Source organism: Salinimicrobium terrae DSM 17865, assembly GCF_000424665.1.
Taxonomy (GTDB): Bacteria; Bacteroidota; Bacteroidia; order Flavobacteriales; family Flavobacteriaceae; genus Salinimicrobium; species Salinimicrobium terrae.
This window is the reverse complement of the sequence record NZ_KE384221.1, coordinates 208,623-266,293: the sequence shown is the minus strand read 5'-3', so window position 1 is coordinate 266,293 and position 57,671 is coordinate 208,623. Positions and strand designations below refer to the sequence as shown.

Annotated in this window: 45 protein-coding genes and 2 tRNA genes (1 of these 47 only partly in view); 29 read left to right on the top strand and 18 right to left on the bottom strand. The window is 40.7% G+C overall.

The window, feature by feature from the left end:
* The 5 genes from H148_RS0113440 to H148_RS0113415 all read left to right on the top strand — a co-directional run.
* A protein-coding gene (locus H148_RS0113440) for a S9 family peptidase (RefSeq protein ID WP_029035262.1) crosses the window boundary here: on the top strand, positions 1 to 1,052 show its 3' end. It extends 1,309 nt beyond the left edge of the window; the window shows 1,052 of its 2,361 coding nt (coding positions 1,310-2,361); its start codon lies beyond the left edge, outside the window; its stop codon occupies positions 1,050 to 1,052.
* A gap of 118 nt (positions 1,053 to 1,170) precedes the next feature.
* Complete coding sequence (locus tag H148_RS0113430; protein WP_029035261.1) at positions 1,171 to 1,611, top strand: universal stress protein; 441 nt, start codon at positions 1,171 to 1,173, stop codon at positions 1,609 to 1,611.
* Positions 1,612 to 1,758: 147 nt separating this feature from the next.
* On the top strand, positions 1,759 to 4,596 hold the full coding sequence (locus H148_RS0113425) for a PAS domain S-box protein (RefSeq protein ID WP_029035260.1): 2,838 nt from the start codon (positions 1,759 to 1,761) through the stop codon (positions 4,594 to 4,596).
* Positions 4,580 to 5,035 carry a response regulator gene (locus H148_RS17940; RefSeq protein ID WP_051286466.1) on the top strand — a complete coding sequence of 152 codons (456 nt, stop codon included), beginning with the start codon at positions 4,580 to 4,582 and terminating at the stop codon, positions 5,033 to 5,035. The genes H148_RS0113425 and H148_RS17940 overlap by 17 nt, the downstream gene beginning before the upstream one ends.
* A gap of 61 nt (positions 5,036 to 5,096) precedes the next feature.
* A complete protein-coding gene (locus tag H148_RS0113415) occupies positions 5,097 to 6,143 on the top strand; it encodes a Gfo/Idh/MocA family oxidoreductase (protein ID WP_029035259.1) in 1,047 nt (348 codons plus the stop codon).
* On the opposite strand, the gene H148_RS0113410 is transcribed toward H148_RS0113415, so the two are convergent.
* Positions 6,127 to 7,524 carry an alanine/glycine:cation symporter family protein gene (locus tag H148_RS0113410; RefSeq protein WP_029035258.1) on the bottom strand — a complete coding sequence of 466 codons (1,398 nt, stop codon included), beginning with the start codon at positions 7,522 to 7,524 and terminating at the stop codon, positions 6,127 to 6,129. The genes H148_RS0113415 and H148_RS0113410 overlap by 17 nt on opposite strands.
* A 228-nt stretch (positions 7,525 to 7,752) precedes the next feature.
* Between H148_RS0113410 and H148_RS0113405 the strand changes: the two genes are divergently transcribed.
* The 6 genes from H148_RS0113405 (at position 7,753) to H148_RS0113380 (ending at position 17,258) form a co-directional block, all read left to right on the top strand.
* Positions 7,753 to 7,826, top strand: a tRNA-Arg gene (locus H148_RS0113405).
* Between the two features lie 139 nt (positions 7,827 to 7,965).
* Entirely contained in the window at positions 7,966 to 9,810 is a 1,845-nt protein-coding gene (locus H148_RS0113400) for a PLP-dependent aminotransferase family protein (protein ID WP_029035257.1), read from the top strand.
* A 203-nt stretch (positions 9,811 to 10,013) separates the two neighbouring features.
* On the top strand, positions 10,014 to 12,374 hold the full coding sequence (locus H148_RS0113395; RefSeq protein WP_029035256.1) for a TonB-dependent receptor: 2,361 nt from the start codon (positions 10,014 to 10,016) through the stop codon (positions 12,372 to 12,374).
* A 33-nt stretch (positions 12,375 to 12,407) separates the two neighbouring features.
* Positions 12,408 to 13,634, top strand: a complete 1,227-nt coding sequence (locus H148_RS0113390; protein ID WP_029035255.1) for a DUF4374 domain-containing protein — start codon at positions 12,408 to 12,410, stop codon at positions 13,632 to 13,634.
* Between the two features lie 53 nt (positions 13,635 to 13,687).
* Complete coding sequence (locus tag H148_RS0113385; protein WP_029035254.1) at positions 13,688 to 14,860, top strand: PepSY-associated TM helix domain-containing protein; 1,173 nt, start codon at positions 13,688 to 13,690, stop codon at positions 14,858 to 14,860.
* Positions 14,861 to 15,062: 202 nt separating this feature from the next.
* Positions 15,063 to 17,258 carry an amino acid permease gene (locus tag H148_RS0113380; protein WP_029035253.1) on the top strand — a complete coding sequence of 732 codons (2,196 nt, stop codon included), beginning with the start codon at positions 15,063 to 15,065 and terminating at the stop codon, positions 17,256 to 17,258.
* A gap of 243 nt (positions 17,259 to 17,501) precedes the next feature.
* On the opposite strand, the gene H148_RS0113375 is transcribed toward H148_RS0113380, so the two are convergent.
* Together H148_RS0113375 and H148_RS0113370 are read right to left on the bottom strand one after the other, a co-directional pair.
* The gene (locus H148_RS0113375) at positions 17,502 to 18,305 is read right to left on the bottom strand and encodes a peptidase associated/transthyretin-like domain-containing protein (protein ID WP_029035252.1); all 804 of its coding nucleotides are present in this window, start codon (positions 18,303 to 18,305) and stop codon (positions 17,502 to 17,504) included.
* A 124-nt stretch (positions 18,306 to 18,429) separates the two neighbouring features.
* Positions 18,430 to 19,224 (bottom strand): hypothetical protein, encoded by a 795-nt coding sequence (locus H148_RS0113370; protein WP_029035251.1) that lies wholly within the window; start codon positions 19,222 to 19,224, stop codon positions 18,430 to 18,432.
* 286 nt (positions 19,225 to 19,510) lie between these two features.
* Here H148_RS0113370 and pepE point away from each other — a divergent pair, with 286 nt between their 5' ends.
* Entirely contained in the window at positions 19,511 to 20,218 is a 708-nt protein-coding gene (gene pepE / locus H148_RS0113365) for a dipeptidase PepE (protein WP_029035250.1), read from the top strand.
* Positions 20,205 to 21,134 (top strand): glutaminase, encoded by a 930-nt coding sequence (locus H148_RS0113360; RefSeq protein ID WP_029035249.1) that lies wholly within the window; start codon positions 20,205 to 20,207, stop codon positions 21,132 to 21,134. The genes pepE and H148_RS0113360 overlap by 14 nt, the downstream gene beginning before the upstream one ends.
* A 120-nt stretch (positions 21,135 to 21,254) precedes the next feature.
* On the opposite strand, the gene H148_RS0113355 is transcribed toward H148_RS0113360, so the two are convergent.
* The 5 genes from H148_RS0113355 to H148_RS0113335 all read right to left on the bottom strand — a co-directional run bounded on the left by H148_RS0113355 (position 21,255) and on the right by H148_RS0113335 (position 24,012).
* On the bottom strand, positions 21,255 to 21,860 hold the full coding sequence (locus H148_RS0113355; protein WP_029035248.1) for an alpha-ketoglutarate-dependent dioxygenase AlkB family protein: 606 nt from the start codon (positions 21,858 to 21,860) through the stop codon (positions 21,255 to 21,257).
* A gap of 108 nt (positions 21,861 to 21,968) precedes the next feature.
* Positions 21,969 to 22,787: a GNAT family N-acetyltransferase gene (locus H148_RS0113350; protein WP_029035247.1), complete on the bottom strand. Its 819-nt coding sequence runs from the start codon at positions 22,785 to 22,787 to the stop codon at positions 21,969 to 21,971.
* Positions 22,788 to 22,799: 12 nt separating this feature from the next.
* A complete protein-coding gene (locus tag H148_RS0113345) occupies positions 22,800 to 22,997 on the bottom strand; it encodes a hypothetical protein (protein WP_029035246.1) in 198 nt (65 codons plus the stop codon).
* 436 nt (positions 22,998 to 23,433) lie between these two features.
* Positions 23,434 to 23,506: transfer RNA gene (locus H148_RS0113340), tRNA-Gly, on the bottom strand.
* Positions 23,507 to 23,559: 53 nt separating this feature from the next.
* Positions 23,560 to 24,012, bottom strand: a complete 453-nt coding sequence (locus tag H148_RS0113335; protein ID WP_245583429.1) for a GNAT family N-acetyltransferase — start codon at positions 24,010 to 24,012, stop codon at positions 23,560 to 23,562.
* A gap of 32 nt (positions 24,013 to 24,044) precedes the next feature.
* On the opposite strand from H148_RS0113335, the gene H148_RS0113330 reads away from it, so the two are divergent.
* Genes H148_RS0113330 through H148_RS17935 form a run of 4 tightly spaced genes read left to right on the top strand, consistent with a single transcriptional unit; the run spans position 24,045 to position 26,974 of the window.
* Positions 24,045 to 24,605, top strand: coding sequence for a ClpP family protease (locus H148_RS0113330; RefSeq protein ID WP_029035244.1), 561 nt, complete (start codon positions 24,045 to 24,047; stop codon positions 24,603 to 24,605).
* 1 nt (position 24,606) lies between these two features.
* Positions 24,607 to 24,903 carry a GNAT family N-acetyltransferase gene (locus tag H148_RS0113325; protein WP_029035243.1) on the top strand — a complete coding sequence of 99 codons (297 nt, stop codon included), beginning with the start codon at positions 24,607 to 24,609 and terminating at the stop codon, positions 24,901 to 24,903.
* Between the two features lie 14 nt (positions 24,904 to 24,917).
* Positions 24,918 to 25,361 (top strand): GNAT family N-acetyltransferase, encoded by a 444-nt coding sequence (locus H148_RS0113320; RefSeq protein WP_029035242.1) that lies wholly within the window; start codon positions 24,918 to 24,920, stop codon positions 25,359 to 25,361.
* The gene (locus H148_RS17935; protein WP_083961669.1) at positions 25,358 to 26,974 is read left to right on the top strand and encodes a L,D-transpeptidase family protein; all 1,617 of its coding nucleotides are present in this window, start codon (positions 25,358 to 25,360) and stop codon (positions 26,972 to 26,974) included. Before H148_RS0113320 ends, H148_RS17935 begins: the two co-directional genes overlap by 4 nt.
* A gap of 3 nt (positions 26,975 to 26,977) precedes the next feature.
* On the opposite strand, the gene H148_RS0113310 is transcribed toward H148_RS17935, so the two are convergent.
* The gene (locus H148_RS0113310; protein ID WP_029035241.1) at positions 26,978 to 27,721 is read right to left on the bottom strand and encodes a murein L,D-transpeptidase catalytic domain family protein; all 744 of its coding nucleotides are present in this window, start codon (positions 27,719 to 27,721) and stop codon (positions 26,978 to 26,980) included.
* A gap of 272 nt (positions 27,722 to 27,993) precedes the next feature.
* Between H148_RS0113310 and gpmI the strand changes: the two genes are divergently transcribed.
* Genes gpmI through H148_RS0113280 form a run of 6 tightly spaced genes read left to right on the top strand, consistent with a single transcriptional unit; the run spans position 27,994 to position 32,676 of the window.
* The gene (gene gpmI / locus H148_RS0113305; protein WP_029035240.1) at positions 27,994 to 29,511 is read left to right on the top strand and encodes a 2,3-bisphosphoglycerate-independent phosphoglycerate mutase; all 1,518 of its coding nucleotides are present in this window, start codon (positions 27,994 to 27,996) and stop codon (positions 29,509 to 29,511) included.
* Between the two features lie 2 nt (positions 29,512 to 29,513).
* On the top strand, positions 29,514 to 30,068 hold the full coding sequence (locus H148_RS0113300; protein ID WP_029035239.1) for a TlpA family protein disulfide reductase: 555 nt from the start codon (positions 29,514 to 29,516) through the stop codon (positions 30,066 to 30,068).
* A 38-nt stretch (positions 30,069 to 30,106) separates the two neighbouring features.
* On the top strand, positions 30,107 to 30,523 hold the full coding sequence (locus tag H148_RS0113295; protein ID WP_029035238.1) for a BT0820 family HAD-type phosphatase: 417 nt from the start codon (positions 30,107 to 30,109) through the stop codon (positions 30,521 to 30,523).
* Positions 30,523 to 31,347, top strand: a complete 825-nt coding sequence (gene map / locus H148_RS0113290; protein ID WP_029035237.1) for a type I methionyl aminopeptidase — start codon at positions 30,523 to 30,525, stop codon at positions 31,345 to 31,347. Before H148_RS0113295 ends, map begins: the two co-directional genes overlap by 1 nt.
* Complete coding sequence (locus H148_RS0113285) at positions 31,340 to 31,903, top strand: HNH endonuclease (RefSeq protein ID WP_029035236.1); 564 nt, start codon at positions 31,340 to 31,342, stop codon at positions 31,901 to 31,903. Before map ends, H148_RS0113285 begins: the two co-directional genes overlap by 8 nt.
* Positions 31,900 to 32,676 (top strand): class I SAM-dependent methyltransferase, encoded by a 777-nt coding sequence (locus H148_RS0113280; protein ID WP_029035235.1) that lies wholly within the window; start codon positions 31,900 to 31,902, stop codon positions 32,674 to 32,676. Before H148_RS0113285 ends, H148_RS0113280 begins: the two co-directional genes overlap by 4 nt.
* Here H148_RS0113280 and H148_RS0113275 read toward each other — a convergent pair.
* From H148_RS0113275 to H148_RS0113240, 8 genes are all read right to left on the bottom strand, one after another.
* Positions 32,673 to 33,686, bottom strand: a complete 1,014-nt coding sequence (locus tag H148_RS0113275) for an FAD:protein FMN transferase (RefSeq protein WP_037325234.1) — start codon at positions 33,684 to 33,686, stop codon at positions 32,673 to 32,675. The genes H148_RS0113280 and H148_RS0113275 overlap by 4 nt on opposite strands.
* Positions 33,687 to 33,688: 2 nt before the next feature.
* A complete protein-coding gene (locus H148_RS0113270) occupies positions 33,689 to 34,045 on the bottom strand; it encodes a hypothetical protein (protein ID WP_029035233.1) in 357 nt (118 codons plus the stop codon).
* A gap of 95 nt (positions 34,046 to 34,140) precedes the next feature.
* Complete coding sequence (gene nqrF, locus H148_RS0113265; protein ID WP_029035232.1) at positions 34,141 to 35,430, bottom strand: NADH:ubiquinone reductase (Na(+)-transporting) subunit F; 1,290 nt, start codon at positions 35,428 to 35,430, stop codon at positions 34,141 to 34,143.
* Positions 35,431 to 35,437: 7 nt separating this feature from the next.
* The gene (gene nqrE / locus H148_RS0113260; protein ID WP_029035231.1) at positions 35,438 to 36,052 is read right to left on the bottom strand and encodes an NADH:ubiquinone reductase (Na(+)-transporting) subunit E; all 615 of its coding nucleotides are present in this window, start codon (positions 36,050 to 36,052) and stop codon (positions 35,438 to 35,440) included.
* A 24-nt stretch (positions 36,053 to 36,076) separates the two neighbouring features.
* Positions 36,077 to 36,766, bottom strand: a complete 690-nt coding sequence (locus tag H148_RS0113255) for an NADH:ubiquinone reductase (Na(+)-transporting) subunit D (protein ID WP_156877264.1) — start codon at positions 36,764 to 36,766, stop codon at positions 36,077 to 36,079.
* An 82-nt stretch (positions 36,767 to 36,848) separates the two neighbouring features.
* Positions 36,849 to 37,583 carry an NADH:ubiquinone reductase (Na(+)-transporting) subunit C gene (gene nqrC / locus H148_RS0113250; RefSeq protein WP_029035229.1) on the bottom strand — a complete coding sequence of 245 codons (735 nt, stop codon included), beginning with the start codon at positions 37,581 to 37,583 and terminating at the stop codon, positions 36,849 to 36,851.
* Positions 37,584 to 37,585: 2 nt separating this feature from the next.
* Positions 37,586 to 38,767 (bottom strand): NADH:ubiquinone reductase (Na(+)-transporting) subunit B, encoded by a 1,182-nt coding sequence (locus H148_RS0113245; protein ID WP_029035228.1) that lies wholly within the window; start codon positions 38,765 to 38,767, stop codon positions 37,586 to 37,588.
* 12 nt (positions 38,768 to 38,779) lie between these two features.
* On the bottom strand, positions 38,780 to 40,114 hold the full coding sequence (locus H148_RS0113240) for a Na(+)-translocating NADH-quinone reductase subunit A (RefSeq protein ID WP_029035227.1): 1,335 nt from the start codon (positions 40,112 to 40,114) through the stop codon (positions 38,780 to 38,782).
* 160 nt (positions 40,115 to 40,274) lie between these two features.
* On the opposite strand from H148_RS0113240, the gene H148_RS0113235 reads away from it, so the two are divergent.
* The 3 genes from H148_RS0113235 to apaG all read left to right on the top strand — a co-directional run bounded on the left by H148_RS0113235 (position 40,275) and on the right by apaG (position 43,027).
* Complete coding sequence (locus H148_RS0113235) at positions 40,275 to 41,528, top strand: type IX secretion system plug protein (protein ID WP_029035226.1); 1,254 nt, start codon at positions 40,275 to 40,277, stop codon at positions 41,526 to 41,528.
* A 145-nt stretch (positions 41,529 to 41,673) separates the two neighbouring features.
* Entirely contained in the window at positions 41,674 to 42,639 is a 966-nt protein-coding gene (locus H148_RS0113230; protein ID WP_245583428.1) for a DUF3667 domain-containing protein, read from the top strand.
* Between the two features lies 1 nt (position 42,640).
* Positions 42,641 to 43,027 carry a Co2+/Mg2+ efflux protein ApaG gene (gene apaG, locus H148_RS0113225; RefSeq protein ID WP_029035224.1) on the top strand — a complete coding sequence of 129 codons (387 nt, stop codon included), beginning with the start codon at positions 42,641 to 42,643 and terminating at the stop codon, positions 43,025 to 43,027.
* A 317-nt stretch (positions 43,028 to 43,344) separates the two neighbouring features.
* Here apaG and H148_RS0113220 read toward each other — a convergent pair whose 3' ends face one another.
* Positions 43,345 to 44,049 (bottom strand): NRDE family protein, encoded by a 705-nt coding sequence (locus H148_RS0113220; RefSeq protein ID WP_029035223.1) that lies wholly within the window; start codon positions 44,047 to 44,049, stop codon positions 43,345 to 43,347.
* 141 nt (positions 44,050 to 44,190) lie between these two features.
* Between H148_RS0113220 and pruA the strand changes: the two genes are divergently transcribed.
* The 3 genes from pruA to H148_RS18685 all read left to right on the top strand — a co-directional run.
* Positions 44,191 to 45,816: an L-glutamate gamma-semialdehyde dehydrogenase gene (pruA, locus tag H148_RS0113210; RefSeq protein ID WP_029035222.1), complete on the top strand. Its 1,626-nt coding sequence runs from the start codon at positions 44,191 to 44,193 to the stop codon at positions 45,814 to 45,816.
* Between the two features lie 285 nt (positions 45,817 to 46,101).
* On the top strand, positions 46,102 to 56,691 hold the full coding sequence (locus tag H148_RS0113205; protein ID WP_029035221.1) for an Ig-like domain-containing protein: 10,590 nt from the start codon (positions 46,102 to 46,104) through the stop codon (positions 56,689 to 56,691).
* A gap of 152 nt (positions 56,692 to 56,843) precedes the next feature.
* A partial coding sequence (locus tag H148_RS18685) for a hypothetical protein (RefSeq protein ID WP_037325231.1) occupies positions 56,844 to 57,671 on the top strand: 828 nt, incomplete at its 3' end.

Genomic DNA, 57,671 nt, shown 5'->3' with positions numbered 1-57,671 from the left:
TTTCGAAAGACGGGGAGACCTGGTATTTAACTACTTCTGAAATACATTCGGGAGAGAGACATTTTTATCAAATGCCAGTTCGAGGCGGTAAAATGCAACAACTTACCACCCTCACGGGAAATAATGAAGTGAACCTTTCCCCCGATGAAAAGTACATGGCGATTAGGTATTCCTATTCCAATAAACCTTGGGAACTTTACCTGAAGAAAACTGCTCCCGGGGCAGAAGCAAAGCAGGTGACTTCGGGACAGTCTCTGGAATTTCAGGAGTATAACTGGCGTGATCCCGAACTTGTACAATTTAAGGCTGAAGATGGCGAAATGATCCCGGCCAGGCTATACAAACCCACACAGGAGGCGAACAATGGTGCTGCCGTAGTTTTTGTCCACGGGGCAGGCTATCTCCAAAACGTACATAAGTGGTGGTCGAGTTATTTTAGAGAGTATATGTTTCATAACCTGCTCACCGATCTTGGTTATACTGTTCTTGACATAGATTACCGCGGAAGTGCCGGGTATGGTCGTGACTGGAGAACCGGGATCTACAGGCATATGGGCGGCAAGGATCTTAGCGATCAGGTGGATGGAGTAGAATACCTAATTGACGAACACGGCGTAGATCCTGAAAGAGTTGGGATTTACGGCGGAAGTTATGGGGGCTTCATCACCCTTATGGCCATGTTCACTGAACCCGAAACTTTTGAATCTGGCGCGGCTTTAAGGTCGGTAACAGATTGGGCACATTACAACCATGGCTACACCTCGAATATACTTAACGAACCCGTTAATGATCCTATCGCTTACAGGCGCTCCTCCCCCATTTATTTTGCTGAAGGTTTTGAAGGAAATCTTTTAATAGCTCACGGGATGATAGATATAAATGTACATTTTCAAGATGTGGTAAGACTGGCCCAAAGATTAATAGAACTGGAAAAAGACAACTGGGAAATGGCTGTATATCCAGTAGAAGATCACGGTTTCACTCAACCCAGTAGCTGGACAGATGAATACAAGAGGATTTTAAAATTATTCAACGAGACCCTGCTTAATTAGACCGTCAAAATTTTATAAAAACCGGTCCCTTTTGGAGCCGGTTTTTTTATATCGTAAATCCTGGTAGCTTTTAAAAGCATATTATTTTTTCCTACCTTTAATGTAAATTCATACTACCATGAAAAAGATCCTTGTAGCGATCAATATTGAGAAAAATGCAGATCGTTTAATTGCAAAAGCCGAAGAAATAGCACAAGCTTTCGGGTCCAAGATCTGGATACTTCACGTTAGCGAACCCGATCCCGACGATTTCCTGGGACTGGAAGCCGGACCTCAATATGCACAGGACAAAAGAGTCGAAAACCGAAAAAAAGAAGGTGCCCTGGTAAGACGTTTGGCAGAGGATTTACGCCAAAAAAATATAGATGCCGAAGGTGTACAATTAGAAGGGTCTACCGCGAAAATGATCAAAAAAGAAGTAAAAAAAATCAATGCTGATATTGTTGTTGCAGGCCATCATAAAAAGAATTTCTTTTACCAGATGTTTGTTGGCAGTTTGGAACATGATCTAATTGATGACCTGGACATTCCTGTACTACTTGTACCTGTAAGACACTAAATGTAAAAAAAGCTGGATCCAAACTGTTAGATTTCAGCTGTAAAAATTTGAATTTTATAGGGTTATTCTTTCACCTTAAGAAATTTTGCCGGTCATATTGGACAAATTTGTCGCTTAAAAGCCTGTCTTCATAATTTCCCGTACTCTATGGGAATATTTTTTGATTATATTTGTCCTGCCTTTAACAAAAATTTAGGAGCAAAGGCAGGTTTGATGTCTGTAACCCCTGCGATGAAAGAGAACTGCTGGAAAAAAATTTTTGAAGCTATTCCATTTGCCTGCCTGGTTTTAAAACCTCAAGGTCCGGCAGCTTTCCATGTAGTTGAAGTGAACTCCACTTATCTCGAATTGACAGGGACTACAAGAGAAGAGCTGCTAAATAAAAACAGCAGAGATGCTTTTCCTCCCAATCCCGATCATCAGGAATATGGCCACGATTCTTTCCTTGCAACTCTGGAAAAAATTATGTTCACCGGAGAAAAGAAAGAGACAGAAAATCTACGCTACGACATAAAAAATAAGGTCACAAGTAAATTTGAAGAAAGATATTTTACCTCTCAAAATGTACCTATTAAAAATGAGTCAGGAGAAGTTGAGGTAATTCTCCATACCACCAGGGAAGTTACATTAGAAAATAAGCGCAGGAAACGTGATAAGGAAATCGAACTGGAGCTAAGCCTTAACAGGCAACAATTTAAAAATTTTATTAGGGAAAACCCCGATGGTCTTTTCCGACTCGACCCAAAAGGCGATTTTTTACATGCTAATGAAAGTCTCGCCAAGCTGGCAGAAGTACCTCTTAAAAAATTACTAAACCTAAATTTTTTACCATTTTGTGCGCCCTATGCCAAAAATCTCATTCTGGAACATTTTGATAAAGCCCTGGGTGGTGAGGTTAACTCTTTTGAAGCCGATTTCATTTCGGCAACAGGTAATGTAATTATCTTAAAAATCCTTCTAATGCCAATGTTTCTCGAAGGAAAAGTTGTCGAGGTTCATGGTATTGCCAAAGATGTTACTCAGCTCAAACACAGTGAAAAAGTAATTGTAGAAAAGAGTCGTTTTCTGGAAGTTAACGCTGCTTTTGTAAGCACACTCCTCGAAAATGAGATCAATTATGAGGCGCTCCACGAAACCTTTGGGATTATAGGAGAAACAGTTGGAGCAGACAGGATGTATTATTTTGGTGCCGATCCCGATCCCGAAACAGGAGAGATCCTCATAAGTCAGAAAGTGGAGTGGTGCAGTGAAAAAGCCATTCCTCAGATCGGGAACCAGGAACTGCAGAACATGCCCATCCAAAAAGTGGAAGAAATTACTGCTCCCTTGATCAGGAATCTACCTTTTACAGCTACTTTAGACGATTTGACCCCGGGAATGCTGAAAAAGATATTTCTCGAAGAGCATATAAAATCAATGTTATTACTTCCAATTTTTGTGGAAGACAGTCTATTCGGGTTTGTTGGGTTTGATGATTGTACCGATCAACGAATCTGGAAAGAAGAAGAAATAACTTTTCTAAAGAGCCTTACTCAGAACCTAACAAATGCTTTTGAAAAAAGCGCAGCTTTAAATAAAGTAAAGAAAAGTGAGGAAGATTTAAAACGAAGTGAGCAAAAATTCCGTTCATTGGTCCAGGAAGGCTCAGATCTCATAGGAATTCTTGACATTGACGGCTACTACTCCTTCGTTAGTGAAAATTACAAAAAGATCCTTGGCTTTGATCCAAAGGAATTAGTCGGTAAGAATGCATACCACTTCATCCATCGAGAAGATTGGGAAAGGGTTAGAGAGCAATTCTACCAGCTTAAGGAGCAAAAACAGGTAAGGATCTCTCCTTTTAGATTCAAAAATAAAGAAGGTGAATATCGCTGGGTACAAACGACTGCCACAAATCTTCTAAAGGACTCTGCGGTTAACGGTATTGTGGCGAATTCCAGGGATATTACAACGGTTATTGAGCAGGCGCGGGAAATTGAACATATTAATGAAAGATACCAATTAGCGGCAACGGCCACACAGGATCTTATCTACGATTGGGATTTAACGAGCAATGATATTACCCGTTTTCACCGCGGACTTCAGGAATTATTTGGATATCCATCTGAGGTTGTTAACCGAAGGGATTTCTGGAAAAATAACATCCATCCTGAGGATAAACCTATTGAAAAGAAAAAACTGGCAGATATCATTTCCAATCCAAAGGAAGACTTTATTAAGACAGAATATCGCTTTCGAAAAGCAGACGGGACTTATGCCAGAGTCGTGGATCGTGGATATATTTTGCGGGATCCCAGCGGCAAAGCCTTAAGACTTATAGGAGCAACCAGTGATATTTCAGAAATTACAGCAAAGAGAGAGGCTTTAAAGATCGCAAACAAACGTTTCAAAATGGCCATGAAAGCTACAAATGAAATGATTTGGGAATGGGATATAGCAACAGATTCGGTAACACGCAGCAAAGGCTACAAGAAAATATTTGGTTATGACACTAATGAAGCTACCTCTGTCCATTCTTTCTGGCTCACCAAAGTAGCGGACGAAGACAGGGAAAAATTAAAAAGCTCCCTCGCCTTGGCTATAGGGGACCCTGAAGTAGAAAAATGGAAATTAGAATATCGTCTGGTAAAAGAAGACGGGAAAATTGCCCACGTCACCGATCGTGGATATATCCTTAGAGACAATACCGGGAAGGCCACCAGAATGGTAGGTGCCGTCCTTGATGTGACCAACTCCAGAAAGCTGCTACGGAAAATTCAGAGGCAAAACAAAACCTTAAAAGAGATAGCCTGGGAGCAGTCTCATATAGTTAGAGCACCCTTAGCACGAATAAAAGGACTACTTTACCTACTTGAAGAAGAGGAATTCGAAGAAATGTCAAAAGAGGAAATCCTGTACCACATAAAAGATTCGGCAAACGAGTTGGACAATATCATTCGCAATATTGTAGAAAAAACTGAAAAGATTAATGTTGAAGTCAGGTAATGCGGGACGCTTAGAGGTTCTGGTAGTAGATGACGACAAGGTCGTCACACTTTTGCACAAGAACAGCCTAAAATCATCCAATATTGACCATTCCCCGGTCTTGTGTTATAATGGAAAGGAAGCTCTGGAATACCTTCAGCAAAATGACAGGTCCGACAAACATTTTCTTATTTTACTGGACCTGAATATGCCCGTACTTGATGGCTGGAAATTTCTGAAAGAGCTTAGAAAAAATCCGCCAAAAGCCCGAGTATATGTAATAGTGGTGACCTCATCTATAAATCATCAGGATTATGTCAAAGCTCAAACATATGACCAGGTTATTCAATTTTGCCGCAAACCTCTGAGCGCAGAATGTATTCTGAATATCAAAAAACTTGAACCGGTACGACAGTTCTTTTTTAGAAGTGTGGGAGAAACAAACGAATCTGAAAATTAGGTTCCAAAAATGCCTTTTTTAAAGGGAAATATTCTACGAAAATTTTTACCTTGAAAACAAAATGAAGCAGGTAAATACTGCTTTCGTCGGCTATGGTCCCGGCGGGAGCATCTACAATGCGCCCATTCTCTCCAGTGTAGAAGGATTTAGGGTGGATAAAATCCTCACTTCCAGCCCGGAAAATGTAAAGGTTGCCAAAAGAGATTTTCCACAGGCAAAGGTGGTTGAAGATTATTCAGAAATTCTTGAAGACCCAAAAATTGATCTTGTAATCCTTGTCCTACCTAATCACCTGCATTATTCTTTTGCAAAGCGGGCTCTGGAATCGGGTAAAAATGTCCTGGTCGAAAAACCTTTTACACCACACTCAAAGGAAGCCAATGAACTTATAAAGCTGGCTCATCAACAAAAGCTGGTACTTACTGTTAATCACAATCGCCGTTGGGACAGTGATTTCCAAACTGTAAAAAAGGTTATTGATAATGGCTTTTTAGGAAAGGTAAAAGAGTATGAAGCGCATTTTGACCGATTTAGAATTGAGGTAAAGCAGGGCTGGAAAGAAAATAGAGAAAATCCCGGCAGCGGAATTCTATACGATCTTGGGAGCCATCTTATTGACCAGGCACTTACTGTGTTTGGAACTCCAAAAGAAATATATGCGGATATAAGGATGCAGCGGGAAGGCGCAACAGTGCCAGATGCTTTCGAACTCCTTCTCTTCTATCCTACTCTCAAGGTAACATTAAAGGCCGGAATGCTGGTAAAAGAAAAGGGACCAACTTATCAGGTTTTTGGCACCAAAGGCACCTTTTTGAAATACGGTGCAGATGTTCAGGAAGAAGCTCTTAAAAAAGGAGAAAATCCTTCCAAAGCTTCGGAATGGGGAATGGAGCCCAGGGAAATTTGGGGAAAGCTTAACACGGTGGAGGAAGAAAGATATATTGAGAGTGAACGCGGAAACTACCCGTTCATATACCAGAACCTTTATAAGTCGATTACCGAAGGAGCATCTTTAGCGGTTACACCTCAACAGGCCTGCGATGTCATTAAAATTATTGAGGCGGCCCACCAAAGCCAGGATGAGCGAAGGGTTATTTCTTTTGGTTAATCGCTTTTTGGGAATCCTTCAGGTTTAAAAAGTACCTTTTCGCCTCTTTGAGCACTCTTGGGGCCATAATAAGTGTTGCAGTCATTGTAGGAATGGCCATTAAGGCAAAAAATCCATCAATGAGATTGATCATCATGCTTAAAGAAGTAGTCGCTCCCAGAAGTATACTCAGGATATAAAAATAGTTGTAGTAATGCTTGTTTTTAGCTCCTATAAGAAATGAGAGGCACTTGCTTCCGTAGTAAGAATAGGAGAACAGGGAGGAAATACTGAAGATGGCGATACATACCAGGAGCAGGTAGTTTCCGTAGAAAGGAATAGAAGCACTAAAGGCAGCAGCAGTCAGGCTTACGCCGTTTACATCATGGGTTTGCCAAACACCTGTGACCAGGATCGCCATTCCCGTTAAAGAACACACAATAAGAGTATCAATAGCAGGGCCTAACATGGCTACAAGACCTTCCCGAACAGGCTCGGCAGTTTTAGCGGCTCCGTGGGCCATAGGTGCAGTCCCTATTCCCGCTTCATTTGAAAAAGCTCCACGGCGGATACCTAAAATAATTAGGCCTCCCAACATACCTCCCAAAAAGGGCTCCCCCACATAGTTTTCTGCGGCAAAGGCATCGGTAAAAATGAGGCCAAAATAATAAGGTACCTGCTCAAAATTCACAAAAAGAATAATAAGCACAGATACAAAATAAAGAGCCACCATAACAGGAACCATTTTTGACACCGTATTACTAATACGCTCAAGACCGCCGTAGATCACAACTGCGGTTATAATAGCCAGGATAATACCAATAATTAAATTGGAAGTGAAAGTCACTTCCACCCCATTAGGACTTAACAAGATGTAATTAACCGCCTGGGTAAGTTGATTGACGTTAAATACAGGCAGAGCTCCTACAAGACCGGCAACACTGAAAAAAGCAGCCATGATCCACCATTTCTTTCCCAACCCCTCGGTAATGAAATACATAGGGCCTCCCTGAAGTTTTCCTTCAGAATCTTTTCCACGGTACATAACTGCCAGAGTATTGGTGAAAAACTTAGTCGCCATCCCAATAATGGCACTTATCCATAACCAAAACATAGCTCCGGGACCTCCAATTGCGATAGCCACTGCCACACCGGCAATATTTCCCATTCCAATAGTAGAAGACAAGGCCGTAGACAGGGCCTTAAAATGATTTATTTCCCCGGGATCGTTGGGGTCATCATACTTTCCCCGAAGCACTTCCAGGGAATGTCCCAGATATCGAAAAGGAAGAAACCTTGAAAGAATAAGGAGATACAAACCACCCCCGGTAAGTAAAATTAAAAGCGGAAGTCCCCATACTAAGGAGGCAAACTCAGCAATGAACTCATCTATTTTAGCCATAAAGCAAATATAGCACTTGCGGAATTCTATGCAAGGCAGGAAAACTTCGGGTCAAAGAATTATTAAAATTCCCGGTTATCCAAATAATCCAAACATTAGCTCAGTTCTATTAAACAGATTTTCAAAAATTTAATCAGGAAAATTTCTGTAGGGTCGGGAGAAAAAAATTATTTAAGTCAAAATTGTTTTCGTTTTTTATAAAATGACCTATATTTGCACCCGCAAAAAGGCCTTGTGGCGCAACTGAATAGCGCACCTGATTACGGCTCAGGAGGTTCCAGGTTTGAATCCTGGCAAGGTCACTAAAGCCGAAAGTCCGCAGCGAAAGCTGGGGACTTTTTTCTTTTCCATAAGATTTAATTTATCTAAATTTTTAAAGAAAAGGAATAAAAATTAAGCCGACAAATCTGCACATTACCGGCCTGTCTAAAAGAAAAGACTATGAAAAAGAATAAAGTACTAAACTATATTGAAGAGGTATTAAAAAATATGCCGACGGACTGGTTGAAGCTTACAACTCACCGACTGGATATTTATGATGAACAACTGGCTAAAACTCAATTTTTAGAACAGTTTGCAAATTTATTTGAAGAGAATAATTCCAATACATCAGCGCTCAGTGCATTACCCACTGCCTTCGATTATATTCGATTAGGTCATCCCCTATCTTCAATACTGGAATGGACAATTGCTCATTTAAATGATCTTAAACCGGAAAATGTGATAAGTTTTTCATCCAGGACAATTCCTGTTTTAGCTGTTCTAAGAAAAAACCTGTTCGAAAATAAGAATACTCAGATCACTTATACTGGAGAACTACCTGGTTATTTTGATCCTGAAACCTTAAGACATGTGTATGGCTACAATTTTGAATTAAAGCAGGTTGAGACTGCAAAAGAAATTTCTGAGTTTGATGGCAGTACTGTTTTTATTTCCCAGCAGGATAAATTTGATAAAGCAGACCTTGGTTCTAAAATTGATTTTTTTATAAATATTCATCCTCACCTGGGAAGTATTTTGTTGGTAAATGGGGAACGAAATGAGAGCTACGTTTCAGAAATTCAGCATGTAAGACGAAGAGAGACCATTGCGATGACACCAGCCAATAGTTTTTCTGCCTTGCAGCAACTAACCGGAAAACCTTCTTCTCACCAAGAGAAAAGTAATGTTGAAACAAACAAAGTCCTTGTTCTTGATTCCATTAAAAAAGTTACCGGAACAAACACTAACGCCTTACTTGGTTCTTCCGGATTATCTGTTCAATATGCGATCATGATGGGGCTCATTGATGATGCACTTACCAAGCATAGAGGAAAGGCTATTAAAATTATTGTACCTCCAAATTGTTATGGCGGAACAAACGACCAGGCAAGACGGGTTGCTGCTTGTATTGACAATGTGGAAGTAGTAGACTTACTCGTGGATGGTGATAATGATATGGTTCAAAGTACAAATCTGGTTTTAGATCGGGTCGCTAAAGAAGATGCAGTACCTTACATTATCGCGGAAATTCCAACTAATCCCAGAGTTGAGGTTCCGGATTTGAAAAAGTTAAGAGATGTTTTAAGTAAGGAGCGGAAAACTGCAACGGGTGAAATTGCTATCGATCCTGTATTTATTTTAGATCAAACATTTTGTCCTAATGTAAAATTCCTGGCTGAAGATGGAATATTCTCTACGATCAAGACCATTTCATATGTTAGCGGATCAAAATTTCCAAGTGGAGGAAAGTGTACTGCCGGTTATTGTGTAGCCAATGAAGAGGCTGAAGCTTTGTTAGAAAAAATTGAAAAGCATCTGGTCCTTTGCGATAACGAAGCTACAAATCTTCAGGTTGAAATATTAGCCGAGCAACTGCCTTCAATGAACCAAAGAATTAAAGATGCCTATAAGAATACCCGTGAGTTTGTAAACTTTATCAGGGAGACATTACCAGCGGCAAAAATTAATTTTGTTTCAAAAAAATTGGCAAAAGAAGGGTTTACCCCTTCTGTGTTTTCATTAGATCTTCCAACGAAAGGAGATAACGATGAAGAAAGAGAAGCATACAAGCGCGCATCAAATCAAAAACTGATCGATATGATGATTAGTGAGATCCCCAATGAGAGTAAATACTGTGTGAGCTATGGACAGTTAAAAGGCTGTTACTGGACCATACCTGCAACATCCACTCAGGGGACTACAAAAGAAGACGATAAAGATTATATTGCCCGTGTGTCTGTATCTCCAGATCTGGATCTTGAGCTTCACAAAAAGGTATTTTCAAAATTTGTTGAGCAAATGTAACTTTCGGAATTATTATGGTCATAAATAAAGATCACATTTTGGCCCATACAATCCGATGATTCATTAATCATTTTAGCAAAGCTTCAGACGGTTTTTCCTTCCTCAAATTATTATTTAAAAAAAGTCTAAATAAGAATTGCAGAAGTTCGTTCTGATAATTAATTTAGCGGCTGAATTTATTTAGACTTAATCTAAAGAAGTTAATGAGCCCACAGAGCCGCCGTTTTATTCTTAGTGTGCAAGCTTTATTGTTTGCCTTTTTAGCGAGCGGACAAGAAAATGAAATTCTGATAAGCGGGAAGGTTACGGATAATGACTCCTCACCTCTTCCGGGGATAACTGTATATCTTGAGGGAACGCAAAATGGAACAGTAACCGATGTTAACGGAAAATATTCCCTACTGGTAGAACCCGGAGAAATTCAACTTGTTGTAAGGGGACTGGGATTTCAGCCGGAAAGGATGAAAATCAGCATTTCAGAAAATGAACAGCTTAAAGTTAATTTTGTTCTTCAGGAAGATCAAACGGAACTTGGGGAAATTCAGATAACAGGGAAAACAGATGCTCAGGTCTTGAGGGAGACGGCTTATAAGGTGGACGTACTGGAAGCAGCAAAATACCAAAACCTGTCTGTTGATTTAAACCAGTTACTAAAAGGAACAGCCGGATTAAACATTAGGGAAACAGGAGGATTGGGATCAGGCTTCAGCCTATCCTTGAATGGACTCACCGGAAATCAGGTAAGATATTTCATAGACGGAATTCCCATGGAAAATTTTGGTTCTTCATTGAGCCTCAACAATTTTCCCGTAAATCTCATTAAGAACATTGAAGTTTATAAGGGTGTAGTTCCGGTTTCTTTAGGAGCCGACGCATTGGGTGGAGCAATAAACATTACCACCGGAAGCAGACAAATTTCCTTTCTTGATGCGGCCTACACCATAGGGTCCTTTAATACTCATCGTGCCTCTTTAAATGGGCAATACACTGACAGTGAAAAAGAGTTTTTTTTACGTTTATCCTCTTTCTTCAACCACTCCGATAATGATTACAGAATGCAATCTGTACCACTTTATGATCTTGAGCTTGGGAACTTTCTCGGGGATATTAGTACAAATCGTTTTCACAGTGAGTACACTTCCGGAATGGCTAAATTGGAAGTTGGTCTTTTAAACAAAAGGTTAGCAGACGAATTGAGCATAGGATTAACTTATTCTGAAAATCGCAATAATTTTCAGCATCCGGACAATAATATTAAACGGGTTTTTGGCTCTTTCCACACCACAAATGAGACTCTAATGTTGAGTTCTATTTATAGGAAAAAAATCGGATCACTGGACCTCGAATCATATATTTTGGGAGGAAAAATTCAGCAAAGGGTGGTCGACACCAGTTCCTATAAATATAACTGGGCAGGGGGTCGTATCGAGCGGGTAGAGAATGATATGAAAGGGGAGCTCAATGACCGAAGATCCCTTCTGGAACTCAGTGATAACATCTTTAGAACAAGTATTACAGCAGAATATGACATTGACCTGAACAACAGGTTTAGCACAAACTTTAGTCAGAATTACCTGAGTCGAAGTGGGAAAGATCTGGTAAATGAATTCAATAATTCATACAGCTCACCCAGTCACCTGAACAAAATGGTGGCAGGCGGAGCTTATTCCTTTACTCCTGATTCCGGGAAGTGGGAAGCATCTGTATTTGGAAAACAGTATTGGTACTCCGGAACTATTATTTCTACAGATTATCTGGATAATACTTTAAAAAATGAACTCAATTTGAGTAATACCGGTTTTGGCTTTACAGCCACATATTGGCCTATTAATAAAATTCAGGTAAAAGCTTCATTTGAAAAAGCTTACCGCATGCCCGAGAGTTACGAAATTCTGGGAGACGGTATTTATGTTAGTCCTAATCCCCAGTTAAACCCGGAGAAAAGTTATAACGGAAATTTGGGGGCTGTATATAAAAACATGGTGGCTGATCTTAAGTTTAATGTGGAGACAAATGTTTTCCTGAGGGCATCTCAGAATTTTATCCGGTTCAGACCATTGGGACCCTTCGGTCAATACGAAAATCTTAACAACGTACGCACTGAGGGTATAGAAACTGCAGTTGAACTTAGTTTTAAAGACCGTATTAACCTGGCCGTAAATGGGACCTGGCAAAATCTTACAGATCAAACAAAAACGGATGAAGGTCTGCCCAATGTCAATTACCAAAGCAGAATACCTAATGTACCTTATTTATTTGGTAATGCGAGGCTGGGTTTTCGTCCCTTCCAATCGGTCTTTGGTGGAAACATGCAATTCTACTGGAATACCAGATATGTTCATGAATTCTTTCTCACTTGGGAGAACCTTGGAAGCGAAGCAAACAAGAACGTAATTCCGGCCCAGCTCACGCATGATTTGGAAGTGGAGTACAGTATCATGAATGGTCGCTATAATTTGAGCCTGAGTATAAACAACTTAACTAATGAGGAAGTTTATGACAACTTCAGGATACAAAAGCCCGGCAGAGCTTTTTATCTGAAGTTTAGATATTTACTTCGATAAACAATAAAAATTATTTATTCAAACACCTATTTTATGAAACGTTTAAATTCACTTTTACTTTTAGGAGCTTTAGGGCTTTTTACTACAGCATGCGAGTCTGATGATCCAATTGATCAACCCACCACCCCAGAAGATACAGGGATCACTATGGCCCTAAAAACCACCGGAGGTGATGAATCTGAATTCATTATAATTCAGGAGAATATAATGGAAGGTGAAATCACTGCTCAGGGTACAGGAATTGAACAAACAGGCTGGAGGTTCTATTATCCTGTTGGCAATACTCTTTTTGCATCCGGATATAGCGAGGACAACATGGCAACAGCCTACGTAAAAAATGATGAGGGAGAAATAGTAGAAAGTGGCAAGTTTACTTTCGAAAACGCACTGGAAATGTTTGGACATTCTAATGACGGTGAAACCCTCCTCGCCATGGAGATCCCTCGCACCGGGTATGGAGACAGAAAATTGTATTTTGTAGATGAAAACACTGTGCAGGTTGAGAAGATCGTTTCTACGCAAATATATGCCTCAGAAACAGAAGAAAAAGTGGCATGGCCAACCGCTCTTGAAGTTCGCGGTAATCACCTTTTCATTCCATTTCACAAAATGGATCCGCAAGGGCATTTCACTACCCCAAGCCCGGACTCTGCTTTTGTAGCAGTCTATTCTTTTCCTGATGTGGAGGAAGAACCAATTAAAATAATTTCGGACCCACGTACAGGCAATATTGGTGTTAACGGTGCGACTACAGGGTTAATTGAAGCTGATAACGGAGATCTTTATTCTTTTTCTTCCGGTGCAGTTATGGCCGGCTTTTCTCCGGCTTCTACCAAACCATCGGGTATTTTAATGATCCCGAATGGGGAAACTGAATTTGACCCGAATTATTTCTTTAATGTAGAGAAAGCGACAGGAGGCGAAAAACTCTTCTGGTTTGACTATGTAGGAGGAGATAAAGCTATTGCCCGACTGCTTACTCATGACGATGGTGCTGCCTGGGGAGCTTTTGGCAGGGAAACTTTTAACCAGAGACTGGTGATCCTTGACCTTGAAGCCAAAACCGTGACACCGGTGAGTAACGTTCCTTTACATGCTAAAAGATACTCTTCCCCTGTTTACGTGGAAGACGGAAAGGTTTACCTAAGCATTGAAACGGCCACAGAGGCTTTTGTTTACCAAGTGGATGTAGAATCGGCTACGGCAACAAAAGGAGCTGAAATTCAAGGAAAAACCATCAAAGGTTTTTTCAAACTTTAATTTTACCGGTCCCATGAAGACCTTCTGGTGCATGGGACCTTTTTTGTTTTGGTATGGAAAAGAAGAAGAGCAAATCGAATTTTAAGAAAGTAATCAGGCAGATTCATCTCTATCTTGGATTAATCACGGGTGCAATTGTATTTGTAATTGCAATTACCGGTTGTATGTGGGTTTTTCAGGAGGAGATCAATATGCTAGCCAATGATCTTCCTGAATTTGAACAAAGGAACGAGCCTATACTTTCCCCTTTGGAGGCACGTGGCATAGCTCAGAAAGTTTTCCCCGAAAACAATGTACACGGTACTGTTTATGCCGAAGAGACCGATCCTATAGAAGTCATTTTTTACGAGTTGGAACCTGAATTTTATCAGTCTGTATTTCTTCATCCTTATACCGGGGAAATCCTTAAAGTAGAAGATCATATGACAGGATTTTTCCATTTTATTCTGCATGGCCACATGTATTTATGGCTTCCTGAAGAAATAGGGAGTCAGGTCGTGGGCTGGAGTACCTTCATCTTTTTTCTTATGCTGGTTACCGGTATCATACTTTGGTGGCCGAAGAACAAGAAAATGAAAAACCAACGTTTTTCATTTGACTGGAAAAAAAGTACAAAGTGGAAACGAAAGAACTTTGATTTACATTCGGTCTTAGGGTTCTATGTAAGTTTTATTGCAGTTGTTGTAGTATTTACCGGATTAGTTATGGTCTTTGATTGGTTTGAGAACGCTGTCTATAAAGGCGTAGGTGGAGAGAAAGAAGTTGTTTTTTCCATTCCGGAAAACACAACCGGTACTTTTAAGCCTACTGAAAATCCTCCCATCGAATCTCTCCTTGCAAACCTGAAAAATGAATTTCCTGAAGCAGTAGATTTTGAGATCCACTATCCATATACCGAAACTTCGAGTATATATGTTGAAATTGCCTATGAGGATGGGGTTTATTATAGTGCAGATTACCGTTTTTATGATCAAAATACGCTGGAGGAGATTGAAACCCCAAGTATTTATGGAGCTTATGAAGAAGCGGGATTTTCAGAAAAAATGATCAGGATGAATTTCGACATTCATGTTGGTGCGATTGCCGGACTTCCAGGGAAAATAATTTCTTTTTTTGCCAGTCTCATCTGTGCAAGTTTGCCGGTAACAGGCTTTTTATTATGGTACGGAAGAAAATATAAAAAGAGAAAACCCCAATTGAGATCTGAAAAAATGGAACTGGCTTAAATTATTTTCCCACATCCCGAATTCTCTTTAAGAAAGAGAATTCTGAACTGAATTTTATTTTGGTAGGAAATCAAATTCTTTAATCTCAGATTATGTTTTTTCCAGACCTTCCTCAAACTTCATAAAAAAGAAATAAAAATTTTCTTTTTATTTCTACCTCTGCATTTCCTTTTCTATATTGAAGTGTCTATTGCACAATAATTTGGAAAACAAAAACAAGAAGAAGGTAAGCCCCGTAAAATCTTCCGGCCTCAGCACTTTTGCGGGTGTTTTCACACCATCCATTCTCACCATACTGGGAGTGATCATGTACCTTCGGTTTGGCTGGGTAGTAGGTAATGTTGGTCTAGTAGGCAGTCTTATAATTGTTACTCTGGCTACATCTATCACTTTCCTCACTTCTCTTTCCCTTGCGGCTATAGCCACAGATCAACAGGTAAAGATTGGTGGTGCTTATTATATGATAAGTCGATCCCTTGGGATCGAGAGTGGAGGCGCAGTTGGTATTTCTCTGTACCTGGCCCAGGCCTTATCTGTTTCCATGTATACGGTGGGTTTTGCTGAAAGTATAGTGCAAGTTTTCCCTCAATTAAATGAAAAAATAATAGCCGTTGCCGCTATTCTTTTTGTTGCCGGCGTAGCCCTTGTTTCGGCCAAAGCAGCCAGCCGGGTACAATATTTTATTCTTGCCGCAATTGTCATTTCTCTTATTTCATTAATTTTTGGTAGCCCAATTGAATCTACCGAAATAGAATTATGGGGTGCATCTCCAGAAAATTCAGTTCCGTTTTGGGTTGTTTTTGCGGTTTTCTTTCCCGCAGTAACAGGTATTGACGTGGGGGTCAATATGTCTGGAGATTTGAAGGACGCTGCTAAGTCAATACCTAAAGGCACTTTTATGGCTGTAGGTGCGGGTTATGTAATTTACATGGTTTTACCAATAATTCTGGCTACGCGTGCCGACGCCAGTAGTCTTATAGAAGACCCAATGATCATGCGAAGGATCGCCTTTTGGGGAGATGCTATCCTAATAGGTGTTTGGGGTGCTACATTATCCAGTGCTCTTGGCAGCACCATGGCTGCCCCCAGAGTGCTGCAGGCACTTGCCCGGGATGGAGTCTTACCTCCTGTAATGGCGAGATTAGGGAAGGGAAGCGGAAAAGAAAACCTTCCCCGAATGGGTACTATTTTCACCCTTATTTTTACTATTACCGCCGTACTTCTAGGAGATTTGAACATGATAGCCCCGGTGCTAACAATGTTTTTCCTTACAGCTTATGGGGTGTTGAATATCTCTGCAGGAGTTGAAAATATTCTGAAATCCCCGTCATTCCGTCCACGTTTTAAAGTTCACTGGTTTTTTTCCCTATTAGGGGCAGCAGGTTGTATAAGTGCTATGATCTTAATTAATCCTTTGGCAACTTTTATCGCAGCTATCTTTGTATCTGCTATTTTCTTCTGGCTCAAACGCAGGAATCTTGAGAGAACCTGGGGAGGAGTAGGACGTGGAATTCTATTAAGCCTCATCCGGTCCAGCTTAATGCGTCTTGGGGAAGTAGCCGATCCTAAAAACTGGCGTCCTCACTTCCTGGTCTTGTCGGGAGCTCCTTTGAGCCGTTGGCATCTCATAGCTATGGCTAACAGCTTTGTACAGGGAAAGGCTTTAATGACAGTAGCGACAGTTCTTACGAACAGAAATATTAACAAGAAAAGAATAATAGAGCTGGAACGGCATACCAAAGAATTTCTTTCCAGAAAAGGAATTTACAGTTTAGTCCGTATAGTGCCGGCCGCTAATCCATATGTCGGAGCTAAAACAATGGTAGATAATTATGGACTGGGCACCCTGGTTCCCAATACCGTTATCCTTGGAGATACCAGGGAGGAAAGTCACCTACCTGATTATTGTGATATGATCAATTATTTTTTCAGGTCGCAGCGTAATGTAATGATCCTGGATATGGAGGCAGATTACAATGCTAATCCTAAAGAAAAAATAGATCTCTGGTGGGGAGGTTTAAAATTAAACGGGGCGCTAATGATCGTAATGGCGCATATGCTGAAACGGAGCCGGGAATGGAGCGAGGCAGACCTTACCATTAAAATGGTCGTAGCAAATGAGTCCGCCGCTATAGGAGCTGAACAAAACCTGGCTAAAATGATTGATAAAATGCGTTCTAATGCAGGTTATGAAGTCATAATAGCAGCTGGCAAAAACTTCCCGGAAATCCTTGCCGAATCAAGCCAAAAAGCCGATCTCGTTTTTCTTGGATTAAAAGAACCCGATGTTGATTATGCAGACTACTACCGGGAACTGCAGGCAAAGACTTCCGGCCTTAAAAATAAAGTGTTTTTATTAGCGGGAGAAGACGTTCCCTTTGAAGAAGTGCTGTTTTGAAATTTGATTAAAAGTAAACAGTATTTTCAGAAGCAAAAGCTATTAATGTTCTTCCAGATCGTCTAAAAATTCTAACCTGAAATAAAGACTTTAATTTGTTCAAAAAAGTTGTCAGTTTCCTTTTATTTGTCTTTCTCTATTCCTCTCAGAAAGGTGAAAATCTGATCTCTTTTGGTTAAATTCTGTCACAACAAGTTAGAAAATAGGAGTGAAAATAAAAAATGAGTTTTCAATCTATTTATTTTATTTTTGGCGATAATTCACACTCTGAAGCACCATAAGATCTAGCAGCTGCAACTCTTTTCCCTTTTTTAAAAGAACTTGTGAAACACCCTGATCACTTAGAAAGGCAATAAACGCCGAGATCTTTTCCCTCTCAATTTGAAGCACCTCCTCAAAAAATTGAGGATCATAGCGGCTCGTTAGCTCTTTTTCCAGCATTGTAAAAGATGCTTTTTTCTCAAAAGGATCTACTACTTTGGAATTTGAATTTGGAATCAAAAGATCTACCAGTCCTCCAATGATCATTTTAGGTTGGAAACCATGCTTACCAGTCCCTCCACCCATGGCTGCATTAGACACTGCAGATTGACCATCGGGGGCAAAAGAAAAGTCCATATTGTTTAATTCAGCTGCGGACCATGCAGGTAGATCAAGCTGTTGAATGGGAATATTTTGAAGGTCTGCTGTGAGATTTCCGGTTAGATCATGAGGTTTAATTACAACTTCGGGCAATTCATTTATATTTTCGGTGATCTCTACCTGAAGTGTACCTCTTTTGATCATATTTTCATCCACCACTACCAGAAGGCTCTGGTATTGCAAGGCGGAAAGGTAAAGGGAATCGTTAAGGTTAGCAACAATAGAAAATTCTCCATCTTTTGTTGACACGCTTCCTTTCCCGGTATTTTTGTTATATACAGCTATTCCCGCGGAGTCAGCTTCAGCAGGAACTGTAATTTTTCCGTAAAGCTCAACCTCACCAAACGTCTGGGCAGAAGTGGTAATAAACAAGAAAAGGAAGCTGAGGAGTAGCAGATGCTTCATGTTATAAAGAACGCCAAAATTCCCTAAGAATCACAACGAAAAAGCAAAATTTGTACAGAAAAAACAGCATTTACCTCTCAAAAAGTGGAAAATGAATACTTATTTTTGAAACTAATTTTTTCTTCTATTGGCCCCTTGCTGGATTTGCCTTACGCAGTTTATACTTTTGGCTTTGAGCAACAAGAAATTCTATAAGTGCCATCTCATTTTCGGGCTTCAGCATTTCAGGAGTTAAACCATTGTCTTCAGCAAAAAGAATAAACTCGTGAATGTTCTCCTCCGGGATGTTTAGTTGTTCATTAAAGAAATCGTCCTCGTATAACTGAAGAACCTGGTCATCAATATCTTCATCTCCCCCCACAGTAGTGGTGACATCGCGGGAAGTGAAAATATTTCTAAAAATGTTCGCAATGCCTACCCCGCTGTAGATCATAGCACTTCGCATGGCCGCATTCGGAGGTGAAACCAGGGAGTCCGGTCGAAAAGTATTTTCATAAGGATTTATTTCGGCTGCAGATCTTGTAGGGAGTTCAGCCTCCACTACTGGAATTATTTTCACATCAACCTGTACGTTACCCGAAAGATCATAAGGAGAAACTACAACTTCCGGAAGCTCGGTAATTGCTTCAGAAACAAAAACATTCAGCTGCCGGTTCTCCACCACCCCTTCATCCACAACAACAGAAAAATCCTGAAATTGAAGAGCAGAAAAATGTAGTGTATCTCCGGCAGCCACTCTAACGGTAAACTCCCCTTCTTCATTTACAATAGTCGCATTTTTCGCTGTCCGGTTAACCACGGTGATTCCTTCAGGACTCTCTCCCATAGGTGGAGTAACATTCCCTGAAATTTGCACCCTCGTCTGGGCAAGAACAGATAATGTAATGAAGAAAAGGATACAGGATAAAATGGGTCTCATAATTCGGGTTTTCTTAAAGGAACAAAATCTAATCTTTATAAAAATTTAATTCCCGACTAAATTTTCGTTAAAGATTGGGAAATAGCCATTATTAAACCTAATTAGAAGGCGTTTATTAATAATATGGGTTCGGGAGTTGATGAAGTTTTTTTCCAGGGACCGGATTTAAAAATGTTTCGTCATTTCAAAGGATAAATGAATGACCTTTAATTCATAGAATTGGCCAAATTTTAGAATCTGCCTCTCCCATATTTATTAATTTTACCACAACTGCTAATACCACCACATGAAAAATTTAATTCTTGCCAGTACTTCTACTTTGCATGGCCAGGAATATCTTGAGTACCTAATACCTCTTTTAAAAAGGCATTTTTCGGGATGTAATTATATTTTGTTTATCCCCTATGCACGTCCCGGAGGAATCTCCCATACAGATTATACTGCAACTGCCCAAAAAGCTTTTAAAAAGGCAGGCCTGGAGATTAAAGGAATTCATGAATTTGCGGAGCCTCGAGAGGCTGTCACCAAAGCTGAAGGAATTTTTACCGGAGGAGGAAACACTTTTCTCCTAGTCCAACAGCTTTACAGGTATGACCTGCTCCCAATTCTAAAGGAAACGGTTAAAAATGGAGTTCCTTATTTGGGAACCAGCGCCGGCACAAATATTGCCGGCCTTACTATGAAGACCACCAATGATATGCCCATCGTATATCCGCCTTCTTTTAATACTCTGGGCTTAGTACCGTTCAATATTAATCCCCACTACCTGGATCCAGATCCAGAGTCAACCCATAAAGGAGAGACCCGCGAAACACGCATTAAAGAATTTCATCGTCACAACACCCCTCCCGTTGTAGGTCTACGCGAGGGGAGTTGGCTGGAGGTCAAAGGCAAGGATATAAAATTAAAAGGAGAACTTACAGCCCGAATTTTTGAAGCTAATCAAGAACCATTTGAAGTAGAACCGGAAACCTTATTGAATGACCTCACATAGTGTAGATTATCAAAAAATTCTTAACCAGATCAATCAGGAATACATAGACCAGCCAAGATCGGGTAAGGTCGCATCATACATCCCTGAGTTGGCTAAAGTACCTCCAAATAAATTTGGTATGCACCTTTATGATTTAAAAGGAAATAATTACTGTTTTGGTGACAGTAAAGAACGGTTTTCTATTCAGTCGATTTCCAAGGTTTTTACTCTTTCGCTCGCTATGAAGGTGGTTGGGGACAAGCTTTGGAACCGCGTAGGTGTTGAACCTTCGGGAGATCCGTTTAATTCCCTTTCTCAGCTTGAAAATGATTCGGGAATTCCCCGGAATCCCTTTATTAATGCAGGTGCCCTGGTGGTGGCCGATGTTCTTGTTTCTCATTTTTCAAATCCAAAAGCAGCTTTACTCGCTTTTTTGCACGAGATCACGGGGGATACCAGTATTGATTACGATAATGTGGTCGCAGCCTCCGAAAGATCTGAAGGATACCGCAATTACGCTATGGTAAATTACCTCAAATCTTTCGGAAACATTGAGAATACTGCCGATGAGGTACTAGACTTTTATTTTCACCAGTGTTCTCTCGCTATGTCCTGCCGCGAGCTTTCCAACGCGTTTATCATTTTTGCCAACAACGGTAAAGTAATAGGCTCAGATCGTGAATTCCTTACCGGCCGGCAAGTGAAAAGGATCAATGCCCTTATGCAAACCTGCGGTTTCTACGACGAAGCGGGAGAATTCAGTTTTGAGGTAGGCTTACCGGGGAAAAGTGGAGTAGGCGGTGGAATAGTTGCTGTTCATCCCGATAGATTTGCAGTGACCGTATGGAGTCCGCCGCTCAATCCCAAAGGAAATTCGGCTTTAGGCATGGCCTCTCTCGAGCGGCTCACCACCCTCACAGGATTTTCAATTTTTTAAAATTCCTGAAAATTTTTGTGCGACTAGACTTTTGAAACGTGATAAATTTTAATTCTTAACTCATTACTTTTAAGTTTATCAAATTTTATCTTGATTCTTGGTCCTTGTAACGAAGCGGTCTTAACTCTTTTCTTTTATGACAATATTTCTGAAAGTTAAATTTATCCTCGGCTCCTTAACTTTCTTTGACTTCGGAAGACTATGCAACCAGTATTTCTGAGTTTCCCCGGCCATAAGTAATAAACTTCCCGGCTCAAGCTGAAGTTCATATTTTTCACCGGAAGTTTTATGTTTAAATACGAATCTACGTTCTGCGCCCAGACTAACTGAAGCAATTGCCGGTTGTTTCCCCAATTCGGCTTCGGCATCGCTGTGCCAGGACATTCCCTCCTCTCCTGTGTGATAAAGGTTGAGCAAACAAGAATTAAACTTCAATCCCGTTTCCTCTTCCACCAGGTTCTTCAACTCAATTAATTCGGGGGTCCAGATCTTTGCTTTGCGGGTAATTTTGGAGTAGGTGTATTCAAATTCCTTTTCGCCATACCAGCCCGTCATTCTCCTGGTCACAACCCTTTTACCAAAGATAATTACCTCATCCTGCTTCCAGTCAATTGTTTCCATGAGTCGGTTGAAATAATCACCGGCCAATTTTCCATTGAGAATTTTTCCAAAATAATATGCTTCTCCATCCCTCAACAGCAAGTTTGTTTTCTGATTTTGAACCATGGTGTAACAACTAAATTATTCCTCAATATTCAATTGATTGAAAACCTGAATTTTTTCAAACGATTGGATTTTCCTTTGGGAAATCAAAAATAGCCTATCAGGAATTAATCATAAATAAAATTCCATTTGGTGTTGATTAACTGTATTTTCAAAGTTCCGGGCCAGCAATGCTTCAATAAGTTCAGTACGATGAGCAGGAATATTTTTAATCTTAATTGTGGTAGCCACTCCCGTTACGGCATCAAACAGACCATTGAAATGTTGATTTGCACTTTCTATCTGAAGAATATTTTGAGAATGGTCTATGGTAAAATAACCCGTAGGTTCATTTTCACCATCAATTAGTAAATGAGTTTCGGTGTTCTCCTCGGCTTTTTTAACTGCTTCTGCCGAATTATCCCAACTATAGGATTTTGGATCATAAAGTTCCAGGTCCAGAACTTTTTGATAAGAAATACTCTCTACCTCGTATTCATTTCCCACATCGGCATCCAGAGTTCCTTTGTAAGATTTTAAAATTTGAGTTACTTCGAAACCAATTTTTTCATAGACCTTAACAGCCCTGCCATTTTCAATGATCACTTCCAGCAGGCATTTCACAATTCCTTTATTTTTTAATTTTGGTACAGCATGAGTATAAAGTTTCTCGACAATATTTTTTCCGCGATAAAGGGGAAGTACTCCGGTGCCGCTATTATAAGCTGTAAGTACCTCGTTGTGTTGATCAACACCATGGATAATAAACCCAACGAGTTGATCCTTGTCAAACATACCGAATGAAAGCTCCCAATCTACCCTCGCTGTAGAAAAGCGCTGTTTCCAGTATTCTGTACTCTGCGGAAGGGTGACAAAGTAGTTATCAAAGGCAGAGAGAAAGCAGGAGATAACCTCTTCAAAAGCTGTGCTCGCAAGATTATGTATCTTCATGTACAGGATTCATTAATCCTTTTGTGTCAGTTTTCTTTTCATCATCACTCGTGTTCCTACCACCAGAAATCCTGCAAAAACAGGATACAACATCCAGAAAGTAGAGGCAGCCGTTTCCTCAGAAGTAATAACCGCCATTAAAATGTGGGCCATAGAAGTAAATAGTATTCCAAGGGTTCCTACGAGAAAAACTGAATTTATTTGTCTCATTTTTAAAAGCTTTAGGTGAATAATTATTTAAATTACAAAGTTTGTATTGGGATGCTGCTGTCGTATAGAAAGAATTAACAGTTATATTAAATTAATTGACCTGAGCATTACAGAAATACGAAGCGGTGAGGCTTTAAACGACTTCCCCTCGCCGGATTTTATCCTAAGCTTTACGAGGGGTTCGGGACAGGCTTCTCACCTGCTCTCTCACATTAAAAAAGCCCCGTCTTTCGACGAGGCTTTGAGCGGGAGACCGGGTTCCCCTCGACAACGCTCGGGATAAACTTCTCACCCGCTCACCCGCAAAAAAAAAAAGCCCCATCTTTTTGATGAGGCTTCGAGCGGGAGACCGGGTTCCCCTCGACTACGCTCGGGATAAACTTCTCACCCGCTCACCCGCAAAAAAAAAAAGCCCCATCTTTTTGATGAGGCTTTGAGCGGGAGACCGGGTTCGAACCGGCGACATTCAGCTTGGAAGGCTGACGCTCTACCAACTGAGCTACTCCCGCGTTGGTATTGCTCTGCAAATATATACTGAAAGTTTTTATTGCTCAAAAAATTTTTACAGCTTTTTCAGAAAATGATATCCCTTGATCTCATAGCCTTCATTCAGGTAAAATTTATGGCTGCGATAATTGCTTACGTAACTATTTAATTCTGAAGTTTCACAACCTCTTTCTTCGGAATACCCGTAGATGAATTCGAACAATTTCTTGCCCAGTCCTTTGTTCCGATGTTCTTCCAATATATAGATATGGTCGGGTTCACAGGAACGTCCGGCGTAATGACGGGTCATAAACCATAGTCCAAATACGCCAACGAGCTCTTCTTCCAGAAAAATCCCAAAGCACTCATAATTCTGGCTGAACATTTCCTCAAATCTCTGTGTGAGGATATCATTTGAAAATGTATTACCCATCAACTGCTGGATAAGGGGCAGAATCTGCGGAATTTCTTCCTTTAAAATCTTGTTAAATGCAAGGTTCATCCAGTTCTTTTCTGCAAAAATAGTCATATTTTTAGCTATTAAATATTTTAAAATTTAACATGAAAGACACAGATAAAACGGGGAAACTTCAGGATCAAATAGAACGCTCTCTTCTCAACGAACGCAAAATTTTTCTTTGGGGAACAGTGAACGAAAAAACGGCTAAACATTTAATTGAAAGAATGTTATACCTGGATTCCACAGGTGATGAGGAAATACAATTTTTTATAAGCAGTCCGGGAGGTTATGTTACTTCGGGATTTGCCATCTACGATACGATGTTAGGACTTAATAGTCCGGTTTCCACAATTTGTACGGGTCTGGCGGCTTCAATGGGTTCCATTTTACTTTCTGCCGGGGCAAAAGGCAGAAGGTTTATTCAGCCGCACGCTAAAGTTATGATTCATCAGCCAAGTGGCGGGGCTCAGGGGCAGGCTTCCAATATAGAAATACAGGCAGCAGAAATCCTGAAGATAAAAGAACTAAGCGCACGAATATTGGCTGAGAATTGCAACCAGGATTATGACAGAGTTGTAAAAGATTTTAACCGGGATTATTGGATGGACGCTTCTGAATCTGTCGACTACGGAATTGTAGATCAAATTTTAAAAAAACAATAAAATGAAAAAAGATATTCAGCAAAAAGAAGACGACGGAAAGGGAATGTTCTATATAGAAAAAGACGGTGACATTATTGCTGAACTCACCTACACCCTGCAGGATAATAAGATCATGACACTTGATCATACAGAAACAAATCCTAAATTCGAGGGAGAGGGTCTGGCAAGCAGCCTGGTAAAACACAGTGTGGAGTACGCCAAAGAAAAAGACATCCTTATTGATCCTCTTTGCCGCTATGCAGCAGCTCAATTTGAGCGGCACGAAGAATACCGGGAAGTACAGGCTACCGAAGAGTAATCAATGAGTAAAGCTTGATCCAACAAATTTCAGCGGAAGAAACCTATAGGACGCGGCAGCAGGTGCTGCGACCGGGAAGACCACTTCGGGAGTGTTTTTTTGAGGGAGATCTGGAAGCTGAAACCATCCACCTTGGATATTTCGATGAGGACAATCTGATGGGAGTGGCAACTTATGTCCCTCGCAAAAATGGAATTTTTGACGCACCTTTCCAGTACCAGTTACGCGGAATGGCCGTGCTTCCTGAATTTCGAAAAAAAAGAATTGGGGAAAATCTTCTTCTCGAAGGCGAAAAAATTCTGAAACAAAAGAACCCGGGAGTACTACTTTGGTTTAATGCACGGGAAGTAGCCGTAGATTTCTATAAAAAATATGGTTATAAAACCATTGGATCTTCATTTATGATCCCAAATGTATGCGTGCACATCGTGATGTACAAAAATCCTACTGATTTATGAAAAAATTATTTTTCTACCCTCTAATGATCCTTTTTATTGGCCTGAATTCTTGTGAGGGTGAAAAAGGAGAACCGGGTAGTAGGGAATCCTCGGAAGCGGCAGGTAAAAGTATTGCCAATGCTTCTCCCGATGGCATAAAAACAAGAATATCTTCTGATAATGCCATTTTTGAAGGCGGAACTCTGGAGGAGATCTACAGCCAACGCGACTACAAAAGCCTTTGGACCAGTGGAGATGCCATTCATTCCTTTTACAATAGGTTAAAAGAATCTGACGAAGAGGGCCTTAAATTTACGGACTACCACGGGCAGAAAATCGACTCGCTACTTTCAATTAACGATCTTGACGAAGAAAATGCCGCACATTTGGATCTGCTGCTTTCAGATGCCTTTCTTACCTATGCCCAACACTTGTATTACGGGAAGCTGGACCCTTCAGAATTACATAAATTCTGGGGGATCAATAGAAAGGAGAAAGATTTTTCATCATTGTTGGCACGGGGTCTTGATGATAAAGATTTTGAATCAGTTTTTAATGAGCTTGAGCCCGAGCATCAGGTTTATCATGATCTAAAGAAAAGCCTGGCGGAATATAAGGAACTAAAGGAAAACGAGTCCCCAATCAATAAAATACCACGCGGAGAACTTATTAAGCCCGGAGAATCTGATTCCCGCATTTCAGCTATAACAAAGAGACTTCAGGAATTGCAATTTCTTGAAGTTAATTCCTCGAATGCTGACAGTACTTATTCGGAAACTTTGTTGGAAGCAGTAAAAACTTTTCAGAAGAGCAAAAGTATTCAGACTGATGGTATAATCGGGAATTCTACCATTGATGAATTAAACAAGGGTCCCAGGGATATATACAACCAGATTCTTGCCAATCTGGAGAGATGGCGCTGGTACCCAAGGGATCTCGGAGAGCACTATATTCTCGTGAACATTCCCCATTTTAAGCTGGCAGTTATAAAAGAAGGGGATACTGTTAGACAGCACAATGTAATCGCCGGAGCAAAAGAAAGACCAACTCCCATTTTTTCAGATACGGTGAACCACCTGGTGATCAATCCTACCTGGACAGTCCCTCCTACTATTAAATCTGAAGATATACTTCCAAAAATGGCAGCAGACCCTTCTTATTTGAGAAAGAACAATATGATAGTTACAGGACCAAACGGAGAACGGGTAAACCCTTCAAAGGTGAACTGGAGCAGTAGTGATGCGATGAATTATAATTTTATGCAACAGGCGGGACCTTCAAATCCTTTGGGCAGGGTAAAAATAATGTATCCCAACAAATACCTGATCTATCTACACGATACACCGGCTAAGAGTTTGTTTGGTCAAACCCAGAGAGCAGAGAGTTCGGGTTGTGTAAGAGTGGAAAATGCAATAGATCTTTCGGCTTACATCGTGGAAAACCAACCTGAATGGCAGAAGGACAGAATTGAAGAGACTATACAATCTGGAGAAACAACTACTGTAAATGTAGACCGGCCCATCCAGGTCCATCATCTTTACTGGACTGCCTGGCGGGCCGGAAATGAAACTGTTATTATAAATGATGTATACGACCTTGACGAACAGATCTATACAAAATTGATATTGGATTAAAGATTATACTGCCGGATTATTAAGATAAGAGGATTTGGCAATATATTCCGAATTGGTGTGGTAGATAAATAATGCAGATTTTCCTTTTATTGTATTAATAAGGTCTATAGCAACTTCAGAAGGTACGGCAGGACATCCATAGCTCCGTCCTAATCTTCCAAGTCTTTTAATTGATTCTTCCTTGGCATAATCTGCTCCGTGTATCACCACATAACGCTCACGGGCCTTCGAGTTAAATTCTTTCTCCTGTCCATCAATAAATAGAGAAAGTCCATTTCTACCGTAATAAGTTTCCGCAGTAACATAAAAACCAAGAGAGCTTTGCAAGGAATTTGGAGTGTTTGAAAATTCTGTAGCCATATTTCCTCCGGTATTTTGTCCATGAGAAACATAGGTATGATAAAGAATTGTATTATTCTCCATGTTTAGGATCCACATTCTTTTTTCTGTTGAAGGGAGACTAAAATCTACTATGGTAAGTAGTTCATTTTCAATTTTATTCTCTCCTTTAAGTTTCTTGTATCCGGTAAGCGCATAAGTAAAGGAAATCTGTGATGGCATATCTGCATTTACACTTGCAAATTCTTCATATAAAAGGTTAATTTTTTCTTCGGCGGTAGGTTCGGTCGTTTCTATAACAGAAACTTCAACAGGGGTCTCAACGGTAGGATTAATTGTTGGTTCGTAGGTAGTAAAGGCAAAAGAAGCGGCTATAAAAACGGCGAGTACAATCAGTTTATTTATCATATCGTTTTGTTAATTAGTTAGTTGTCTATAATTATCCAAAGGTCGTACCAAAGACAGGTGTAAGAGAATTAATTCAGTAATAATGAGCCCTTTAACATTTCTCCTCCACGATATTAATAACCCAAGAAATACAAAATTATTGTAAACAAAGAATTGTATTGTGTTAAAGTTTTAAATACGTGTGTTTTCTTTCTCAGGTTCCCTACAGTTCTTAGTATATCTTTCTTGCCTCCAACCCATATTTTGTATCTTTGCCCAAATCTCATTTTACCATGAATAAAAAAGTAATTTTGATGATCCTCGACGGTTGGGGGATCAGCAATGACCCTGCAACTTCAGCCGTTGACAAAGCAAATACTCCATTCATAGATTCTCTTTATAAAAAATACCCTCACAGCCGGCTAAGAACAGATGGAATGAACGTTGGGCTTCCCGAAGGACAAATGGGCAACAGTGAAGTGGGACATATGAATCTTGGTGCAGGAAGAGTTGTGTACCAGGACCTGGCCAAGATCAATCTTGCTGTACAAAATAAGAGCCTTGGAAAAGAACCCGTTTTAGAACAGGCCTTTCAATATGCAAAGAAACATAACAAACCAATCCATTTTATGGGGCTGGTGAGTGACGGCGGGGTTCATTCCCACATTAATCATTTAAAGGGATTGCTTACAGCTGCAGAGGAGTTCGGAATTACAAAAAAGTATGTACACGCTTTTACAGATGGCCGGGATGTCGATCCAAATTCGGGAAAAGGGTTTATTGAAGAACTTGAGCAGCATTTGGAAAAAACCAACGGCAAATTAGCCTCTGTTATTGGAAGATACTACGCAATGGACAGAGATAAACGTTGGGAAAGAACCAAGTTAGCCTATGATCTAATTGTAAAGGGGCAGGGAGAAAAGCGCCGAAATGCTGTCGAAGCCATTCAAAACAGTTATGACGAGGGAGTTACAGATGAATTTATAAAGCCCATAGTCATGACCGACAGCAATGGAAATCCCGTTGCAACTCTTAAGGAGGAGGAAGTGGTGATCTTCTTCAACTTCAGGACAGATCGTGGTCGACAGCTCACAAACGCTTTGACACAACAGGATTTCTCAGACCATGGAATGAAAGCCTTACCTCTCTACTTTGTAACCATAACCCGGTATGATGAGACGTTCAGGAATATTCACGTAGTTTTCAGTAAAGATGACATTAAGGCCACTCTTGGGGAGGTCCTGGAGCGCGCGGGGAAGTCTCAAATTCGCATTGCCGAAACTGAGAAATATCCACATGTTACCTTTTTCTTTTCCGGCGGAAGGGAAAATCCTTTTGAGAGAGAATGCAGACTTATGATCAACTCCCCTAAGGTTGCAACCTATGACTTACAACCCGAAATGAGCGCGTATGAAGTAACTGATGCCATAGTGCCTGAAATTAATAAGAAATCTGCTGACTTTATTTGTCTCAACTTTGCCAATCCCGATATGGTTGGTCATACGGGAGTTTTTGAAGCAGCGGTTAAAGCTTGTGAAACTGTAGATACATGTGCTAAAAGGGTTGTGGATGCCGCTCTTGAAAATGATTATTCGGTACTTGTAATAGCCGATCACGGGAATAGTGAATTTATGGTGAATAGCGACGGAAGTGCAAACACAGCTCATACAACGAATCCTGTTCCTTTTATATTGGTTGATAGTGACGTAAAGACTGTACAGGATGGCATTTTAGGAGATATAGCTCCGACAATCCTTAAACTAATGGGCGTGGAACAACCAGAATTAATGACACAAAAACCTCTTTTTTAATTATGATGAAGATCTTATTTCTTTCAATGCTGTTAATAACAGCAACAAATTGCGGTGAATCTCAACAAGCAGAAACTGCAAATATCCAACCCGAGCCAGTTGTTTCCCAGGAGGATCAAAGCGACATGTTAATAGGTGAGATAGAGCGGGAGGATTTACAACAACCACCGTTTTCGGCCTGGTTTGATCCAATGTACAAATCTTATAAGCCAAATAAGGAGGCCCTGGAGATTATAAAAGAGCATATTAATGACTATGAAATTAAAATGTTTTTGGGCACCTGGTGCGGCGATAGCCAACGGGAAGTGCCTAAATTTTACAAACTTTTGGAGTTAGCAGATTACAATATGGACAAGCTTAATGTAAGAGCCGTAAGAAGAGACAAAACCTTGCCTAATGACGGGCAAAAAGAATATGATATACAATATGTTCCCACAATTATTTTCCTGAAAGATGGAGAGGAAGTGGGCCGGTTTGTTGAATACGCAAATGATGAACTGGAAGAGGATGTTGCAAAAATAGTTTCGGGACAGGAGTATAAAAACCCTTATCAGTAACTCATCTAAACTTTCTTTTATTAATTGTTTTTTTACATATGCCCAATTTGTTGACTATAGCAGTAGATTTTGATGGAACTTTGGTAGAAAATCGCTATCCGAAAATTGGGAAACCTATCCTGTTTGCCTTTGAGAGCCTTAGAAAATTGCAACAAGAGGGTCATCAAATTATTCTTTGGACCTATAGAAGCGGAATTAAACTTGACGAAGCCGTGGAATTTTGTGAAAAAAAAGGAATAAAATTTTATGCGGTGAACAAAAGCTATCCTGAAGAGGAGTTTGATGATAAAATGATGAGCCGCAAAATCCTGGCAGATATCTTTATAGATGATCGCAACATCAATGGATTGCTTCCCTGGGGGGAAGTTTACCATCAGCTCGCTAACTCATCTTCTAAAACCCCGGAGCCTAAGAAGAAAAATAATAAATTGCTCAAAATTTTTAAGAAGTTCTAATGATCATACAAAAGACCCGAGAAGAAGTCGAACTCATTCGCCACAGTGCCCTAATCGTGTCAAAGACCCTGGGAATGCTCGCTGCGGAAGTTAAACCCGGAGTGACCACTCTACAACTGGATAAAATGGCCGAAGAGTTTATTCGTGACCATGGTGCCGAGCCGGGCTTCCTTGGAATGTACGATTTTCCAAATTCTTTATGTATGAGTCCGAATGCCCAGGTAGTGCATGGTATCCCTAATAATGAACCTCTTCAAGAAGGAGACATAATCTCCATAGATTGCGGAGCTTTTAAGAACGGCTTCTACGGGGATCATGCTTATACCTTTACTATTGGAGAAGTTGATGCTGAGACGAAAAAACTTCTTGAGGTTACTAAGGAATCGCTATATGTTGGGATCCGGGAATTCAAACTGGGAAATCGCGTAGGCGATGTGGGATATGCAATTCAGCAGCATGCGGAAAAAAATGGTTTTGGGGTAGTGAGGGAGTTAGTAGGTCACGGCCTGGGAGCTAAAATGCATGAAGATCCTGAAATGCCCAATTACGGCAAGCGCGGCCGCGGAAAAAAGTTCATTGAAGGAATGGTGGTAGCCATTGAGCCAATGATCAATGCCGGCACTCATCGTATTAAACAATTACGGGATGGGTGGACAATCCTTACAGCAGATAATAAATCCAGTGCCCACTTTGAACATGACGTTGCATTAATTGATGGAAAACCGGAACTGTTATCAACTTTTCATTACATTTATGAGGCTCTGGGAATAGAAAGTGACGAGGAAGATGAATTCAGGGCGCAAACTATCAACTTCAATGATTAAAAATTTTCGGCAGGAAAAGTGGCTTCCCTATTCCAGAGAAAACTGGCAGGAACGGTTTTGTTATGGAATTTCAAATTATGGAAGAGTTATTAGCTACGTAAAAAACCCTGACGGAGATCTTCTAAAAGGTGGTAAATCGCAAGGTTTCCTCACATTTGTGGCTACCCTAAAAAATGGCAAAAAACAGGCGTGTTATATTCATCGTGTTGTGGCCGAGCTTTTTCTGACTAAGAAAAAAGGAGATGAATTTGTTATCCACAAAAACTACAACAAAACCGAGAACAAGGTTAACAACCTCGCGTGGGTAAGTAAAAAAGAATGGGTAGCTCACCAGCAAAACAATCCAAAGGTGAAGGAAAATAAACTGAAGCGTAAGCTTGGCACCATTAAATGCTACTCAAAACTCTCTTACGCCCAGGCAACGATCCTAAAGAAAAAACTACTCGATCCTAACCGTAAAACCCGCATCCGGGTTCTTGCGAAGCAATTTGGAGTTTCCGAAATGCAACTCTACCGAATAAAGTCGGGAGAAAACTGGGGAGACATTAAGGTATGACCGGGAAAGCTTTCAAGTTTTTTCTGAACAAGATTCCCCGACCTCTTCTAATTCGGCTTAGCTACGTGGTCAAACCTTTTTTTTTATTTATACTTCGGGGGGATAAATACACGGACCCCATAGATGGCCGAAGTTTTTCAAAATTTCTTCCTTACGGATATGAAAACCAACGGGAAAATGTTCTCTCCCCTTCTACCCTTTCCCTGGAACGTCACCGCCTTCTGTGGCTTTATTTAAAGGATCATACGACTTTTTTTAGTGCTCCGCATAAAGTACTTCATTTTGCACCTGAACAAGCCTTTTATAAACGTTTCCGAAAACTGAAGAATCTTAGTTACACAACTACAGATCTTAATTCCCCTCTCGCTGACATAAAAGCTGACATATGCAATCTACCCTTTGAAGATAATAGCTTTGATTTTATTTTATGCAACCATGTTCTGGAACATATTCCAAACGATACTAAAGCGATGCAGGAGCTATACAGAATCCTGGAACCGGGTGGCATTGCAATTTTACAGATCCCACAGGATCTTACCCGGGAGATAACCTTTGAAGATGATTCCATCACAGACCCCAGGGAGCGAGCAGTGATTTTTGGACAATATGATCATGTAAGAGTATACGGTAGAGATTACTTCGATAAATTGCGAAGCATAGGTTTCAATGTCGAAGAGGTCGATTTGACATCAAATTTGGATAATCACCTGGTGGATAAATTTAGATTGGCCGAGGGAGAAATCATTCCGGTTGCAAAAAAACAGGAATATTAAAGATCTTTCATTAGTTTTTCAAAACCCGGAGTTGCATATTCTTTCATTTCTCCGCCTAATGTGGAATAGATAAGGAAAGCATCCAAATCATCCTGTTGAGAAAGCACCAACTTGGAAAGATCGTATCCCATTGCCATGAAGGCGGTCGCATAAGCATCGGCTAAAGCACAATTTTCGGCAAGAACAGTTACACTCAGGAGATCACTTTTTTGAGCGAACCCGGTAAGAGGATTAATCGTGTGGACGTAGAGAGCTCCCGTTTCAGGGTCTGTCCTGTGCTTACGATAATTACCCGATGTTGCCATGGCCCTGTTCTGCAGTACTATGGCAGCAGTAAGTTCCCTTTGACCCACTTCCTGCATTGGATCATCTATCCCCACTGTCCAGGGGGACGCTTTTTTTCTGTTTACTCCTTTTGCAAGAAGCTCTCCTCCCAATTCGATTAGGTAATCTTCACTGCCCTTTGAATCGAGATAATTTCCTATAAGATCAATAGTGTAGCCTTTGGCAATAGCATTAAAGTCCAAATATATATGTGGAGATTCTTTAATTATTTTATTCCCATTCAATTCCAGCTTCTCAAATCCTACATAGCGCATAAGAGAATCAATCGTGACTGAATCTATTTCCTTAGGTCCATTCTCGGGGCCAAACCCGTATTGATTGACTAAATCCCCAACTGTGGGATCAAAATATCTGTTGCTTTCCTGCCATACCTCTTTAGAAAGCAAGAAGACTCTTTGAAAGAGGCTGTCAACTTCAACAAGGCTGTCTCCCCTGTTAATCCGTGAAATGTCTGAAGATTCTTTATAGGTGCTCATTGATTGATTAACCCTTTCAAAGATGGAATCCAGTGCCTTTTCCAGAGGGATGAGATCTTCAGAATAATATTGAATTGAATAAGTGGTGCCTAAAGCTTCACCATACGCAGTCCTTTGCTTATCCTTTTCTGAACAGGAAACAATCACTACAAAAGAAAGAAGTAAAAAAATAAGTCTCAAAATTGTCATTTTTAAATCTCTTTTAAGCCGGGATAATTAACCACATAATCTTCTGAGCTAGAAACGGGCAATTCATAATCCTTGGAATTTGCCAGTCCTACTCCTGCATAAAAAGTGCATGCATCAAATTTTAATGCATGTTGTTTGATTGTCTCCAGAAAGATCATAGGAATTTCCCGTGGGTCATACGGGTATTCTATAGCTCTTACTATTACGAAATGCAGCTTCTTGTTCTTAAGGGCAACAAACTGTGGATCTCTCTTAAATTCACTATTTACCCCCAGAAATTCATAGCCCTGTTCTTCCAGATCCTTCCCTACAATATTCATTGCAAGATTATGTAGTTCCTGTTCTGAAAGTTGTGACATAGTAGCAAATTTAGTTATTTCATTTCAATATGGTAATACCACAAACAAAAACAGCTGCCAAAAGGCAACTGTTTTCTATAATTCGTAGCTTTAGATTAACCTCCAAAGTCATCAAACCTTACATTTTCGGGTGGTACTCCAAAATCATCGGTCATTTTTTCCACTGCCTTGTTCATCAATGGCGGTCCACAGAAATAGAATTCAATATCTTCCGGTTCATCATGGTGGTTCAGGTAATTGTCAATCACCACCTGGTGAATAAAACCAACAAATCCGTCTCCTTCTCCTTCAATTCCGTCTTTTACCTTCCAGTTATCTTCTTCCAAAGGTTCAGAAAGGGCAACGTAGAATTTAAAATTCGGGAAATCTTTCTCAAGAGCTCTGAAGTGATCTACATAAAATAATTCTCTTTTCGAACGTCCTCCATACCAATAAGTCACCTTTCTGTCGGTCTTTAAGGTTCTAAAGAGGTGATAAAGATGTGAACGCATTGGCGCCATTCCAGCTCCTCCACCTACGTAAAGCATTTCGGCATCACTGTGATTGATAAAGAACTCACCATAAGGTCCTGAGATCACTACTTTATCTCCTTCTTTTTGATTAAAAATAAAAGAAGAGGCGATCCCTGGATTAACATCCATCCATCCATTTTTAGCACGATCCCACGGCGGAGTAGCTACACGGACGTTCAGCATTACTCTTCTTCCTTCAGCAGGATAAGAAGCCATCGAATATGCACGCTCTACTGTCTCCACATTCTTCATTACTAGAGGCCACAGATTGAAGTTATCCCATTCCGCTTTAAATTTATCCGGCTCTCCCGGGTGTTCTTCAGGATGGGCTGTAATGTCCATATCCTCATATTTTACTTCACATTTTGGGATTTCAATCTGGATGTATCCCCCAGCCTGGTAATCCATATCTTCAGGAATCTCTACTACAAACTCCTTAATGAAGGAAGCAACGTTGTAGTTACTAACTACAGTAGCCTCCCATTTTTTGATTCCGAAGACTTCTTCCGGAATTTCGATCTTCATGTCCTGTTTAACTTTCACCTGACATCCAAGACGCCATCCCTGTGCGATCTCTTTTCTGGTAAAATGAGGTTCTTCGGTAGGAAGAATAGTCCCTCCTCCTTCAGAAACAATACACTTACACTGTACACAGGTCCCACCGCCACCACAGGCCGAGGGTAAAAAAAGCTTTTCATCTCCCAGAGTAGTAAGTAATGTTCCCCCGGAACCTACTTCCAAATCCCTCTCTCCATTAACATTGATCTTGACTGGACCTGATGGAATAAGCTTCGCCTTGGCAGCCAAGAGAACACTCACCAGGATGAGAATCAATACTAAAAATACAATTACACTTGCTATAATAACTGTCATAACTTCTCTATATTTTAATTCCCATAAAACTCATGAAACCTAAGGCCATAAGTCCTGTAATGATAAAGGTGATCCCCAGACCCTTCAACGGTCCCGGAATATTTGAATAAGTGATTTTTTCGCGAATAGCAGCAATTCCGAGAATGGCAAGGAAGAATCCTATTCCACTTCCAAATCCATAGGTAACCGCTTCCCCAATACCGCCAAAAGCTTTTTGCTGCATAAAAAGGGATCCTCCCAAAATAGCACAGTTCACTGCAATAAGCGGAAGGAAGATTCCAAGAGCTCCATATAGTGCAGGGGCAAATTTCTCCACTAACATTTCTACCAGTTGAACCATGGCCGCGATTACTGCAATGAACATGATAAAGCTAAGGAAACTAAGATCAATGGTAGCGTATTCTGCACCTAACCAGGCTAAAGCTCCCGGCTGCAACAAGTAGGTATCAAGCAGGAAGTTAATAGGAACTGTCATGGCTAGTACAAAAATAACCGCCGCTCCTAATCCAACTGCTGTTTTCACTGTTTTTGATACCGCCAGATAGGAACACATTCCTAGGAAGTATGCGAAAACCATGTTTTCAATGAAAATACTTCTGACAAATAAATTTATATAATCCATAGTGGTTTATTTAGCTGTTATAGATTAGGCTTCAATTAATTTCCTGTTTCTGGCTCTCTGTACCCAAATAATCAATCCTACAACAATTAGCGCCATAGGTGATAAGAGCATCAACCCATTATCTTCATATCCAAGTGCATAAAGACCAGTAGATTCTGCCAAAGTAGCCCCTTTGTGGCCAAGAATTTCATACCCAAATAATTTTCCGGCGCCTAAAAGTTCTCTAAAAAATGCTACGATAATAAGGATCAATCCATATCCTGCTGCATTTCCAATTCCATCCAGAAAAGATCTCCAGGGTTTATTCCCCAAGGCAAATGCTTCCAGGCGACCCATTACAATACAGTTGGTGATGATAAGACCAATAAATACAGATAACTGACGGCTAACGTCATATGCATAAGCTTTTAAAACCTGGTCAACCAATGCCACCAAAGATGCCACAACTACAAGTTGTACGATGATCCTGATACGACTTGGAATCATATTCCTTAGTAAGGAAATAAGTACGTTACTGGCCGCCATTACAAATACAACCGCGAAGGTCATAACAACCGCAGGTTCCAACTGCACGGTGATCGCAAGAGCAGAACAAATACCCAGAACCTGAACGGTAATAGGGTTGTCATCATTTAAAGGATCCTGCAAAAGCTTTCTGTTCCTCTTAGAAAAAAGACTTTCTCTCTCTTCGGTGTTAGACAAGAAGAGCACCATGGCCTCTCTCTTAGCTTCTTTTTCTTCTATGCTTACCTCAGCTGAAAGCTCAGGTTTATTTTTTATTTCCTGTGCCATAATATTAATAATTTGGTACATTAAAACCTTCTTGTTTCTCAAAGAAAGGAAGGTAACGATTAAGTCTTTCAGAAATCATATCAGATACCCCATCTCCTGTAATTGTAGATCCTGAAATAGCATCCACCTGGTTGGGATCTCCATTAGCACCACCTTTTACAACAGAAACTCCCACAAGAGCTCCTGTGTCATCAAATATTTTCTTACCTGCAAAACGCTCTCTAAACCACTGCTCGGTAATTAAGGCTCCCAGACCCGGTGTTTCTCCTAAGTGATCAAAAGTTGCCCCCTTTACTGTGTTGATATCCTCCTGAAGGGAAATATATCCAAAAATAGCATTCCATAAACCCGATCCTCTTAAAGGAACGATATAATATTGCTCTCCTTCAACATTAGCAACATACAGTGGAAAATTCTGAAGATCTGGAGATCTTTTGAGCTCTTTTGCAAGATCAACATCAAAGGCATTTACTCCTTCTTTTTCCTGTCCCTGGTAATCCAGAACGATCTCTTCAGTGATATACTGGTCATACAATTGTTGTGCTTCCTCCTTGCTGGCCTGTACGCCTACCGTCGCAAGAATACTCTGCATTTTATCGATACGCATGTTCTCATACTGCAGGGGCTGCAGCGAAGTCGCAGCAAAAGCCAGGACACTACCAACTATCACCACCATTACAATAGCAAATATAAAGGTGTATGAGTTGGTATTCGTTTTATTAATTCCTTTCTCTTCCATAATTAAACGGCTGTGTTAATTTGCGGATTAATTCCTTTTTTCCTTTTATTCCGGCGTGAAATGCTTGATTGTATCACGTAATGGTCAATAGTTGGTGCGAAAACGTTCATCAAAAGAATAGCCAGCATCACCCCTTCTGGATAAGCCGGGTTAAATATCCGGATCATTACTGAAAATAATCCAATAAAGAAACCATAGATCCATTTTCCTTTTGTGGTTTGTGCGCCCGAAACAGGATCTGTAGCCATGTACACTATACCAAAAGCAAGTCCTCCAGCGATAAGGTGATTATACCATGCAAAACTTGTCAATGCGTTTCCTTCAATACCCATAGAAGGAAGTGCGTTGAATATAAGACCCATTACAGAGGCCCCTAAAACGCAACTTAGCATGATCCTCCAACTACCAACTTTAGTAAATATAAGTAAAAGTGCACCTAACAAACACAGGGCTGCAGAAGTCTCTCCTATAGATCCGGGAATAAGCCCCCAGAACATATCCATCGAACTATACTGTACTTCCTGCCCGGCGGCAAGAGTCCCTAAAATTGTCTCTCCTGAAACCGCATCCATTTCTGGTGCGTTCATTACCCAAACCTGGTTACCAGACATATAGGTAGGATAAGCAAAGAAGGCAAAGGCCCTCGCTGTAAGCGCAGGGTTAAGAATATTCATTCCTGTTCCCCCAAAAGCTTCTTTTCCTATGAGAACAGCAAAAACCACCGAGATGGCAAGCATCCATAGCGGCAAGCCTACAGGCATGATCATAGGGATCAAAAGTCCGGTTACCAAATAACCTTCGTTTACTTCATGCCCTCTAAAAATAGCAAAAGCAAATTCAATTCCTAAACCAACAGCATAAGACACTACGATCATTGGCAGGATCTCCATAGCACCGTATCCAAAGGCATCCCAGAATTCGACTTCCGGTTGTATTTGCTTCAAATATTGGTAACCTGTATTCCACATTCCAAAAAGCAGAACGGGGACCAGAGCGAGCACCACAGTGATCATCACCCTCTTTAAATCTACAGCATCCCTAACATGCGCCCCTTTACTGGTGGTATGGTTGGGAGTGAAAAGCAGCGTATCAAAGGCATCAAAAGCCGGCGCAAACTTCTCATATTTTTTACCCTGGTTAAAGGGTTCTCTTAATTTATCTAATTTTTCTCTAATCCATTCCATAGTAACCACTGTTTAACCTACTTCGGTAATCATTAAATCCAAACCTAATCGTATTATTTCCTGAGCTTCGATTTTCGAAGTATTCACGTAATCGACAAGTGCAAAATCTTCAGGCGCTACTTCATAGATCCCAAGATTTTCCATTTTTTCAATATCTCCGGCCATACAGGCTTTGATCAACTGCATTGGAAAAATATCCATTGGCACAACCTCTTCCATTTCACCGGTAACCACCAATGCTCTTACTTCACCGTGCAGGTTAGTATTGACTGTGTATTTTTTCTTCGGAAACATCCACGATAAATTGGTGCGGGATTTCGAAGGAATATCATTGTATGTAAAAGGCAACCAGCCAAACATCCTGTAAACATTTCCTTCAGGAATAAGAGTCACAAGGTTTGCAAAGAACCCAACATATTGTCCATTACTTAGTTTTTGCCCGGTAAGTACATCGCCGGAAATGATCCTTATATCATCCCCAACAGTACCAATAAGCTCTGTCACATTAGCTCCAATCTTTGTTCTGAAATATTTTTTATTTTCAGCTTCGCTTCCTGCAACTGCAACTGTTCGCACAGCATTAAATCGACCAGACAAAAATAGATCGCCGATAATAGCAACATCTTCAGGCTTCACAGTCCAAACACGCTCTCCCATGTTAATGGGATCAATGTGATGGATCTGAACCCCAACATTTGCTGCAGGGTGAGGCCCTGATACTTTATGAAGTTCCGCATTTTTTATACTTCCAAATGATGAACTGTCATGCGCTACAGATAAATGCACCATTGCCATCCTGCTCAAGGCATTAATCCCTGCCTGGAAAGCATCCATTCTATCCTTTAGCATAAAATCCACATCGGGAGAAAGAGGCGCTGTATTGAATCCCGAAATGAAAATTGCCTTTGCATTATCCTTAGGATCTGCAACAATATCATATGGCCGCTGATTAATAAAAGCCCAACAACCGCTTTCAAGGATCCTGTTCTTCACAGCTTCAGCATCGGCAGAAAGAGGATCCAAAGTTCCGAATTCCCGGTAAGTGTCAGATGGATCTGCATCAATGATCACTTCCATAATTCGTCTTTTCTCCCCTCTTTTGATTTCCTTCAAGGTTCCGCTTACGGGAGATGTGAATCTAACTTGCTCTGAATATTTCGAAAAAAAGAGTTCATCCCCTGCTTCAACCCGGGCACCTTCTTTTAAAACCATTTTGGGAATTACCGCATGAAAATCGGGGGGTTTAATAGCGTACGTCTTGGAGCGGGGCGCATCTACAAGGGTTTTTTCGGCCTCTCCCTTAAGACGAAGCGTATGCCCTCTTTTAATTCTAATGTCCTTTGACATAAAATGGGGTGTTAAAATTCTGTTTAAAATCGGGCAAATTTACTCAAATATGAGTTACACTTCCCAATGAAAAGCGAATTAATTCTTCTCGCTAATTGTTAAATTGAGGAATTCATGATGGTAATCAGTTTTTCAGTATCTTTAAATTTATTTTTAGTGCATGAAGATACTCTTTTCCCTCTCCTTTATTCTTTTCTCTTTTTTAATAGCCTCGGCACAAGCGGTTGTGGTTGAGATACCGCCACCGAATTATATACGCACGGTAATTTTTACAGGTCCCGAAGGCTATAGTGGAGTTCCTATCATACAACTTGGGGAACCCATCCTGCTTTCCTTCGATGATCTCGTTGGAGACGAAGCTAACTATTATTATACTATTGAACATTTTAACTACGACTGGACATCTTCAGAATTACTCAAAAATGAGTACCTGGAAGGTTTTGATAATGTGAGAATTACAGACTATGAAAATTCATTTAATACATTACAGCTCTACTCTCACTATGAGCTCGCAATACCAAACGAGAAAACACGTGCTCTAAAAGTAAGTGGTAATTATTTGCTCACGATCTTTAACGACAACAAGGAATTGGTGTTTTCAAAAAAATTCATGGTTTATGAACCTCTCACTCGCGTACAGGTTGATGTTCGGAAATCCCGGGATGTGAAATTAATTCACTCCAGGCAAGTAGTGAATTTTGAGGTACAATCACCCGAATTTATAATTCGCACCCCCGAAGAGTCAGTTTGGGCAGTCATCCTGCAGAATAATATCCTGAAATCTGCCATTTTTAACATTCGTCCTCAATATCACATTGCGAATACTCTGGTCTATAAATATGACCAATTAACATCTTTCTGGGCAGGAAATGAATATCTAAGCTTTGACAGCAAAGATCTTCTTGGGGCAACGGTAAAAATAAGGTATGTCGATGTGCAGGAGCTTTATCATCATTATCTTTTTGAAGACCAGGTTCGTGCTTTTCAACCTTACACCTATAATCCCGACATAAATGGAAAATTTGTGGTTAGAAAATATATGGCTGAAGAGGATGATATTGAAGCCGGTTACGTCTGGACCCACTTTGCTCTTAAAGCTCCCGTACCCTTTGAAGATGGGGAAGTGCATCTCTATGGAGAATTCAATAATTTCCAGTTGGATGAGACTACAAGGCTACAATACAATTTTGAAACGAATAATTATGAAACTGCCCGGCTGTTTAAGCAGGGTTATTACGATTATAAATATGTTTTTCTACGGAATGACGGGATTTTAGATGAAGGTTTTATAAGCGGAAATTTCGTTAGTACAGAAAACGATTATACTGTGCTTATCTACTATCTGCCTCCCGGTGGAAGGTACACCAGGATCATTGGAGTAGGCAACGCTACATCATTAAATATTACCAATTGATCTCCTGAAGTTTCTCATGCAAAGAGATAAAAGTTTACCGGCAATTTCCAAAGAGCGGCATAAATTAAAATACCGAAGTACAGAATGCCGAAACTGCTATCACCCTCTTGACATAAGTGATCAATACTGCCCAAATTGTAGCCAGTTGAACAGTACTAAAAAATTGGCTTTTAATGACTTTTTCAATGAATTCTTTGCAGGAATTTTTGCTTATGATTCGCGATTTTACAGGACACTAGGTGTCCTTCTTTTCAAACCTGGAAAAATCTCAAAAGATTACATTGAAGGAAAGAGGGTAAGGTATGCTAATCCCTATAGATTCTATTTGAGTGCTTCTATTATTTTTTTCCTGCTCTGGAGTCTTACCCCAGAGGTGGAGCCATCTATTGAGCTAGACAGTGAAGCCACACGGGAACAACAAACTAACACCGATTCTATTGCTGCTGTTGTCAGAAAGGAAAATCCGGAAATTTCTTTTTTGTTACCACAGGCTGACACATTAAAAGAAGCTGCCACTACCCATTTTTACATGCCTGAAAACGCTCTGGATACTATGGGTTTCTTTAAATCCTTTTCTACCCGGTACCAGGTTTTTTCAGATCATTACGAAAAGACAGAGACAAGAAATCCACAAGTGGCATTAGACAGTTTGAACTATTCTAAATCGCGGTATAATCAATGGTACTACAAAAAAGTTGTAGATATCGAGATGTTTGGCTCAGACTCAGATCTTTTTTGGAACTACTTTTATAGCAAATTACCTTTTATTATTTTCTTTTACCTTCCGGTTTTTGCCCTGTTTATTTGGCTCCTATACCTGCGACGCCCCTTTACCTATATGGAGCATCTTATTTTTGCCTTTCATAACCAGACTACCTGGTTTGTGCTTTTTGGACTGGCAATTGGGTTAAACTCCATTTTTAATAATACTCTACCTTCCTGGATAGCAACCTTCATCTTCTGTTTTTATCTCTACAAAGCATTTAGAAAATTTTATGGCCAGGGAAGAGTTAAAACGCTTTTAAAGTTTATCATTATCAACATAATATTCTTTATTTTAGCTTTTATAGCTGCCGTATTTTCTGTACTGGCATCTTTTGCGATCTACTAGGATGATTCAACAAATTACCAGAGGCATTAAGATCTCTATAGAAACAAATTTTGAAGGGACTTTCTATAAGAACTACAGAGTCCACTTTGCCTTTGGCTATCAAATAACTATTGAGAACCAGAGCAAAGACTCAGTGCAACTCACTTCAAGGTTCTGGAAGATTAAAGATGCCTTAAACCGAACTGAAATTGTTGAAGGCGAAGGTGTTATTGGGAGAAAACCGGTTATTAAGCCCGGCGAATCCCACACCTACAAAAGTGGTTGTTTACTCACCTCACCGTTTGGGTCCATGAGTGGCTTTTACAGCATGGTCAACTTCACTTCTACCAGGAAATTTAAGGTGACAATTCCTTCTTTTAAGCTAAGTGCACCTTTTGCGCTAAATTAAATCAAATTTTTTACAAGCTCGGGTTGCCTGTTTAACCGAATCAAAATTTGATGCTTGTGATCTGGATTTTTTTATTTTTTGTTCTTATCCACTTGCCGATCTACACGAACCTCTTTAAAATGTTTCTTTTAAAATATCATTTTTGATACCTCTCATCAAGTATGATACCTGCCTAAATTCTGAATAATAGGCATTTGAAATACTTTGAATTCACAAAAATCATCATTTACAACTTTGTAGGTTTGAAACCGCACCACTTTCTTTCTGTCGCTTATATCCTAAAATTAAATATTTGAAATTTTGAAAAATAGCTCTCTCTAAAATGCCATTTTTGACACCTCATCTGTATTCAAATCTTTGTAGAAAAAACTCGTCTTTTCATCTGAATAAATTATTTGGGAAACGCTTCGGGTTTTGACAAATCCGCGGTCCATAATGACTCCGGCGTTCTTATCCCCTTTACCTGCGGAAAAATGAAAGTCTAAAAGAGCTTCCGGGGTTAATTCCTGCCCCTCTTTCAGGGTTTCAAACCAGTTTTCTCTCATTTTTTTCATTTCTTCAGAATACAAAGGACTCGAGGACCAAATATGCGGCTTAAGCGGTAATTTTTGAGAATGTTTTGTGCTTCCGTCCCAAACTAATTCAGCAAAAAAGAGATCTTGATGCCAGTCTGCCACAACAATTGTAAAAGGTTCGACTTCAGAAAGATCATAAGCTTCCGCAGCTTTGGTAAAACTTTCCGCAGCTAACAGATCCTTTACCACCACACCCCTGCTTTTACCATAAGGCAGCTTCCGAATATGCTTTTCAAATCCACCATTTAGCAGACAAATCACCCGCTTTTGTTCACTTATCCCCATCCAGGTTCCTCCAGCCAAAACATCCTTCGGAAATGCCATTTTTAAGCCCTCCATAAAATAGATCTTAGGTGGCAGAGTTTCGCGCCCGGGAGCCTCATCCCGATTTGAAGTAAGAACAAAAGAATTTTTATCTTTTAAAGGAGTGATTGTGACCGTACACATATTATGAAAAAATTAAGAATTATTATCTTTTAGCTGCTGATTTTGAGTAAAGTTCAGAAAAAATAGGGGTAAGTAAAATTCTTTTAATTTTTTTACCTTTACGACCATACATTTAGAAATCACAAAAATCTGATAAAAATTATGGGAAAAGGTGTATTCCAGGTACCGCAGGCAGTAAATGAACCAATTAAGTCATATGCTCCGGGAACCCCCGAAAGAGAGGCCGTTTTAAAGGCTTATAAAGAATTGTACAACAGCAAAATAGAGGTGCCACTTTATATAGGTAGCGAGGAGATCAAAACCGGCGATACTGCACCAATGAATCCGCCGCACGATCACCAGCATCACCTGGGCGATTACCACAAAGCTTCAAAAGAACATGTGGAAAAGGCTATAAAAGTAGCTATGGAAGCCCGTGAAAAATGGGCTAATCTTGAATGGGAACAGCGGGCTGCCGTCTTCCTCAAAGCTGCCGAGCTTATTGCAGGTCCTTACCGTTACAAGATCAATGCTGCCACGATGATTGGGCAGTCTAAAAATATTTTTCAGGCCGAGATTGATTCTGCTTGTGAACTCATAGATTTCCTTCGCTTCAATGTGGAATACATGACCCGCATTTATGAAGAACAGCCCGAATCGAGCTCCGATGCATGGAACAGGCTTGAATACCGGCCATTGGAAGGATTTGTTTACGCTGTGTCACCCTTTAACTTTACAGCCATTGCAGGTAACTTACCATCTGCCCCTGCACTAATGGGGAATGTTGGAATTTGGAAGCCAAGTGATTCCCAGGTTTATTCTGCCCAGGTGATCATGGAAGTCTTTAAGGAAGCAGGATTACCGGATGGCGTTATCAATATGGTCATGGGAGATCCAAAAATGATCTCGGATGTAATTCTGGAGAACAGGGATTTCGCCGGATTACATTTTACCGGAAGTACCACTGTTTTCAAGAACCTTTGGAAACAAATCGGAAACAACATCCACAATTACAGGTCATATCCAAGAATTGTTGGAGAAACCGGAGGGAAAGATTTCATTATTGCTCATCCAAGTGCGAGACCAAAACAAGTTGCTACGGCAATTTCCCGTGGAGCCTTTGAATTCCAGGGGCAAAAATGTAGCGCGGCTTCCAGGGTTTATATTCCTAAGAGCATGTGGGAAGAAGTTAAAGAATATGTCGTGGAAGATGTGAATTCCTTTAAAATGGGCTCTCCCGAAGATATGGGCAACTTTATTACGGCAGTGATCCACGAAGCTTCATTTGATAAACTGGCCAAATTCATAGATGCCGCCAAAAACGACAGTGATGCAGAAATCGTAGTGGGCGGAAATTACAATAAATCTAAAGGATGGTTCGTAGAACCAACAGTTATTCTGACTGATAATCCAAAGTACAGTACCATGTGTACAGAACTGTTTGGTCCTGTAGTTACTGTTTATCTTTATGAGGATGACCAATGGAATGAGACCCTTAAATTGGTTGATGATTCTGAATATGCGCTAACCGGAGCAATCCTTTCACAGGACCGTTATGCAGCTGCCGAAGCTACCAAAGCACTTCAAAATGCCGCCGGAAACTTCTATATCAACGATAAACCTACCGGAGCAGTTGTAGGGCAACAACCTTTTGGAGGAGCACGTGGAAGTGGAACTAACGACAAAGCTGGATCAATCCTGAATCTGTACCGATGGATTTCTCCACGAACAATTAAAGAAACCTTTGTAACACCGACAGACTACAGGTATCCTTTCCTGGGAGAATAAAAGAATTTAATATTAAACAATTTGAAGCCGCCGAAGATTAAATTTTCGGCGGTTTTTCTTTGTCTTTGTTTTTAGTTATCCCTGACTTTAATCCTACAAAAAAATTATAGTAATTTTCTTACACTTAGAAAGTTAAATATTATTTCATGAAGTTAATTTTTAATCTTTTAACGTTTTTCTGAACCTCTTAGCGAAACAGGTTAAAATTGTAGTTAATTCGCAGTACCTTAGATTGTTAAGACATTTCCCCGTGTCTTTACTCCCCCTCCCCAATATGCTGTGAATATGGTTAAAAAATTACTCTTAAAAGTTTTTACTTTTTGGGCTCTTATACTGACTTCTACTTTAGGATGGGGGCAATGTCCTACGTCTGTTAGTATTTCTGCCAGTCCTGGTACTACAATTTGTGCGGGTACTGACGTGACATTCACTGCTTCACCTAACGGTGGCACCAATTCTTCCTTTCAGTGGCAGTTAAACGGCACCGATGCCGCTACGGGTACAACATTTAGCAGCACTACCCTCAAGAATGGCGATAAAGTGAAGGTGATAATATCTTCAATTACTGAAGGTTATTCGGAATGTTCTACAACAAGCAATGAACTAACGATGACTGTTAATGCTGTTCAAACCCCGACCGTTTCTATAACCACGGCAAAAACTTCGATCTGCCCGGGAGAAAGTATTACTTTTAATGCATCCAATACCTACGGCGGAACCAGTCCTCAGTACGCATGGTATATAAATTCCAATAGTACTTTTGCAAAAAAGGGCGCCTCTGCTACTTTTTCTTCTTCCGATTTTATTGAAGGTAATAATACAGTTCGTGTCGTCCTCACCAGTAATTTCAATTGTGCAGAGCCAACCACTGCAGAAGCTACATCTGCCTCATTTCAATTAAAACCTGATGCAACCATTGGTACCCCGACTAATAAAGACCAATCCATTTGTATCAATAAACCTCTCCAAGATATTTCTTTTCCTATTGATGGTGGAGCAACAAATGCCACAGTTACTGGATTGCCACCAGGAATTTCAGGATCTTTAAGTGGCGGAAATTATATTTTGAGTGGGTCACCTACTACAAAAGGTACTTTTCCTTATATGGTGACAACGACAGGCACCTGTGCCCAAAAAACTGCAACCGGTACCATTACCGTTAATCCTGACGCCACCATTGCCTTAACTTCAGGAAACAATTCTCAGACAGTCTGTGCTGCCGGAGGAGTGACAAATGGCAGTATAAGTCCTATAACTTATTCAATTGGAGAAACCGGAACAGGAGCTGCAGTTACAGGTCTACCCCCGGGGATAACCGGGTCTTTTAATAATGGAGTTTTCACAATTGAGGGTTCAAGTACGGAGACAGGAACTCATAACTATTCCATCAAGGCTACGGGAACCTGTGGGGATTCTGCGCCTTTAACGGGAAGTATAACAATTACTGAAAATAAAGTTCCGTCAGTTTCCATAAGCAGTAGTGATGCGGATAATAATATTTGCGCGGGAACGCTGGTAACCTTTACAGCTACTCCTACTCACGGTGGCACTAACCCTATTTATCAATGGAAAGTTGATGGATCTAACGCGGGAACTAATAACTCAACCTTTACAACCACTGAATTAACAAACGGACAAATAGTCACTGTCGAAATGAGCAGTAGTGAAACCTGCATAACTACGGCAAAAGTTACCAGTAACTCCATAACTACAGTGGTGAATACAAATTTGACACCGGAAGTTACCATAGAAGCAAGTGACAGTGATATTTGTCCAAATGACTCAGTAACATTCACAGCTACTCCGGTGCATGGAGGAGCGAACCCTTCCTACCAGTGGAAAATAGGTAATACGAATGTTGGAACCAACAGCCCTACATTCACCACCACGACATTAACAGATGGACAGACTGTCTCAGTTATACTTTCCTCTAATGAAACCTGCCTGGCATCATCAACCGCAAGTAGTAGTACCCTCACAACAACAGTCCAGGCTCCCGCACCTTCCCCACCCGGTTCTATTACCGGACCTCAGGAGGTATGTGCCACTGCAAATGACCTGGTATACTCTGTAGCTACAGTCAATGATGCCGAAAGTTATACCTGGAGCTTTCCTGCTGGATGGTCCATAACCAACGGTCAGGGCACCCGAACAGCTACTTTTAGTGCTGCCTCAACTTCAGGAAATATTTCTGTAGCTGCGGTTAACACATGCGGAACAAGCGAAGCTACAACTTTAGCAGTTACCCCTGTGGACGGTGTACCTGCAACTCCGGGGCAAATTTCATCCAGCCTGCCGGCAGACAATTTGAATATCTGTCCTCCACTGGATAATTTAAAGTTTTGGATAACAGATACCGGCGCAGATAGCTATAATTGGATTCTTCCCTCTCCCGGATGGGAAATCGTTAGCGGAGCAGGGACAAATGAAATAACCGTCAGGGTTACCTCTGCTACTACAAATGGTTCTAAGGAAGTCAAAGTAGAAGCAGTAAATATCTGTGGTAACAGTACTCCTAGTATTTTTAGTGGGATAGTTGTAGACACTCACATCATCGCGAGTGTAGGAGAAGACCAGACGGTCTGTAAATCGGTGAATTCTATAACAATTAATGGTACCCGAAGCTTTGGAAGCGCCAACTTAACTACTGAATTTTTTAAGAGTGGTACGGGAACATTTTCCAATTTACCGGGTGGGAATAATAAAAGTGGGGATTTTGCCATTAACTATACTCCCAGTCAAGCAGATAAAGATGCAGGGCAGGTCAAAATAACTCTTACTGTTCCCGAACCTTCCGGAGGGAATAATACCGGAAATGATTGTGGAAATGCGATCGATGAAATGTTCATCCATTTTAAACCCGATGCTACAATTTCAGATCCAGTTAATAAGACTCAGGTCCTTTGTATAAATTCTCCTCTTGATCCAATTGTCTTCACTCTTGGAGGAACATTTTCAGGAGCTACGGTTACAGGTCTGCCTGCAGGAGTAACGGGAAACTTAAACAATAATACCTTTACGATTAGCGGAACTCCGTCTGTTGCAGGTACATTTGATTATACTGTCAATACTTCAGGCGATTGCACCCAAACTTCTGCAACCGGAACGCTCACTGTAGATCCATTAACCACAGTAATTGCAGGAGAGGCTGAAACAGATGTAGTTTGTCAATCTGCAACACCTGCTGCAGTAACATTAACAGGTGCAGGTTTTGGTGGCGGAGCGACTTCAGCTGCCTGGACCATAACTTCGGGTGGTGGTACACTTAGTAGTACAGATCAAACCGCAACTCCGCAGAATTTTACCTATACACCTGCAGCTAACTATACCGGGGAAGTGGTTCTTACATTAACTACCAATGCTCCCGGCACCTGTGCAGCCATTAGCGCAACCAGAACAATCACAGTCCAACCTGCTCCCACAATCCTTGCCGGATCAGCAACTACAGATATTGTTTGCCAGTCAGATTCTCCTACTCCCATTACTCTTTCCGGGGCAAGTATTGGAGGGGGAGCGACCGCTGCAGCCTGGTCCATTATTTCCGGTGGTGGTACGTTGAGCAGTACTGCTTTGTCCGAAAATCCGCAAGATGTGACTTATACACCGCCTGCCGGTTATACGGGAGAAGTCATTTTATCAATAATTTCAGATGCTCCCGGGGTTTGTTCTGCAGTTAATGATCAAAGAACAATCACCATACAACCTGCAGCCACGGTGGATGCCGGGGAAGCTGAAACAGATATCCTTTGTCAATCCTCAAACCCCAATGCCATTACCTTAACAGGTGCTGTTTTTGGAGGAGGTGCAACTACAGCTGCCTGGTCCATTAATTCTGGGCAAGGAACTTTAAGCAGCACCGATCAAACAACCACTCCTCAAAATGTCACTTTTACTCCTGCATCTGATTTTACAGGGGAAGTGGTTCTTGTATTAACAACAAATGCTCCGGGAACATGTGCCGCTGTGACGGACACCCGCACCATCACCGTAGAACCTGCAGCTATCGTGGAAGCAGGAGGAATTGAAGAAGGAGAAGAAGGTGCATGTCAATCGGCTACTCCGGGTGCTATCACTCTTTCCGGTGCAGGTTTAAGTGGTGGGGCAGTTACTGCTGCCTGGTCAATAACAGAAGGCGGAGGTAGTTTAAGCAGTACTACTCAAACTTCTCAACCGGAACTGGTAACCTATACCCCTGCTCCCAATTTCACCGGAATAGTGACTTTAACACTGACTTCGGCACCGGTAGGAAATTGTGCTGCCGTAAGCGATACTCGTAAAATTAAAATAAGTGAAGCTTTGACAGTAGAGGCGGGAGCAGATATTGACCTTTGTTCAGGATCAACAACGGCTCTCTCGGGCATATCGTTGGGTACGGGAGTGACATCCGCAAGATGGGAGATAATTTCCGGCCTTGGTGAATTGAGCAGCACAGCAGAGACTGCCAACCCCGAGACAGTAACCTTTACTGCTCCGAATCAATTCAATGGACAAACAATATTACGACTTACTTCCAATAATCCTGAAGGACTTTGTGAAGAAATTTTTGATGAGAGAATTATTAATATTCAGCAGGAAGTAACAATCACTACTCCTCCTGTGAACCTTGGTATCTGTTCTACCCAGAACGCAACATTTGAAGTAGTTGCTTCAGGGGATAATCTAACCTATCAATGGTTTTTTGAAGGAACAGCTATATCTAACGCTACAGATGCGAAATTAATTATTAACCAGGCCACCTCAGAAGATGCCGGGGCTTACACAGTAAGAATTACCGGGGAAGCCTCTTGCGGAGAGCCTCTTTTTTCAGAGCCTGCTACTTTAAATATTGATGAAGATATAATTATTGGAACACAACCTGTTGGTGGCAATTTCTGTGTTGGATCTACAGTCAATCTCTCTGTAGAAGCCCTGGCAGGAGGTGCCGAGCTAATTTACGAGTGGTTCAATTCGAATAATGAGAGTGTTGGCACAGGAGCTTCTATTGCACTCGAAAACGTTCAGACTTCCCACTCAGGAAGTTACTATGCCATTATCACGGGGCCTGCAGGTTTTACTTGCTCGACTGCAACCTCTGAGACTGTAAATATTAATATCAATCCAGCTCCGGTAATTACGGCAATTGGAGGAGCCATTGAAATATGCTCTGTAGGTGTAGAAATTAATATTACAGGGGGTGTAGAAGTTTCAAATCATTCTTCAATTACATGGTCTGTTCCGGAAGGAATGGGAACAATTTCAAATCCCACTTCGCTAACAAATGCTACCTATCTTCCAGATGGTGCAACCGGGACGGTACCTTTATCTCTCACCGTTCAGGGACTTGATGGCTGTTCGGAGATAACCGCAACAAAGAATATTAATATTATTCCTCAACCGGTAATTACTGAGTTTAGCTATATCTCTACTGCTAATACAGCAGTATCAGGAGAATTCTGTGAAACAGATTCTGCAACATATTTACCTCATACTGCCGGTGAAAATTTGGCAAATGGTACAGGAGCATTCTCTGTTGACAATGATGCTCTTACTGTCAATCCCACTACAGGTGCAGTTACTCCTAATGGTACTACACCAGGTGAATATATAATTACTTATACCTACTCTGTGACGTCCGAGCCAGCCGGATGTTCTATAGCCTCAAAAACATTTAAAGTAATTATAGGCGAAAAACCAATTGCAGACTTTTCCTATGAAAATACTCCTTTTTGTAGTGATGCCGGAAACCCTACACCTGTAATGGCCGAAAATGCTGTTATAGGGACCTTTTCTTCCACTGCAGGATTAATCTTTATAGATGTATCAACCGGTGAAATTGATATTACCGGAAGTACACCCGGCACATATACCGTAACTAATACTATTGCTGCTGCTGACGGTTGTGCTGAAGTTAAAGCTACTTCAACCGTAACTATAAATCAAAAACCTGCTGCTCCCGGAGTAACAGATCTAGCTTACTGTTTGAATGCAACCGGTGCACCCACACTAACCGCCTCCGCAGACACCGGAGCAATTTTAAATTGGTATAATAGCGCTGAAGGAGGCACTGGATCGACCACTGCGCCTGAGCCAAATGTTTCCACCGCAGGTTCAACCACATATTGGGTAAGTCAAACTTCTACTGCAGGTTGTGAAAGTGATCGTGCGCCAATAACGGTTACTATTAATCCTCTACCTGAAGTTTCAATAACAGTAGATGAAACCATAGTGATATCAGCTGACGGTAATCCGGTTATTTGTTATGGAAGCAGTATTGAACTATCAGGAAATGGAGCGACTTCATATAGCTGGAGTAGCAATACAGAAAATTTGGACTCAGGTCTTACCTTGATGGTTTCTCCAACTGTCACCACCACCTATAACGTCACGGGAACAGATGGAAATGGATGTAGCAGCACATCAGAAATCACTGTTGAAGTGGATCCCGTAACTTTTACCGGATCTCTGGAAGCCCCATCCCACGTTTGCATAGATAATCCTGCAGGAACCTTATCTCTAAATAGCCATATTGGAGAAATTACGAAGTGGGAATTTATGACTGAAGGTCAAAGCACCTGGAGTATCCTAAATATCGGGAGTGTTGAACCAACTCAGGCATTTTCAGGACTAACCGGCACTACTGTTTTTCGCGCAACTATCAAAAGTGGAGTTTGTGACCAAGCAACTATAGAACATACTGTGACCGTAGATCCTCTTCCGGAAGGAGGAACAGTAGCTTTTCAGGATCTTATTGCTGAAGATAATGACGGCACCTTCTTCATGATCTGTGAAGGTGCGACCTCCGGATATTTACCTCTTACGCTTTCAGAAAGCGTGGGAACAATTGTGGCGTGGAAGTACAGATCTGGTACCGGAACCTGGCAAACTGTAGGTGGGATCGATAACCCTTTTACTGGTAACATTCTTTCAGGAGATCAGATAAAGGCCCTGAATCTTTCTGAAAGCACTGTTTTCCGGGTAGAACTTGCCAGCGGAGCCTGTGTACCCAACGCTTTTTCAGAAACAGCAATCATTAGTGTGATCCCGACAGATATTAAACCTAGTCCGGTAACAGTAAGTGACAATGTAGTTTGTCTGGGTGATATGGTAACATTAAGTTCTGAAACAGGCTATAATGATGGCCTACCTACTGTGGAAGGAGGAGCTTTTGACAATGCCGGATTAAAGAACAACGGATGGAGATTTGGATTGGACGGGAATGATGCAAATTTCGAAACAAATGCTAATAATACTAATCAGGATTTTTGGTCCAGAGCTACCCCACACGACTTTAATACAGCCGATTATGACGGACCTAGTTACACGATGACTCCTCAACGATGGGATGCCGGAGTTGAAGACGGAAACAAAGGTTTTGCTTTAGTTTCAGGAGACCACACGGCCACCATGGAAACGAATACCTTCAGTATAGGATCTATGGATCAGGCAATTGTTACTTTTGATCAGGCCTACAACCTAACCCCGGGAGCTACTATCACCGTAGAAATTTCTAAAGATGGTGGTGCAACTTATGAAGAAGTTTTATTTACAATGAGTGGCAGTGCTAGCAGTGGCAGTTACAGCAGTTTCGGGACCGGAACTCCTAAAACACGTCCAAAAAATAAGATTGTTTTAGACCTTGGTAATTATTTAGGAGGAAATAATTTAAGAATAAAATTCACATTTGATGGAGCAAGAGACGGAGACTTATGGGCTGTAGATGCCGTAGAACTTCCAAAAGGCCCTATGAATGTCACAATTGAATGGAATGATTATACAGATCCTAATAATGTTGTTCCAATAGGCACAACGAATTCTGTTCAATATGCACCCAAACAAATAGGTCTCAATGTATTTGAAGTTAAAACTAAATTAGTCTTTGATTCAGCCGGTAATGCTTGTGATGTAGCAGAAAATTCAGAAAACATCGAAGTTTTTGTTTTCGACAAATATACTACCAGTGTTACAGCTGAATATGGTAGCTGTGGTGTTTTTAAAGCTCAGTTAACAGGTAAAATATTCAACTCAACCGGAACTGAGATTTCCACTACAAGTGAAGGAGAAATTTTCCCAACTCCTGACGGATATGTTGGTGAATGGTTGCTACCTGAAACAGGTGTCGAACTCATAGATCCTAATCCTGACGACAACATTCCGGCAAAAAATGATCCTTTTGCCAGCCTCGTAACAACTTCTACGGGAACCTTCGGAATATCTTGGATTTTGAAACCTACTGCCACAAATGAAGCGGGTGAATATTATATTAATCCTGAAGCCTGTCCTCCTGTGGTCACTCCATTTGAAGTAGTTATAACAGGTTGTATTGCTTTGGATTTTGATGGACAAAATGATCATATAGTGATTGATGACTCTTACTCTGACGTAGTGAGTTTCGAAGCCTGGATAAGACCTGAAGTTGCCGCAGGAACCATAATATCAGGACCGAACTTTCATATTACTACTCCTGCTACTGTCACTCCCAATACCAGATGGTATCATATTGCTGTAAGCGGCGGAAGACTATATTTAGATGGCATAGATAAAGGAGCTCTATCCTTAGGAACAGGCAGCGGCACTAAAACCGTGATTGGTGCGGAATTAATCAACGACGCAGCTGATAATTTCTTCCACGGCTGGATAGAAGAAGTACGTCTATGGACAAAGGAATTAGATACTACACAAATACGGTTTTTGATGAACCAGCGCCTTATTGCTAATGAAGCGCAAATGGGTGAGCAGATTCCTATGAATGTCCCGGGTGGATTAACATATTCCGACCTTGCAGGATATTACAGACTGATCTCTGCAGAGCCCGAACCTCTAGCTGAAAGTCCGGTTGTTTTTCTAAATGAAGATAAACCGAATAATGGAGTTACTCCGGATCGTGCAGAGAATAAAGTTCCGGGCAGATTGGTAAATATGGAAACTAACCAGCAAAACACTGCACCATTACCCTATTATTCCGCAAACGCCGGGACTTGGAGCACTGATGACACCTGGCTACGTCCGGATGTTTGGGATCCTCCCCATACCGGTGCTATCGAATGGAATATTGCCCGAACTTCTCATGATATAAATTCCGGCAGCAGAAACATATTTTTGTTGGGTCTGATTTCCGAAGCAAATACTTTAGATATGCAGGGGGAGAATCCACCAAACTGGACCTCCGGTGGAACCGGAAATGAATTATACATTTCGCACTATCTTTTACTGGACGGAATTATAGATTTAAATGGAGAGTCTCAACTTGTTCAACCAAATGGTAGTATTGTTGACCAAAGTACCGGTATAAATCCTGAAGTGACAGGCTATCTTGATCGTGATCAACAAGGAACAGCCAGCAGTTACAACTATAATTACTGGTCTTCTCCTGTCAGCTCGGGTACCGGCAATGCTCCATATTCTGTAGGAGCAGTAATGATGGACGGAACAGGTTCCACACCACAGCCTTTAAGTTTTGGTGCAGCCTATCACTACGCTGACGGAGGAGCCACTACACCACGAAAGGTAAGTGCGTATTGGCTTCACAAATTTCATGGCACAGCTAACAATTATTTTAAGTGGGAACATATTGGCAGTACAGGTACTTTAAATACTGGTGAAGGTTACAGCATGAAGGGAACCATTGGTCCTGCAGCTATTACCGAATCACAGAATTACACCTTTAGGGGACTGCCTAACAATGGAGAAATTTTAATGGTGAAAATGGAGGTTTCAGGTGAAGGTGAAAATTACCTCATCGGAAATCCTTACCCTTCTGCCTTAAATGCCGATGAATTTATATTGGATAATATGAAAGATGTTGCTAATGGTCGAAATTCTTCAAATATCTTTAATGGTACCATATATTTTTGGTCTCATTTCGCTAATAAAACTCATTATCTTCAAGAGTATATTGGAGGATACGCAGCTTATAATCTTTCGGGCGGAGTCAAGGCAGTAGCCATTGATGAAAGAATAAATGCCACGGATGACGAAGGAGGAAGAGAGCCCAGACAATTCATTCCTGTGGGACAAGGATTTTTTGTCAGTACTCAATTAGACCAGGAAATAGCAAATATTTATAATTTCACTATTCATGGTGGACAGGTAACATTCAAAAATAGTCAAAGGGAATACATCACTGAAGTGGATGCTAGTAGAGCTGTTTTTCATTCCCAGGAAAGAAAAGATGTAGTTACGGAAAATAATAATTCCTCAAAGGAACTAGAACAAAAACGCATCTGGTTAAAATTCAAGTCCCCAAAAGGTTATCACCGTCAAATCCTTGTCACTGCCAATCCAAATGCAACAGATAATTTTGACCTTGGATATGACGCACCCCTTATTGAAAACAACATTGAAGATATGTACTGGTATTTCAACAACTATGAGTTTGTAATCCAGGGAGTAAGTGATTTTAATATTGAGCGGGAACTTCAATTGGGAATCAAGGTAAAAGAAAAAGGAACCTTGGAAATCAGTATAGATAAATTGATGAATATAGCAGGTGATAAGGACATCTTCCTAAAGGACAGCCTTCTGAATGTTGTGCACGATCTAAGGAAGGAATCATATATTACAGAATCTGAAGAAGGTATATTTACAGATCGCTTTAAACTAGTCTTTCAAAATGAGGTAGGTATAGAGGAACCTCAAGATCCTGAAATAATAGACGAAGGGCATTTAGAGATCATTTATGTGAATGGCACCAGAAAAGTACTAGTAATAAATCCGGAATTAATTAAGGTGAGCCGAATTTACCTAAACAATATTTTGGGACAGCAAGTACATGTTTATTATAATATCCCGTTGCAAACAAGGGTGGAGCTACCGGTGAATCGTTTCAGTTCGGGAGTGTATATTCTAAAGTTACATACAGAACAGGGAATCATTACTAAAAAGGTGATTTTAGAATAACAATTCTTCAACCCAATTAAGTGCCTTATTAAAATTATCTTATAGTAATACCTTTCATCCTAATATATTGGTATTTCATCTATTAAAGAAAACTAAAAAGACATTTTCACTGTTGAATTTTTACTTTTACCTACTGATTCTAACGGTTTGGTATGAGGATAATCTTTACTCCTGTTAAAATTTTGGTTTTCTTCTTATTGGCCGGTTCCCCGGTTCTGGCTTCTTTTTGGTCCTATCCCATCGTGGGAACCTACAGCTATCCTCAGAAAAAAATGGATTCTCCCACTCCCTGGTTTGAATCGCCTAAAGGGATTTTTACTATAAATTTCACCGGAGGTAGCGAAAATCCGACAGTTACTGCACCGGCCAATGATCAGGAAAATACGGAAACGGGAAAATGTGAAGCGACCATCTCGATTCCTAATGTGACCTACACTGGGAACAACCTTACCTGGTCAATGAGTGGTGCTTCAACAGACTCGGGAACGGGGCAGGTAGGCACCCACGTCTTCTTAAAAGGAAAAACAACTATAGTCTTTACCGCCCATGGAGAAAATAATTCCACTGCACAGGATGTCATGGAGGTAACAGTTACCGATAATGAAGATCCGAAAATTACCCTCGGAAATGACATTTCGGACACCACAGATGCAGGACAATGTACAGCCTCTATCGCTATTCCAAATGCAGTTTTTAGCGACAACTGTTCGGGAGCAACTTTAAGCTGGACCATGACGGGAGCAACGTCGGGAAGTGCAAACGGACAGGTGGGCACAAAATCCTTCAATATCGGAACTACAGAAATTTCCTACACTGTCATCGATGCTGCAAATCGAACCATTTCACAATCTGTAAAAATAACTGTAACAGATAATGAAGATCCGAAAATTACCCTCGAAAATGACATCTCTGAAACTACAGATGTAGGACAATGTACAACCTCTATCGCTATTCCAAATGCTGTTTTTAGCGACAATTGT

What these genes read in the sequence shown, in the direction of transcription:
- nqrC (WP_029035229.1), bottom strand. Translation starts at nt 37,583, where the DNA reads ATGGAAGAGAAAGGAATTAATAAAACGAATACCAACTCATACACCTTT.
- H148_RS0113280 (WP_029035235.1), top strand. Translation starts at nt 31,900, where the DNA reads ATGACCGGGAAAGCTTTCAAGTTTTTTCTGAACAAGATTCCCCGACCT.
- H148_RS0113235 (WP_029035226.1), top strand. Translation starts at nt 40,275, where the DNA reads ATGAAGATACTCTTTTCCCTCTCCTTTATTCTTTTCTCTTTTTTAATA.
- nqrF (WP_029035232.1), bottom strand. Translation starts at nt 35,430, where the DNA reads ATGACAGTTATTATAGCAAGTGTAATTGTATTTTTAGTATTGATTCTC.
- gpmI (WP_029035240.1), top strand. Translation starts at nt 27,994, where the DNA reads ATGAATAAAAAAGTAATTTTGATGATCCTCGACGGTTGGGGGATCAGC.
- H148_RS0113295 (WP_029035238.1), top strand. Translation starts at nt 30,107, where the DNA reads ATGCCCAATTTGTTGACTATAGCAGTAGATTTTGATGGAACTTTGGTA.
- H148_RS0113390 (WP_029035255.1), top strand. Translation starts at nt 12,408, where the DNA reads ATGAAACGTTTAAATTCACTTTTACTTTTAGGAGCTTTAGGGCTTTTT.
- H148_RS0113375 (WP_029035252.1), bottom strand. Translation starts at nt 18,305, where the DNA reads ATGAAGCATCTGCTACTCCTCAGCTTCCTTTTCTTGTTTATTACCACT.
- H148_RS0113430 (WP_029035261.1), top strand. Translation starts at nt 1,171, where the DNA reads ATGAAAAAGATCCTTGTAGCGATCAATATTGAGAAAAATGCAGATCGT.
- H148_RS0113310 (WP_029035241.1), bottom strand. Translation starts at nt 27,721, where the DNA reads ATGATAAATAAACTGATTGTACTCGCCGTTTTTATAGCCGCTTCTTTT.
- H148_RS0113335 (WP_245583429.1), bottom strand. Translation starts at nt 24,012, where the DNA reads ATGACTATTTTTGCAGAAAAGAACTGGATGAACCTTGCATTTAACAAG.
- H148_RS0113255 (WP_156877264.1), bottom strand. Translation starts at nt 36,766, where the DNA reads ATGGTGCTCTTCTTGTCTAACACCGAAGAGAGAGAAAGTCTTTTTTCT.
- H148_RS0113325 (WP_029035243.1), top strand. Translation starts at nt 24,607, where the DNA reads ATGAAAAAAGATATTCAGCAAAAAGAAGACGACGGAAAGGGAATGTTC.
- H148_RS0113415 (WP_029035259.1), top strand. Translation starts at nt 5,097, where the DNA reads ATGAAGCAGGTAAATACTGCTTTCGTCGGCTATGGTCCCGGCGGGAGC.
- H148_RS0113425 (WP_029035260.1), top strand. Translation starts at nt 1,759, where the DNA reads ATGGGAATATTTTTTGATTATATTTGTCCTGCCTTTAACAAAAATTTA.
- H148_RS0113270 (WP_029035233.1), bottom strand. Translation starts at nt 34,045, where the DNA reads ATGTCACAACTTTCAGAACAGGAACTACATAATCTTGCAATGAATATT.
- H148_RS0113300 (WP_029035239.1), top strand. Translation starts at nt 29,514, where the DNA reads ATGATGAAGATCTTATTTCTTTCAATGCTGTTAATAACAGCAACAAAT.
- apaG (WP_029035224.1), top strand. Translation starts at nt 42,641, where the DNA reads ATGATTCAACAAATTACCAGAGGCATTAAGATCTCTATAGAAACAAAT.
- H148_RS0113240 (WP_029035227.1), bottom strand. Translation starts at nt 40,114, where the DNA reads ATGTCAAAGGACATTAGAATTAAAAGAGGGCATACGCTTCGTCTTAAG.
- H148_RS0113285 (WP_029035236.1), top strand. Translation starts at nt 31,340, where the DNA reads ATGATTAAAAATTTTCGGCAGGAAAAGTGGCTTCCCTATTCCAGAGAA.
- H148_RS17940 (WP_051286466.1), top strand. Translation starts at nt 4,580, where the DNA reads ATGTTGAAGTCAGGTAATGCGGGACGCTTAGAGGTTCTGGTAGTAGAT.
- H148_RS0113220 (WP_029035223.1), bottom strand. Translation starts at nt 44,049, where the DNA reads ATGTGTACGGTCACAATCACTCCTTTAAAAGATAAAAATTCTTTTGTT.
- H148_RS0113275 (WP_037325234.1), bottom strand. Translation starts at nt 33,686, where the DNA reads ATGACAATTTTGAGACTTATTTTTTTACTTCTTTCTTTTGTAGTGATT.
- H148_RS0113360 (WP_029035249.1), top strand. Translation starts at nt 20,205, where the DNA reads ATGACCTCACATAGTGTAGATTATCAAAAAATTCTTAACCAGATCAAT.
- H148_RS0113370 (WP_029035251.1), bottom strand. Translation starts at nt 19,224, where the DNA reads ATGAGACCCATTTTATCCTGTATCCTTTTCTTCATTACATTATCTGTT.
- H148_RS17935 (WP_083961669.1), top strand. Translation starts at nt 25,358, where the DNA reads ATGAAAAAATTATTTTTCTACCCTCTAATGATCCTTTTTATTGGCCTG.
- H148_RS0113400 (WP_029035257.1), top strand. Translation starts at nt 7,966, where the DNA reads ATGAAAAAGAATAAAGTACTAAACTATATTGAAGAGGTATTAAAAAAT.
- H148_RS0113350 (WP_029035247.1), bottom strand. Translation starts at nt 22,787, where the DNA reads ATGAAGATACATAATCTTGCGAGCACAGCTTTTGAAGAGGTTATCTCC.
- pepE (WP_029035250.1), top strand. Translation starts at nt 19,511, where the DNA reads ATGAAAAATTTAATTCTTGCCAGTACTTCTACTTTGCATGGCCAGGAA.
- H148_RS0113385 (WP_029035254.1), top strand. Translation starts at nt 13,688, where the DNA reads ATGGAAAAGAAGAAGAGCAAATCGAATTTTAAGAAAGTAATCAGGCAG.
- H148_RS0113395 (WP_029035256.1), top strand. Translation starts at nt 10,014, where the DNA reads ATGAGCCCACAGAGCCGCCGTTTTATTCTTAGTGTGCAAGCTTTATTG.
- H148_RS0113330 (WP_029035244.1), top strand. Translation starts at nt 24,045, where the DNA reads ATGAAAGACACAGATAAAACGGGGAAACTTCAGGATCAAATAGAACGC.
- map (WP_029035237.1), top strand. Translation starts at nt 30,523, where the DNA reads ATGATCATACAAAAGACCCGAGAAGAAGTCGAACTCATTCGCCACAGT.
- H148_RS0113355 (WP_029035248.1), bottom strand. Translation starts at nt 21,860, where the DNA reads ATGGTTCAAAATCAGAAAACAAACTTGCTGTTGAGGGATGGAGAAGCA.
- H148_RS0113345 (WP_029035246.1), bottom strand. Translation starts at nt 22,997, where the DNA reads ATGAGACAAATAAATTCAGTTTTTCTCGTAGGAACCCTTGGAATACTA.
- H148_RS0113245 (WP_029035228.1), bottom strand. Translation starts at nt 38,767, where the DNA reads ATGGAATGGATTAGAGAAAAATTAGATAAATTAAGAGAACCCTTTAAC.
- nqrE (WP_029035231.1), bottom strand. Translation starts at nt 36,052, where the DNA reads ATGGATTATATAAATTTATTTGTCAGAAGTATTTTCATTGAAAACATG.
- H148_RS0113410 (WP_029035258.1), bottom strand. Translation starts at nt 7,524, where the DNA reads ATGGCTAAAATAGATGAGTTCATTGCTGAGTTTGCCTCCTTAGTATGG.
- pruA (WP_029035222.1), top strand. Translation starts at nt 44,191, where the DNA reads ATGGGAAAAGGTGTATTCCAGGTACCGCAGGCAGTAAATGAACCAATT.
- H148_RS0113205 (WP_029035221.1), top strand. Translation starts at nt 46,102, where the DNA reads ATGGTTAAAAAATTACTCTTAAAAGTTTTTACTTTTTGGGCTCTTATA.